Here is a 57,671-nt window from a genome sequence, read left to right on the forward strand (position 1 = left end):
ATCTCGGGACCTACGCGGCAGATCGCCAGGCCGGCGTCGAAGAGCTGCTGGTCCGCCCGGCCATGCGCCTGCCCGATCAGCGCTTCATCATTGGCGGCGCACAGTATCCGCAGGAATTCCCGTGGAGCGACAACATCTTCTTCGTCAGGCATCTGCCGCCCGCCGACCATCCGGCGTTCTTCTCATCGTCGCGGCTGACGCTGAACGTCACCCGGGAAGCCATGGCACAAAAGGGCTGGTGCCCGTCGGGACGGCTCTTCGAAGCGGCCGCGTGTGGGGCTGCCATCATCACCGACGCATGGCCAGGCCTCGCGGACTTCTTCGAACCCGGCCGCGAAGTCCTGTTGGCGCATGACACGGATGACGTGGTCGCCGCGCTGCAATTGCCGGAGCACCAACTCGATGGCATCCGAAGGCGTGCCCGCGAGCGGGTCCTGAGCGAGCACACGTCTGCCAAGCGTGCGGCGGAACTGGATAGAATGCTGGCCGACACCTTGCAAAATCCGGTCGGCGAACCGATCGAGGAAGCAGTCTGATGTTGGGCATTGTGCCCGCTGCCGGACGCGGCAGCCGCATTCAACCGCTCGGTTTCTCGAAGGAGCTGCTGCCGGTTGGCAGCCGGATCGACGGCCAGACCGAACGTCCCTGCGCCGTAAGCGAGTATCTGGTGCGGCGCATGGTCCAGGCCGGCGTGGACAAGATCTGCTTCATCATCGGATCGGGCAAATCCGACATTCTCGAATACTACGCAGCCGGCTACGGCGACGCGGCGGCGCTCTTTGTGGTGCAGCCCAACCCTATCGGTCTCTGCGATGCGATTTTCCGGGCAGCGCCCCTCGTGGCGCCCGACGAGGTCGTCCTGGTCGGCCTTCCAGATACGATCTGGTTTCCCGAGGACGGATTCTGTCATTTGCCCGACGATCAGCTTTCATTTCTGCTCTTCCCCGTTGACAGCCCGGAATTCTTCGATGCCGTCTGTACCGGAGACGACGAGCGCGTGATCGAAATCCAGGTCAAGCGACAGGATGCCTCCACGAACTGGGTTTGGGGCGCGTTCAAGATGCCCGGCCAGATCCTGCATCGGCTTGCGGCACTCTGGCGCGAGCGGGATGGTCGTGACGAATATATCGGTACATTGATCAACGCCTACCTTGCGGCCGGGGGTGTAGCCTACGGGATCAAAGCCGGCTCCGCTTATGTCGATGTCGGCACTTTCAACGGCTATCGCACAGCCCTGCGGTTGCTTGAAAACGGCGTCCCATCAGCTCATCAACAGTCCGCAACGATCATGCCCGGCACGCATTCGCATGTACCCGTCGTTCCGGGCGAAGGAGCCTGAACATGTTGCATTCCCATGCCGAAATCCGCCGGCGCATCGACGCGCTCGGCCCGTGGTTCCACAACATGGAACTGGCCGGCGTCGAAACCGCGCCCGACCACTTTCTCGGCAATTACCCACTGATCAAATGGCGCAAATTCGCCGACGCCATACCCGCCGATCTGGCTGGCAAGACCGTGCTGGATATTGGCTGCAACGCCGGCTTCTACTCGATCGAGATGAAACGGCGAGGCGCCGCCCATGTCCTCGGCATCGATTTCGACGAGGCCTATCTGGCGCAGGCCCGCTTTGCCGCCGAGATCGCGGACTGCGAGATCGAATTCCAGAAACTGTCGGTCTACGACGTCGGTGCCCTGCGCGAGACATTCGACGTCGTGCTATTCATGGGAGTGCTTTACCATCTGCGCCACCCCTTGCTCGCCCTCGACCTGATCCGTGAGCACGTCGCCGGCGATCTGATGATCTTCCAGTCGATGCAACGAGGCAGTAAGGAGCTGCCCGAGCTGGAAGAGAACTATCATTTCTGGACGCATGATTTGTTCGACCGGCCGGAATTTCCCAAGCTGCATTTCATCGAACACCGTTATGCCGACGATCCGACCAACTGGTGGATACCGAACCGGGCCTGCACCGAAGCGATGCTGCGCAGCGCCGGTTTCGAGATCGTTCTACATCCCGAGCAGGAGGTCTATTTCTGCCGCGCGGCTGGCGCGCCGGCCGGCGGCGGCGCGATTTACCCGTCGAAAGGAAAGCTCCATGATTGAAGCCGCGATGATCTGGAACGAGCCCAATAACAAATCGCATTGGGACCCAGAGCTCGACCCCGATTGGAGCCGCTTTGCCAGGATGGCGGTCCTGTCGGCGGACGCGATCGCGTCCGAGAACCCGGCTCTGACAAAAGTGCTTGGCGGCATCTCGCCGATAGACCCCGGCTTCATCACGCGCATGAAGGAATACGGCGTGCTGGACCATGTCGATGCCGTCGCGGTACACGGCTTTCCTCTCGACTGGAACCTGTGGCAAATCCAGGAATGGCCGCAGAAGATCGGCGAGATCGCGACCGTCACCGATCTTCCCATCTGGGTCAGCGAGGTCGGCGTATCGACCTTCGGGGCCGAGGAAATACAGGTTTGGGGACTGAAGCGCACCGCCGAATTGCTGCTCGGCAACGCACCGCGCATCCAGTGGTACAGCCTCTACGACCTTCCGCGTGAATGGGAAGCAACGACGCGGCACCGCGAAGCGGAGGGATCCTCCTACTATCGTCATTTCCACATGGGGCTGCTGCGCCAGGACGGCACGCCGAAGCCGGCGCTGGAGGAATTCCTGCGCTACACACCCGCAATGGGGCTGGTGCAGTGGTTTCATTTCGAGGACCCGCGACTTCACGACGCCGTCGCCTGGATGAAGCGGCTCGGCGTCACCAACATGCGCACGGGGCTTTCCTGGGCCGACAGCTTCAGGCCGAATGCGTTGGACTGGTTCGATCGACAGATGGAGGCACTTGCCGATTTCGACGTCACGGTCACCTTCTGCTTCACGCCTGAACATCGTGGAATGATGCCTCACCACACCAGCCCTCCATTGGTGCCCGAGGAATTCGCCGAGTTCTGTGCAACGATGGTCCGCCGCTACGCGCCCGTCATGACATCCGCCTCGCGCCCGACGCAGCGGGCCTCGGCTGCGTGAGGCTCTCATGCGACCCGGTCCGCGATCATTGGATACATTGACCGAAGTGGAAGCTCACGGGTCCACCAATTCAATGCCTCTGGCACCGTGGCTCGGCCGGCCATGACGCTCACCGTCCTCAATGTCGCCTATCCCCTTGCGCCTGTCGGACCTGATGCGGTCGGGGGTGCCGAGCAGGTCCTGTCGATGCTCGATCGGGCACTGGTGCGCACGGGTCACCGGTCGATCGTCGTCGGCTGCCGGGGCTCCAGCGCGAGCGGCACGCTTGTGGAGACACCGGCGGAAAGTGGCGTGCTCGACGAGGCGGCCAAGAGCCGCGCGCAGCAGGCTCATCGCACCGCGATCGCCGCTGCCCGCGCCAGTTGGCCGATCGATGTGGTTCATCTGCATGGCATCGATTTCGATGCCTATCTGCCAGACGATGGCCCGACCTTGGTGACGCTTCACCTGCCGCTGGACTGGTATCCGGCCGAGGCACTGCGCCCGACGCGCGACGATCTGTGGCTTCATGCGGTCTCGGCCGCCCAGCAGAAAACCGCGCCATCAGGCGCCAGACTGGCGGCGCCGATTCCGAACGGCGTCGACATAGAGGCGCTCAGCCTGCCGCAAGCGAAGCGCGAGTTCGCATTGGTTCTCAGCCGGATCTGCCCGGAAAAGGGCATCCACCTGGCGTTGGACGCAGCCAAGCAAGCAGGTGTGCCGCTGGTTGTCGGCGGCAAGGTCTATCCCTATGAAACGCACGCGCGCTACTTTCGCGACGAGGTCCAACCTCGCCTCGATGGCCGCCGCCGCTTCCTTGGTCCGCTCGGTTTCACCGCCAAGCGGCGCTTTCTCAACGCAGCGCGCTGTCTGGTCATTCCGAGCCTTGCCGCCGAGACCAGCTCACTTGTCGCCATGGAGGCGCTGGCCTGCGGCACACCGGTTGTCGCCTTTCCGAATGGTGCGCTTCCCGATGTCGTCGAGCACGGCAGGACAGGCTTTCTCGTCAATACGATCGACGAGATGGCGCAAGCCATCGTTGCGGCGTCCAGCCTGGACGCCGAGACATGCCGGGCCGAGGCGCGGCGGCGGTTTTCGCTGGAACGAATGATCTCGTCTTACATGGACGCCTATCAAGCGCTGGCACGACTCGGCACCAATGCCGGGCGCCTCGCCGCCACATCGTGAGCAAGCCTGTGTTGCGCAGCGAGATCATCGATGATCCGGCGCGATTCGATACCCTTGCGCCGCATTGGTGGAGATTGTGGGAGCAGAGTTCCTCGGCGACGCCGTTTCAATCTCCCGCCTGGCTGGTGCCATGGTGGCGCACATTCGCGCCCGGCGACCTGGCGACGGTCGCGGTCTGGCGCGGAGGCGATCTGATTGGGCTGGCGCCGCTCTATCTCGAGCACGGAACCGCTGGGTCGAAACTTCTTCCGGTCGGCATCTCGCTCAGCGACTATCTGGACATCCTGTGTGTCCCCGGCACCGAGGCTCAGGTCGTCGCGATCATTGCCGAAAAGATCCTCTCGGTCGGCTGGTCGCAATGGATTCTGTCGGATTTGCCGGAAGGCGGTGCCGGTCTTGCGGTTACACACCCCGATCTGAAGGCGGGGCGGCCAGCCGCACATGGCGCTTGCCCCGTGCTCGCCATCGCCGGCGACGAAACCCTTGCGGGCTGCGTGCCCTCCCGACGCAGGCGGCAGTTGCGACGGGCGCGCCAGGCGGCGTCCAGACGCGGCCGGACCGCGTTGTCGTCGGCACGAGGCGATGCCCAAAGTTTCCTCGACCAGTTGATCCGCCTGCACCACGCGCGCTGGGCCGGACACGGAGGTGGCGTGTTGGCCGATGTCGCCGTGGAGCAATTCCACAGGCGCGCAGTACCCTTGCTCGACGCTCGCGGCCTGGTCCGATGCTGGCTGTTGGCAATCGATGGCAAGACCGTCGGCGCCTATTACGGCTTCCACCATCGCGGTCGCGCCTATGCCTATCTCGGCGGCTTCGACCCTGCCTATGCCGAGGAGAGTCCAGGTGCGATCCTGATCGGCCACGCGATCGCGGAGTCGATCCGCGAGGGTGCCCGCGAGTTCGATTTCCTGCGTGGTCAGGAGGCCTACAAATACGGCTGGGGCGCCATCGACAGGTGGACGATGCGCAGGATCTGGACGCGGAGCTGATAGCATGAGTGCAGCCGGGTCAAAATCCGCCCAGCGCCGGATGACGATTAGATCGGTCATAGAAGGCTGCATGGCCGATGGTGTTTGCGCCGAAGCCGTCGTCGCCAGGCTGGCGCTTCACCTGGGGATGGAGATCAGGGTGGCGGAATTGGCGGAGATCGTGCTGGAGGTCGTTCCCTCGAATTCGCAAGAAACGGAACGGCTGCAAGAGGTAGCCGGGCTGCTTCGCCGCAAACCCGGCGCCTTTGCCACCTTGCGAGCGACGGGAGCGGCCGTTCGGCACGCACGCGACGACGACGAGACCGATGCCGCTGTCGTCAGGCGGCTGGCGTTGAGCTTCGATGCGGCGGCAGCGATTTCGCAAACAGCGAGTGTCCAGCTCGCATCGCTCGGTGATGAGGAAAGGCTGTCGGCCACGACCGAGGAAGTCGCTGCATGGCTCAAGGAGCAGGACTTCACCGGAACCGGCCGGGACATTCTGGACATTGGTTGCGGCATCGGCCGTTTCGAGCGTGCGCTTGCCAAATCATTCAACCGGATGGTCGGCATCGATATATCCTCGCGGATGATCTCCGTTGCCTCCGACCGATGCGCCGCGTTGGGCAATGTCGAGTTGCGGCAAACCTGCGGTCTTGATCTGACCGAATTCGACGACAGCAGTTTCGATTGCGTGCTGGCGGTCGACAGCTTTCCTTATCTGGTTCTGGCCGGCATGGCCGAGCGGCATTTCGATGAGATCGCACGCATTCTGAAACGGCCGGGCTGGCTGGCCCTGCTGAACTATTCCTATCGCGGATCGCTTTTTTTGGACCGCGCCGATATCAGCCGTCTGGCGGAAGCTCACCAATTGCGGGTCGTCATCAATGGCGAGAAGCCGTTTCGGTCATGGGATGGCGACGCCTTCCTGCTTGCTCGTGACGGCGGAACATTACCGCGCGCCGCCAGTTCGGACGTCGAACAAGAGGCGCTGAAGAGCGTCACCGATCCGAAGGAGGAAATCATGGCATCCGGCGACAAAAAACATTTCGGCCGCGGCACCCAGGGCAAGGGTACCGGCGCCGGCGCGATGACCGACCTGCCCAAGGACAAGGTCGGAGGAAACGCAGTTCTGTCCAATCGCGACAAGAAACAGCACAGCGAGGAGCGCGGACTGGATGGCAATCGCATCAAGTCCGATCAATATCAGGACCATGCAGCGAACCAGTTGCCGAAGGATTGAACGGCGTCACACCGCATTCTTGGCCCGCGGCGATGTAAGATTAAGGAAATAAACCTGTGCAAGGGCCGCCGGTAATCATGCCGGCGGTGGACATCGCCTTGTAATCTCGAGCATTTGTCACCACACTAAGGTCAAGGGACTGCTATTATCAAGAGAATTTGGATGTCTCGTTCGAGGGATGATACGGTGGACCCACAATTCGGTCTGGCTATGGACCAGGAGATCACTTCTCTCCTCGACGCCATAGAGCAGGAAAAAATTCCAGACCGGCTGACCAGGCTGGCGATGGAGTTGCAAAACGCGCTGATCGAGAAGCGTCGACGTGACGTGAAGAACTGACTATCTGCGGCTGTCACCCTCGATACCGAGTTGACCATCCGATAGATGATTTCGTCTCTCCATCAATGTCTGCAGTGAACTCTCCCCAAGCAACTCGAGAATATTGGCGCGGGCACGATTCAGCCGACTTTTGACCGTCCCTACCGCGCAGCCGCATATCTCGGCCGTTTCCTCATAGCTCACTCCCAGAACGCCGATCAGCATCAGAACCTCGCGTTGGTGTTCGGGTAGCCTTTGAATGGCGCCGTGAACTTCCTTGCTCTGAACGCTCCATTCCTGGGTCGCTTCCGAAATCGGCCTTGAAGATGCACAGTCGAGCAGGCCTGGCGCTTCCCGGGCAGCAATCTTGATCCGGGTATAGTAAGTGTTGCGCATGATGGTGAAGAGCCACGATTTCATGCGTGTGCCGGGTTCGAACTTGTCGATGTTGGCGAGCCCCTTGGTCAGCGTCTCCTGCACCAGATCGTCGGCATCGTCGGGGACGCGACAGAAGGTGCGCGCGAAAGCCCGGAGGGCGGGTATGAGGTCAACGATGGAAACTTCATTGGTTTCCTGATCGGCCGAAATGTAGCCTCCGGATGACAATGGTCCAGCTCCCAGAAGAAAGAGTGTACGAATGCAGCCCCTGCTAAATGCATGGAAGTTTGGTTCGTTCCTCGCGCCGAGGACAACTCTTCAGAAATTCGACAGGCCGCAACGATGACGCCTGCTTCAGTGATGGATCGGCGGCGCACCCGTTCTTTTGGGAACAAAGCCGCACACCGGCAGTTAAAAGCCCTGCGGGCCTGGTTTGCAGCCACGCCTTTGGCTCACATTGCGGCCTTATGATTGGCCGGTCTCTTTGGCCGCCTCTTCTCGCTGCTTTTTCAGCACCTCGTCGGTCCCGACCAGCTTCTTTGCTCCGCCTGGAATGGCTGTGGACACGACCGCTGGCGGGTCGCTCGCGGGAAAAGAATCCTCCAACCCGGCCTGCAGTTGATCCTCGAGCGTCTGCGGTTCTTCGGAGCGGCCGGGCGTCCTGCGGGTTTCTGTCTTTTCCAGCGACTGTTTCTTCTTTGGCGAATCGTTCGCTTCCCGGATCACGGCATAAAGCTGCTCGATCGCGAATTCCTTGATCGTTTCGAAATCGGCCCGGTCGTCCTTCGTCGCTTCGATCTGGGCGACCATGGTCTTCTCGAACCGCTCAAGGCTTTCACCTCCACAGGCGTGGGAAAGCCGCAGCAATGCTTCGTGCAGCATCATCGGAGTGAAATGAGCTGAAGCCTCAAGCCTGAGTTGCCGCAGACGATCCGGAGTGGCGGCCTGAAAGTTTGACATGGCGGTGTCCTCTCTCTCACAAGCGTGTCAACGACAATTGATCGCCGATGTTCCGCCACGCCTGAAGATACTTCACGTCCCGCGAATCACAGGAACCAGCTTGCCGCCAGACCCGCCGACGCCGAAAAAATCGCCAGGGTCGTCGCGCCACCCAGGATGTTCGTGCTTTTGCTGTTGACCTTGTCACCCATGATCTTGCGATTGTTCGTCATGATGAGAATGAGAAGCAGGAGCGGAGGCGTGGAAAACCCTTGCACGATGCCCGACCAGACCATGGCTTTCATCGGATTGAAGCCGAGGAAATTGAGACCCACCGCCACCAATGTGATTGTCCCGATCGCCATGTAGAATTTAGGGGCCTGCCGGGGTTTGGCATTCAACCCATTCTTCCATCCCATCGCTTGGGCGAAATCGAAGGCAGCGCCAGCCGTCATGACCGGCACAGCCAGAAAGCCGACGCCAATTACGCCTGCGGCAAAAAGAATTCCCGCCGCATCGCCGGCAAGCGGCCGCAGCGCTTCGGCGGCCTGCGCCGCGGTGTCGATCTGAGTCTGGCCGGCCTTGTAGAGCGTCGACCCTGTCGAAAGAATGATGAAATACATGATCAGATTGGAGAACGTCATGCCGATCAGGATATCGCGGCGGGATCGGCGGAGCTCGCCCTCGGTGGCGCCCTTGCGCTCTTCAAGGGTCGTTCTGCCCTTGGCAATCTCCTCCTCCACCTCCTGGTTCGACTGCCATGTGTAAAGGTATGCGGAGAGGGTCGTTCCGACGATGGCGACCAGGATGGACAGGTATTCGCGGCTGAACTCGATCCTTGGCAGCAGCGTGCCGCGCAGGACCGAAGCTGCATCCGGTTTGGCAAGCAGGGCGGAGACCACATAGGCAAGCAGCGCCAGCGCCAGCCATCGGAACACATTGCGGATCAAGGTGTAGGATCCAAATACCTGCAGGGCAAAAATGACGATCGCGACGACAATGACGATCAGTGGACCAGACATCGGAACGAACAACATAACGGCCGCCGACATGGCGCCAAGGTCGGCGGCTGCCTCGATCGTATTGCCAATCAGCACGCCCGTCAGAACAGACCATAGCAGCCAACGCGGATAGAAATCGGATATGACCTTGAATAGCCCACGACCCGAAACCTGACCAAGTTTGGATGAAAGATAGACGACGAGATACATCATCGGCAGAGTAACCGGTGCCGTCCACAGCAGGTCGGGCCCAAATCGGGCTCCGGCACTGGCGTAGGTACCGATCGCCGAACAATCGTCGTCAGCCGCGCCGGTAATCAGTCCAAGCCCGAGGGCCCGGACAACGCCGCCTTCCTTTCGCTCGCTTTTCCTCTGGCCGGCACTATCCAGTGGCTCGCTCATTGGAAGCGCATCTTTACCGAGGGCATGCAAAACGTCATGACAAACATTCCAACCAGGTGCCGACAAAGCGGGATTGAAGCTGCGCCAAGACGCGGCTCGAACCACTGGTAAGGCTTTTTGTTCCTGGAGAGCGTCGGGGTCCCGACAGCCGCCCCGGCCGCCGCTTCCGACATGTCACGATTTCTTGTGATGAAGGAACCAACCTGTGCTTCACCGGTTCGGCCCTATCACCGGAGCGATCCTGACATGGCAAATGCAGCAGAAATTCTCGTCGACACACTCATCGCCTGGGACGTGGACGTGGTGTTCGGCTTGCCGGGAGACGGCATAAACGGCGTCATGGAGGCGCTGCGCACCCGGCGGGACAAGATAGCCTTCGTGCAGGTCCGGCACGAAGAGTCGGCTGCCTTCATAGCGTGCGCCTACGCCAAATGGACAGGAAAGCTAGGCGTCTGCCTGGCAACGTCCGGTCCCGGCGGAACGCATCTTCTGACCGGCCTTTATGACGCCAAGCTCGACCAGGCTCCGGTGCTTGCGATCACGGGCATGCAGTTCCACGATCTGATCGAGACGTTCACGCAGCAGGATGTCGATCTGACGCGCGTGTTCAACGATGTCTCCGTATACAACGCCCATGTCTCCGATGCCGCGCATATGGAAAATGTTGCCAGCCTCGCCTGCCGAACCGCGCTGGCGCGTAAGGGCGTCGCCCATCTTTCGATTGCCAGTGACGTGCAGGAGCAAGAGGGCAATCCCTCAAAGCGCAGCAAACGCAACCGCCCGGCGCACACGCCGCAGCAAATGTTCGCCGGCCACACCATGCCGCCGGACGCCGAGCTTGACGAAGCAGCCGCCATTCTGAACCGCGCCTCGCGAGTGACGATCCTGGCCGGACGCGGCGCCATCGGCGCGGCCGCGGAACTCGAACATGCCGCGCATCTGCTGCAGGCACCTGTCGCGAAGGCCTTGCTGGGCAAGGCGGTGCTGCCGGACGACCATCCTCACACGACCGGCGGGATAGGCATCCTCGGAACCCTGGCTTCACAAGAAGCGATGGAGACCTGCGACGCGGTGCTGATCGTCGGTTCCACTTTCCCCTACATCGAATACTACCCCAAGCCCGGGCAGGCCCGTGGCGTCCAGATCGACTGCGATCCGCAGCGCATTGGCCTGCGCTTTCCGGTCGAGGCCGGCCTTGTCGGAGACGCCGCCGAGACATTGCGCGCGCTCAATCAACGTCTGACCCAAAAGCCTTCCGGTGAATTCCTGCAACACTCCCAGGAAACCATGACGAGATGGCGCCAGATGATGAGGCAATCCGAAGACGCGCGGACGCATCCGCTGAAGCCGCAAACGATTGCCCGGGCGTTCGGCCAAAGACTGGCCGACGACACGGTGCTGGCCACCGACTCCGGTCAGAACACGGAGCTTGCCGCCCGCCATGTCGATCTTCGAGGCGGTCAGGCGTTTGGCGTATCCGGATCGCTGGCGTCCATGGCTTGCGGCCTTACCTATGCCATCGCCGCCGGCATTGCATTTCCCGGTCGACCGGTCGCCGCTATCGTGGGAGACGGAGGTTTTGCCATGCAGCTGGGCGAATTCTCGACGGCGGTGCGCTACAAGATTCCGCTGAAGATTCTGGTCATCAAGAACAACATGCTCAATCAGATCGCCTGGGAGCAGATGATGTTTCTGGGTAATCCGCAATTCGGTTGCGAACTGCAGCCGATCGATTTTGCCAAGGCGGCGGAAGCGATGGGCGCAAGCGGTTTTCGCATCGAGCGGGCCGATCAGATCGAGACTATTCTCGATGAGGCCTTCGCAACCGAAGGTCCGGTTGTGATCGAAGCGCTGGTCGATGCCTATGAGCCGTTGATGCCGCCCAGGATGCCGCCCGACTATGCCAAGAATTTCCGCCAGGCCTTGCCGCAGACGCCGGGGCACGAGCGCATCGAGGAAAATATCGCCCGGGAGCCGGCGAAGTCGATGATGGATGCCTAGAGCAATTCCCGCGAAAATGCGAAGCGGTTTTGCGTTCGGAATTGCGTAACAAACATATAGAGCATTGGAGGCGAACCTGTTTTCGCCGGAAATACTCTGGAGCCGCGAAATGCAGCCAGGAGAGCAATGCCCCAGAGGCGTGCCATGAGCTTCGACGCACTCTTCTCGACTTCTATCTGCTATGGCAGCGGCGCCCCGCAAGCCGGTTGGACGCTGGCGCTTCCGATTACATTTCCGCTCGCGGCGGCTGTGTCGCTGTACATTGCTGGCGCCAGCCGGCTCTGGCGTCGGAGCGCACACGGACGTCCTTTGCGGTCGCGGCAGGCCTTGCTGTTTTTCGCCGGCTGGGCCGCACTGGCGGTCGCGCTTGTAAGCCCGATCCACGCATTGGGCGAACATGTGTTTGCCGCTCACATGGTCGAGCACGAACTGCTGATGGCCATCGCGGCACCGCTGCTGGTCGCTTCCCGACCGATGGCGGCAATGATGTGGGCGCTGCCCGCGCGGCTGCGCCAGACGCTCGGCGCGGCTGGGCACACAAACATATTTCAGGTGATCTGGGCTGTCATGAGCCGCCCTGTGGTCGCGACTTTCCTGCACGGAATCGCGATATGGACATGGCATGTTCCAGCGCTGTTTGAGGCTGCGCTCCAGCAGGGCTTTCTGCACTATGCCCAGCATGCGAGTTTTCTCGGCACCGGGCTTCTGTTCTGGTGGGTGCTGCTGCCCCGCCCTGGCCGCGAACAAGACTGTGGCGGTGCGGTCATGCATCTTTTCTTCACCTCGCTGCACACCGGCTTGCTCGGGGCATTGTTTGTCGTTTCGCGCAGGCTGTGGTACCCGGAAAATGCCATCGGCTCGAAACTGTGGGGCCTCAGCCCACTCGAGGATCAGCAATTGGCGGGCCTGTTGATGTGGATTCCGGCCGGCCTGATCTATGGCGGAGCCGCACTGCTCCTGGCCGCTTTCTGGATTGGAACAAGCGGGCGGCGCCACGCTTCCCACCTGCCCATCATCTAGAGCCGCGCTTCCGCCGCATGCTGAAGAACGGCCGCCCCTCGCCTTGGTTCGACAAAGTATTCCCTGAGTTCGCGCTCTTTCCAGGGACGGTAGCGTTGCCAAGCATCCTTTTGCAACCAACCGCGTTATGGCCTTGACAACGATGGTGGATCCTTCATGGCAAGGTGCGTGAGTCCGGCGGCCCGCCCTCGTACGCGGAAACGACCGCTGATGCCGCTCACCTGCACATGGCCAAAACAGTGGGCCAGCACAGCGCCAATGCTGGTCCTGGCTGGATGCAGCGACTGGCAGTCCGCGCTTCATCCACACGGTGCGAATGCCCGAAGGATCCTTGACCTGATCTGGTCCTTCAGCGCGGTTGCGACGGGCACATGGCTGCTTGTCATGCTGGTCTTGGCGGCAGCGCTTCTGCGTCGCCCTCCGACCGAGACAACGCATTTGCCACTTGAGATCGATCTCCGGCAGGAACGTCGGTTTACGCGCCTTGTCGCAAGCGCCATCGCTTTGACCGTTCTCGTGCTCGTCATACTGACGACGATGAGCTTTTTCGCGGGCAAATCCATTGCTTCGCTGAGCGGAACGGAAACGCTCACCGTCCGGGTCACCGGGCATCAATGGTGGTGGGAGGTCCGTTACTTCGGGAATGAACCGTCGCAAGCGATCGTCACGGCAAACGAGATCCATATTCCCGTTGGCGACCCGGTCAAGGTCGAGCTCGATTCGCTCGATGTCATTCATAGCTTCTGGGTGCCAAGCCTCGCCGGCAAAAGGGATCTCATCCCGGGCCGGCCAAGCGAGCTCACGCTTATTGCGGACAAACCCGGAACCTATCGCGGCCAATGCGCGGAGTTCTGCGGCTATCAGCACGCCCATATGGCCATCACCGTCGTTGCGGAAAGCCGCGAAGCTTTCGATGCGTGGCGATCCAGGCAGGACGCCGCGGCGCCCGCGCCCGCCGGCGAAGAAGAACGCCGCGGCCAGCGGGCTTTTCTTTCTACCGGCTGTGCACTCTGCCACACGATAAGAGGCACACCGGCCAGCGGAACGCTTGGACCTGATCTTACCCATCTCGCAGGCCGCCGCGCACTGGCTGCGGATACGTTGGCCATCACCCCAGGGGCGCTTGCTGCCTGGATAGCCGATCCGCAGTCCATGAAGCCCGGCGCCAAGATGCCGCGCATTGCCCTCAGCGCCGACGATCTCAATGCCGTCGTCACCTATCTTGGAAGCCTTGAATGAGCGGCGTTGCGGGAACGTCAGCCGAGCATGAACAGGAGGTGCTGAAAGGCGTGCGGGACACCGGCCTCGATGAGGCGAGGCTGCGCGCCTTTCTGGCGCATGCCTGGCGAACGCCGAAAGGCCTCTATGGCTGGCTGGTCACTGTCGATCACAAGCTGATCGGCCGGCGCTATATCGTGACGGCTTTCCTGTTCCTCATCCTTGCAGGTCTGTCCGCGCTGGCGATGCGGTTCCAGCTTGCCCGGCCCGAAGCCGGCTACATCGGTCCCGATCTCTACAACCAGCTGTTCACCATGCATGGCACGACGATGATGTTTCTGTTCGCCGTACCGGTGATGGAGGCGTTCGCCATCTACCTGGTGCCGCTGATGATCGGGACCCGCAATGTCGCCTTCCCGCGCCTCAATGCCTTCAGCTACTGGGTCTATCTTTTTGGCGGGCTGATGATCTGGATCGCCTTTGCCTTCGAAACCGGCGCCGACGCCGGCTGGTTCTCCTATGTTCCGCTCGCCGGACCTGAATACGGCATCGGTAAGCGCCCCGATTTCTGGGCGCAGATGGTGACTTATACGGAAGTGTCCGCACTCGCGGTCGCTGTCGAGATCATTGCGACAGTGTTCAAACAACGCGCGCCGGGCATGTCGCTCGACCGCATCCCGCTCTATGTCTGGTCGGTCCTCGTCACCGCTTTCGTCATACTGTTCGCCATGCCCGCGGTGATGGTATCGAGCACGATGCTGATCCTCGACCGGTTGGTCGGCACGAAATTTTTCGATCCTGCCGCGGGGGGAGATGCACTGCTGTGGCAGCATCTGTTCTGGTTCTTCGGTCATCCCGAGGTCTACATTATCTTCATTCCGGCGACCGGCTTTGTCTCCGCGATCCTGCCGACCTTCGCCCGGCGCCCGGTCTTCGGCTATCTCGGGATCGTGCTGTCGCTGGTCGCGATCGGCTTCCTCTCCTTTGGCCTGTGGGTGCACCACATGTTCGCCACCGGTCTGCCCCAGCTCGGCGAGAGCTTCTTCACCGCTTCCTCGATGATGATCGCCATTCCGAGCGGCATTCAGATCTTCTGCTGGATCGCGACGATCTGGGACGGCCGGCCGAGCTTCGGCACGCCCATGCTTTTCGTGCTCGGCTTCATCTTCACCTTCGTGATCGGCGGACTGACCGGGGTCATGGTCGCCTCGGTACCGCTCGACCTGCAGGTGCACGACACCTATTTCGTGGTTGCCCATTTCCATTACGTGCTGGTCGGCGGCGCCGTCTTTCCCCTGCTCGGCGCCGTCTATTACTGGTTCCCCAAGATCACCGGCCGCATGCTGTCTGAAAGGCTTGGCCGCTGGAACTTCTGGCTGGTCTTTCTCGGGTTCAATCTCACCTTCTTCCCCATGCACATTCTGGGTCTGCAAGGCATGCCGCGCCGTGTTTACACCTATCCGCCGGCGAGCGGCTGGGGCGAGATGAACCTCTTCATCAGCCTCTCGTCGCTGGTGGTGTTCGCCGGTTTTGCGCTTTTCTTCCTGAACATCCTGCTCAGCCTTCGCAACGGCCGCATTGCCGGAGATAATCCCTGGCAGGCGAGCACGCTCGAATGGGCGACGACTTCGCCGCCGCCCTCCTACGATTTTTCGCGGCTGCCGGTGGTAAACCACCGCGAACCGCTCTGGGCCGAACCCGACATGCTCCTCGTCGTCGAAGGCCTGCGCGTCGATGCCCGCGAGGTGCTCGCCGGCACGGTCGCCGACGCGGTGCCGCAACTGAGGGTGCCATCGGCCGACAATTCGATTTGGCCGCTGCTCTCGGCCATCGCGGTTGGCGGCGCATTTCTCGGCTCGATATTCACGCCATGGGCGGTGGTCTGGGGCGCTATACCGGTCTCGATTGGCTTCATCTGTTGGTTCTGGCCGAAAGGCGAACCGGAGGACGAGGAATGAGGCAGCGCCCTGTCGCCGATGTCAGCCACCTGCCCACATATGATTTCGGGGCGGCGAGCCCGATGTGGTGGGGAACCCTTGCCTTCATCGCCCTTGAGGCGACGGGGTTCGCCTTGGCGATCGGCACCTATTTCTATCTGGCTGTGCTGGCCCCGCATTGGCCGATCGGGGCGCCGGCACCAGATCTGCTGCCAGGCACGACAGTATTGGTTATTCTGCTGGCGAGCATCGTGCCCAACCATCTGCTCGAACTTTGGGCGCGCCGTCAGGACCTCGCGAAAGTTCGCCTTGGCATGATCATCATGTCGATCGCCGGAATTCTTCCGCTGATCGTTCGTGTCTGGGAATTTCCGGCGCTGCGGATTTCCTGGGATCAGAACGCCTACGGCTCGATCGTCTGGTTCCTGCTCGGGCTGCACACAACGCATCTCCTTACCGATGTCGGGGACACGATCGTCCTTGCGGCTCTCATGTTCACGCAAAAAGGCAAGGCCGGCCGACGCTTCAGCGACGTCTCGGACAACGCCTTCTATTGGGACTTCGTGGTCGTCTCATGGGTCGTGCTCTATCTTATCATCTACTGGGCCCCGAGGATGTGAGATGCAGGCGATCCGCACCGGCGTTTCCTGGGCAGGCCTGGTCAGTGGACCAGCCGCGTGGGCCATAACGCTGCAGCTCGATTATTCAACCGCGTTCTGGCAATGCCACGCCAGCTTTTGGCCCACTGCCTTGTTCTCGTTGATAGGTGCCGCCGCCGCCACGGCAGGCGCGCTGCTGTCGTGGCGCGCGATTCATGACCGAGGCCATGGCACGAGCCCGCCCCTTAAAGCGCGCACTCGCATGTTTCTGGCCAGGACTTCGGTCGGCATTGGAGCGCTGTTCACGCTCGTGATGCTGACACAAATGTTGGCAGGGCTGACCTTCAGCGGGTGCGAACTGTGATGGCGCCACGAAGCGGGCTATTGGCCGTGCACCGCCGTGCGCTTCGGCATGCGGTGAGCGCTCCAGTCCCGGCCGCCATCTCTTATGCGATCGCGTCCGTTTTGGCATCGTTGGCGTTTTGCACGCACCTGCAGGCGAGCGAAATCCAGAAGGGTGAATATCTTACCCGGGCGGCCGACTGCATCGGCTGCCACACATCCAATCCCAGCCGCCCATTCGCCGGAGGCTATCGCGTCCCTACGCCGTTTGGCGACGTCTTTTCCACCAACATCACACCGGACCTCGATACGGGCATCGGGCGCTATTCCGCGGACGAGTTCATACGAGCCGTCCAGCAAGGCGTCAGGCGTGACGGGGCCGACCTTTATCCCGCCATGCCCTATGACAGCTTCGCAGCGATGAACCGCGAGGACGTGCTCGCGATCCGGTCGTATCTGCTGGCGCAGCCGCCGATCTCCCAGCCGCGCCCAGCAAACATCCTGCCTTTTCCGTTCAACCAGCGATGGACTCTGGCGCTGTGGAAGCTCGCGAACTTGCATAGCGGCGGTTTCATGCCGGATCGGAGCCGAACCGCCGCATGGAACAGAGGGGCCTATCTTGTCGAAGTGCTCGGTCACTGCGGTGCCTGTCACACGCCAAGAAATACGACGTTCGGCATGGATGACAATCGCAAGCTTGCCGGCGGCAGCGCCGGCATCTGGCAAGCCTTCAACATCACCAGTGACAAGATCGCAGGCGTCGGTGGCTGGAGCGATGAAGAGCTGTTTCGGTTTCTCAAGACCGGCGCCGTGCCCGGAAAGGCATATGCAAGCGGCCCGATGGCGGAAACGGTCATGAACAGCCTGCAACATCTGTCGGACGACGACATCCGTGCCATGGTCGCCTATCTCAGGGATGTGCCCGCACAACCCGGGGACGAAAGGCAGCCGCGTTTTTCATGGGGCAATGTGCCCACGATCGCGGACAATGCTGGAAGCAAGGCGCAAGGTAGCGGAACCTCGGCCGGCGGCGATCTCTATCGATCGCTCTGTTCGGGGTGTCATGGAGCAAATGGAGGCGGATCAGCGGACGGCTCCGCCCCATCACTGATCCACAACACCTCCCCCGGCGCGGCCGTGCCTGACAATGTCGTCATGACGATCCTCGAAGGCGTCAAGGCTGGTGACGTCGCGGAACGCAAATCAATGGCGGCCTTCGCCGGCTGGTTGGACGACGCCCAGGTGGCGATACTTGCAAATTATGTGACCGCGCAATTCGGAAATCCGGAAGCGCGCGTTACGGCGGCCGACGTGCGTCAGATGCGGGCCGGCACGTCAACGGCGCAGACAGTCCTGGTTCTGGCGGGACAGGCGCTGGCGGTTGGAGGCGCCGGATTGCTCCTTGGTCTACTGTTTCTGCTGGCAAAACGACTGCGCCCAGCACTGCCCTCAGCGCGTCTCATGTTCGTGCATAAAGATAGGCGGTGATGTCGCGCGCCTCCTGGGGCGACAGATTTGTGTTGGGCATGGCCGTCTTGGGATCGACGTCGCGCGCCCTGCTAATCCAACGCATCATCGCGTCTGGGGACGTTCGCGACGCCCCGACATATTCTCTCTCGGCGACGCCTCGCAGGGAAGGACCGACGGTGCCACGGGCACCAGGGACTCCCGGAATTTCGTGGCATCCGCCACAGCCATTGCGGATCATTGCCGGGACGGCGCGGTCAGGATCTCCCCCAACCGCCTGCAGGATGGTGGTTTCTCGCAGATTGCTGCTGCGCATCAAGCCGATCGCGCAGATCGACAACGCAATAAGGGTAGCCGCCGAAGCGCCTGCCGCCCACGGCAGGGCCGATGGCGCCTGCTTGACGGCCTGTCGGCTCATCTGCGCCTGCGGCGTTGCAACGAGAACGCCGCCCGCCTGGTCGCCCCGGAGAGAAGAGCGACTTCGGGCGGTGCTCCTAGCCACCGGCTCATTTGTTGCAGTTCTGCATGTTCGACGTTGTCGCGCCGGAGGCGGTGTTGTTGTCGATGTCGTTGCCCGCGGCGTCCTTGCAGCGGTCGGTCATGCCGCTCGACGATTTTGTCGAATTAGTAGCGTTCGGATCGGTGGGCGTTACCCCTGCACCAGAGCCGGTGCCGGTCCCATTTGCGCCATTGGTCATGCCGGATGTCGAGCCTGAACCGCTGTTGGTTCCGGTGCCGTTCGACTGTGCCATGGCCGATGTGGCCAGAGCGACCGCAAGCACGGTGGCGGAGAGAAGTTTGGTAATCATGGAGGATCTCCCTTGGTTGTGTGTGCTGCCTCCACCAAACCAGTCGCTCGCTTATATGTTCCGAGTGAAACGATCTTCAGCGAAATTCTTATGGGTTCTTTGCGATCGATTTGATGATGGCCCTCACATGTCGCGGAAACCGACCCGCGCGAGAAATATCATGTCTCCGGCAAAGCAAGCACCAATGATGTTTCAGCGATAGCTAAAGGAACCGAACGGCGAGCGCTGAATTTTGCTTCAAGCGGATATCGAAGGGACCGCGTTTTTGGAGCACCTCCATGAGGGACATAAGCGCCGAAGTCTCTGAAAAACAGAGCAATATTCGGGCAAAAGGGCCCTTTCAGCGATTCCTGCGCACAATCGGACCTGGTTTCATCACAGGCGCTTCGGACGATGACCCTTCGGGCATCGGCACGTACAGCCAAGCGGGCGCTCAGCTGGGCTTCGATGTCGGTTGGACCATGGTGTTCACTCTTCCGCTCATGGTCGCGATCCAGGAGATAGCAGCGCGGATAGGCCGCACGACGGGTCGAGGTATTTCCGGCAATCTGGCCCGACACTACCCGTCTCCCCTAATATATTTTGTAGCCTTGCTTTTGTTCGCCGCCAACGTGATCAACATCGGGGCGGACCTGAGCGCGATGGCTGATGCATTGCGATTGCTGGTGGGCGGCCCAAGCTCGCTTTACGTCGTTGCGTTCGGCCTGGCTTGCGTTTTGGCGATCGTCTTTCTCGACTACCGCCGGTACGTCACGGTCCTGAAATGGACAACGCTGAGCCTTTTTGCCTACGTGGTGGCTGCGTTTCTGGCTGATATCCCATGGGGCGAGGCCCTCAAGGGGGTCGTTCTTCCGCATATGGAATGGAGCCGGGCCTTTTTCACGACATTTCTGGCCATACTCGGCACCACGATTTCTCCCTACCTGTTCTTCTGGCAAGCGTCGCAAGAGGTCGAAGAGGAGACGATCGACCCCAAGGCCAAGCCGCTGAGGCGGGCACCGTGGCAAGCGCCGGGTGCCTTCCAGCGCATTCGCGCCGACACCCTGGTGGGCATGGCTTTTTCGAACCTGATAGCCATCGCAATCATCGTTACAACGGCTGCCACCCTGCACAAGGCCGGAGTGACCGACATCAATTCTTCCTCTGATGCGGCCAAGGCCCTGGAGCCGGTCGCGGGCAAATTCGCATTTGAGATCTTTGCAATGGGGATTATCGGCACCGGCCTTCTCGCGGTGCCGGTTCTCGCGGGCTCGGCCGCATTCGCCGTGGGCGAGGCGTGCCGCTGGCCAGTGGGACTGGAGCGCAAGCCGAAGGCAGCGATGGCATTTTATGCGACCCTGGCCGCCGCCGTGGCGCTGGGAATGGGGATCATGCTCACGCCGATCGATCCCATCAAGGCGCTTTACTGGAGCGCCGTCATCAACGGCATATGCGCGGTCCCCGTAATGGTCGTCATGATGCTGATGACCGGGCGCTCCGACATCATGGGCGAATTCCCCGTTGGGGGTTGGCTGCGCTTTCTCGGATGGCTCGCGACAATCACAATGGGACTGTCCGTGGTCGGCCTCGCGCTGCAATGGGCCTTTTGAGGGCCCCATCGCCTTGCACCTCAACGTGCGCTGAGCGCGACCATACGATCGAGGGCGGCGCCAAGGCCTTTCAGCGACACCGGGAAACTCAGCGGGGTTTCGGCCGCCGTGGTGACGTTGAGCTTGAGCTCGGTGCCTGCCTTGAGCCTCTGCGTCAGCGCCCGGTCGATCGGAAACAGCGCCACGCAGCCATTCGGCAGGCAGGTCCTGAACTTCAACGGTCCGACGGGCTGCTGGTCGTCGATCTGCGCCGCCACACCGGGCTCGAACAGGATGCCGAAGGGCAGCAGCAAGGTTCCGGTCAATCCGCCCTTCCGCCCCACGCGCAGTTCCACGGCCAGAAGCCTTTGGCCGTTTTTCTGCGTCTGGTCCTGCGTGACCGTGCAGACCCGGGCATTGTCCTGCATGCCGCAGGCCAGCTGCCAGTCCTGATAGATTTCCTGGAGCGACGATGCGCCGTTCGGCAGCGACGCCGCCTGCTGCTGTTGGGCGAAAGCAGCAGGCAGCGAAGCGGAGAAGGCAGCCGCGCAGATGGCGGCTGCCTTCAGCGAAAAATGTCTATGAACCAATGAATGCGGCCTTCTCTTTTGTGCCGGGCAAATGCCCAAAGTGTCGGCTTCGAGACGCCGTTATTCTCACGTACAGACCCATTCGCGGATCTTGCACTGGATCCCCCCCGCCTCGCAGGCCTGGAGCGCGAGGTCCTCCGCCTCCCGGCGGGTCTCGGCCGAGTTCACGCCCCAGGGGGTGAACCGGTGCTCCACCTTGTCGGCCACGGCGAGCGCGCCGCAATGCTTGTAGGGAAATCCTGTCTCGTCGTCGTCCGTCCAATGGCGGTGATTGCGGAACACGGCAACGACATTGCAGGCCTTTCCACCGGCATTCTCGCAATATTTCTGCGCTATGTCCTTGGCTTCCTGCCGCTTGTCGGCGCCCCAGAAGAAGCCGTACTTGGTATCGGTCTGGGAGTAGGCGATTGCCGCCCAGATGCCTTTCTCCTCCTGTGGCGGTTCGGACGGCTCCACAAGATCGGCCGAGACCACCTGCCCGCTCCACAGCAAGGCCATGCACAAGACTGTCAAACGTCGCGATTTCATGGTCCGCAATCCTTTCCAGGGCGCCTCGCCCATTCGCCTGACATCCTCACTTGGCCGCCGATGCGATGGAAATCACCACGCATGTGTTGCCCGTCGGCAGCAGAAGCGCTTCACCCGTGTTGCCGCCAAGCTCGTACACTTCGACCTGTCCGAGATGATCCGTGATCTTGCTGCCTTGCGGAAGAACGGAGGGAATGTCCGCGCACGGGCTGGCGAACGGCGCCACCCGCACCATCGCGCCCTCGCAGCCCGAAGCGGTGGGCGATGCGAAGACCACGCCGGCGGCCGGCCCGCTGTAGCGGTCCGTGGCATAGTCCATGCCGACAAAAGCCTGGACGGCGTGCTTGTCCGCGGCCTGGTCGTTCCACAGGGATTTGACGCTGTATTTCGTGCCGGTTGTCAAAAGCTGTCCGAGCACCGGAAAAACGGTCGAGCAGGCCTGTACGCCGGCCTGCTTGACGTGCTGGAGGAAGGGCGTGTCCGGCAGCGCGGGAGCGGCGGCGGCCTCGGCCTGTGCCGCCGTCGGGCTGCCGACCAGGCCGGCGATCGCGGCATAGTTCGCGCCGGCGAAGCCGATGCCCATCATGGCCAAGCCCAACAGCGACAATCCGACGATGCGCGGCCACCGCCGCGGCGGCTCGACGGGCCTCTTGCGGTCCGGCTCGACGATCCTTTTGCGGTCCGGATCGACGGTCGGATTGCTGCGCGTCGCGGAGATGAACGGGTCTTGCTGGCTCACGGTGCTGCCTCGGTCATTTGATTGGCGCAAGGGCCTCTGATAGCCCCTTGAGCGTTGCGGTGACGGTAATGGTCTGGCCATCGACGGTCGGGTAGGAAATCGCCGGCGTCGCCTTCTGCGCTATCTCCTGGCGCATCAGGGGTCCCACCGGCAGCATGCCGACGCAGACCATCTCGTTGCAGCCATTCAGATGCACGTCGATCGGTTCGGCGCGCCCATCGAACTTCAGCGACACCAGCCCATCGCTCCTGGCGTTCGGCGCGGTGCGTAGGATCATGTAGGGCTTGCCGTCCTGGGTGGCCGCGAGCGACCAACTGAACGCCATCTTGCCGGCGCCGTCCTCGATCACCTGCGAGACGTTGCAGACCTTCTTGCGCGCCTTGAGGTTCTCGTCGCAGATCAGTGTCCAGTTCTCGAAGGGACGGATGGTGCGCTGGTATTGTCCGAGCTTCACGTCGGGAGGCAAGACCACGTCGGAGGGCTTGATCCTGTAGGGCGAAGCCACCTGCCCGACAGCTGGCGCCAGCCCGCCGGCAAGCGCCAGGCAGGTCAGGCATGCCAAGGCGAATCCGGGAAAACCAGACGGTCTTCCCGGATCAGCGTCTAGCCTGTCATGGCCGGTTCGCCTGTTCATTGCCGCCCTGCTGCCCACCTCAGTTCAAGGTGAAGCTCAGGCCGGCGCCGACACCGACATTTCCACCCGCCGCCGTGCCGGACACGTTGCCACGGATGCGGCCGTCCTCGCTGGTGTAGCCCGCGCCGAAGGCAAAGGCGCTCGAATCCCGCCAGAAGCCGCCGCCGGCTGCCACGCTCAGCTTGCCGGGACGGTCGTCATAGCGCAGCGAGGCCGCCGCCAGTCCGATTGCCGCCGCCTGCCGGGCTTCGTCCCTGATGCCGCTGATGTCGGAATTGAGCTGGCCCACTTTCTGGTCGGTATAATTGTTGGCCTGCTGCAACGTCGTGACCGCCACCTGGTCGGTATAGGTCTTGCTCTGGGCCAGGTTCAGGTTCAGCTGGTTGACGTTGACCGCGTCGGTGCCGGCAACGCCGGGGCCGACGTTGGAGATGACGACAGGCGCATTCGGATCGCCGCCCTGCAGCGTTATCTTGTTGGTCTTGGTCGTCGATCCGTCCGGATTGTTGACGGTGTCGTATTGCACGGTGTTTTGGACAGTGCCGCCGATGCCGCCGATCGTCTTGGTCAGGTCCTCGATCGCCGTGTTGGTGGCGTAGAGCTGCGAGCCGTTGATCGCATCGGTGCTGCCGGAAGAAACGCGTCCGGCGGCGACATTGGTGATCGTCCGCTCGGAGCCGGCGTCGCCGACGCTGACGGTTCCGGTCGGGGTGGTGCCGGCATAGGCGTAGGTCTTGCCGTTGATGGTGGTGCTGGACGTACCGACCGCGGTCTGCGACACCGAACCCGAACCGAGCGCCACATCGCTGGCGTTGTTGGCCTGTGCGCCCTGGCCGAGCGCGACGGCGCCTTGGCCCGCGGCTGTCGAACCATGGCCGGCGGCCAGGCTGTCTGTGCCGCTCGCCACGCTCTCCGGCCCGATCGCCACGGCGTTGGTGCCCCCGGCGACGCTGTCTGCCAGTCCCGAATTGGCGTGGAAATACTTGATGCCGCCGCCATTGTTGATGTTGGTCAGCGCATTGTCGACGGCGGTGAAGCCATCATAGACGGTCGAATAATTGTTGCCCTGGATATTATAGGTCGGGCCGGTGATCGAGCCGTCGGGATTGACCGTGGTGCCGCCGCCGAACAGGTTGGTTACGTTCTGCGACACGCCGCGCAACTGCGAGACGTTGACGCCGTCGGTGTCGGCCGAACCCGCCGCGACATTGGTGAGCTTGCGTTCGGCCCCGGCGCCGCCGATCGACACCTCGCCCACCGAAGTCTGCGGGGTGGTCAGGGCAAAGGCCGTGTAACCGGCCTGTGCGCCGACCGTGGTGACGGACTGCGCGCCCAGCGCCACGCTGTTGATGAAGCTGCTTTGGGCGCCGGCGCCGAGCGCCACCGACTGGATGCCGGAGGCGAGCGAATTGGTGCCGAGCGCCAGGCCGTCGGCCAGCATCACATGGGCGTTCTGGCCGATGGCCGTGCCGCCGGGTGCCGTCTGGTCGACGACGGCGCCGTTGCCGATGCCGATGCCGTTATCGCCGTTGACGACCGTGGTCGGACCGACCGCGACCGATTCCGCGCCGACCGCCAGCGAGTCGCCCGCCACCGAATTGGCATGGAAATACTTGGTCGAGGTGGCCGATACGGCAGCGATGGCGCCGGCGAGCTGGCGCACCGTCACCGCGTCCTGGTCCTGCGTGCCGTCGGCCACATTGGTGATCTGCCGATAGGATGTGGCGTTGCCGACCGACACGGCGCCGCGCAGCGTCTTGTCGGTGGTGTTGTACTGGATGAAGTTGGATGGGCCGGCGGGCAGTTGCCCGGTAGCCGGAGCGATCGCGCGATCGGAGACCGAACCCGAGCCGAGCGCCACGCCGCCGTCGATGCTGGCGTTGCTGTCGCGGCCGAGCGCCAGCGCGCTGACCCCGGTCGCGGTCGCCTGGTAGCCGACCGCGGTGGAACCGACGCCTTGTGCGAAGGAGTCCGTCTGCGCCAGGCCGGCCTCGTTGGTGCGGGCGTAGCGGATGCCTATGCCGTTGGCATCGGTGTAGGCGGTCGAGGTGTCGCCGGCAATGTTGTTGATCGTGTTGCCGAGATTGGTCACGCCACTGCCGATATTGGCGATGTCGGTCGTGTTCTGCGTCACCTGCTGGTTGGTGGCGAAGAGCTGCGAGCCGTTGACGGCATCGGTCGAACCGCCGTTCAACTGCCCGGCCGCGACGTTCTGGATCTGGCGCTCGGCGCCGGCCGAGCCGACCGAGAAAGCGCCCGCCGGCGTGCCGCCGGCGAAGCTGTAGTTGACGCCGCCGATGGTTGCGCCGCCGACATTGGTCGTGGCACCCGACGCCGAATTCAGGCCGATCGCGACGTCGCCGGCATTGTTGGCCACCGCGTTCGGGCCGACAGCGACGGAATCGGCTCCCAGCGCCTGGGAGTCAGGCAGCGCCGAATTGGCATGGAAATACTTGATGCCGCCGCCGACATTGATGTTGTTGACGACGGCGCCGATGGCATCAACCGCCTGGTTGGTGGCGAAGAGCTGCGAACCGTTGATGGCGTCGGTCGAGAGCGCGCTGATCCGCCCCGCCGCCAGGTTGGTGATGGTGCGTTCCGCTCCGGGCGCGCCGATGCTGACCGTCGAGGTCGGGTTGGTGCCCTGGAAGGCATAGATCGTGCCGTTGACCACTCCACTGGCGGTGCCTACCGCCACGGCGGTCACCGAGCCCGAGCCGAGCGCCACGTCGCCGGAGCTTGCCGCCGCCGTCGCGCCGTTGCCCAGCGCGACATTGCCGGCGAGACCGGCGGCACCCGCCGTCGAGCCGTTGCCCAGCGCCACCGAGCCCTGCCCGATCGCCTTGTTGTTGTTGCCGATGGCGACCGCGCCGGCGGCCTGGTTGGCGGCGGTGGCGGTTGCCGTGCCGTCGCTGTTGGCGATGTTGTTGGCGCCGCCGGTGAAGGCGCCGGTGCCGCTGGCGAAGCTCGGATCGCCGATGGCCACCGCGCCGTCACCATAGGCGGTGTTGTTCGCACCGATGGAGATGGCTTGGCCGCCGGTCGCCACCGCGTTGGTGCCCATGGCAACCGCGTTGGTGGAACTGGCCGCGGCATTGTTGCCGATGGCGATGGCGCTCGTGGCCGACGCCGCGGCGCCGATGCCGAGTGCGGTGCTGGCGACCCCGCTGGCGTTGGCGCTGACGCCGGCAGCGAGGGAATTGTCTCCCGTCGCCTTGGATCCGGACCCGAATGAGGAGGCATTTTGGCCGCTGGCAACGGCGACGTTACCAACCGCTGTGCTGGCGGCGCCACTCGCAACGGAGGTGGTGCCTATGGCGATGGCAGATTGAGCGCTCGCGTTTGCAGCCGTTCCCAGCGAAGCTGCATTCAAGCCACTCGCAGCGGCATTGTTGCCGATCGCCGTGGCGTTGACGCCCGCGGCCTGGGCTCCAGACCCCGCCGCGACCGTGCCGGTAGCGCTCGCCACGGCCAAATTGCCCAGTGCCAGCGAGAAGTCGGCCGAAGCGGTGGCAGAGCGACCGAACGCCCCGGAGCTTGTCCCCGCAGCATTGGCAAATAGGCCGATCGCCGCGGCGTTCGTGCCAGTCGCCTTGCTTTGGCGGCCCATCGCGATCGTATCGACCTGGGACGCCGTCACATCAGTACCGATAGCGATGGCGCTCTGGGCCAGCGCTCCCGTTCCGGCGGCAGTGCGCGAGCCGAGATAGACTGAGTTTATCGTGGTTGCAGTCGCCTGAAAGCCGATTGCAACGGCATTCTGGGCGCCTGCGTTCGTGTTGGTACCTTGGGCAATGGTGTCCAGTCCCGACGAGACCGCGTTACTCCCGAGCGCGATGGCGCGCGTCCCGGTGGCTTTAGATGACCAACCCCCGGCGAATGACAGGGAACCGCTGGCCAAGGAACTGACGCCGACCGCGGTGGAGTTACCTCCGGAAGCAACGGAGAAGGTGCCCAAGGCGCTGTCGCCGGCGCCGGTGGCACTGGCGCTCACGCCGATCGCCACCGTGTTGACATTATTTGAGATTGTGCCAGAGCCCAGCGCCACCGCGCCGCCGGGGCCCGTGGCCGACGCGGTCCGGCCAATGGCAATCGAATATTGTGCCGCCGAATTGGCCTGGAAACCGACTGCTATGGCCCAGTTAAGGCTGGCGGTTGAGCCATTTCCGATCGCCACGGTCTCGGGACCGGTCGCTGAACCGCCGCCAGCCTGATATTGCGCCTGAGCCGGCATCGCAGCCATGCCGATCGCGAAGGCGCCCAGCATCGCGGCCGCCGCCGGCATCCCGCCGACCCCGAGCGTTCCCAGCCCCAGGCGCTTGCGCCCCATACCCTGCGCGCGATGAGCCATGCGCAGGACCGCCATCAAACGACGGCGAACCGAGCGAGAGCGAGGATCGGCATTCGCGATCCAGTTGCCGGCGAAACGCGCCGCGCGACGCTGCACAACAAGTGAGCCGCTCGAAGTCTTGGTGTCGGTCATGGTGCCCTCTCCGCTGGCCGGCATGGAATCGTCTGACAATTCCAATCCACGACAGGAAGACATGATTCCTGCTTGCGGTATTTCACGATATTGCTGTCTTGTGAGAAAAGAGTCGAGCAACCCGGCAGAGGTTAACGGCTCGTTACTTTAGCCGATGCTTTAAGACCAAGCAGTGAAACAACGCCGCAAGTCGACCTTCATCTAACCTTGGCGTTAAGCTTACCTACCCGCGCCTGCAATGGCGTCACCTGCCGGTATTTCTTCATCATGGTGGTAAAATGGCTCTGGCTAGAAAATCCGCAGGAATGAGCGATGTCCGCGATCGTCATGCGGCTGTCGGCAAGCAGCCTTTCGGCAAGGTCCAGCCGCAGGTCGAGGACATATTGGTGCGGCGGCACCCCGAACGTCCTGGCAAATGCCCGCACGAAGTGAGAGGGCGAAAGCGCGCAGACCGCGGCGATCTCGGCAAGCGACAGCTTGCGGGTGAAGTTCTCGTGCAGGAAGTCTTGCACCTTGCGTGCGGCACGGGGAGAAAGCCCGCCTTTTGCAGTGAGCGCCGGCTGCCGCGCCGAATTGATTCGAGAAACTGACCCAGGGGGGCCATCATCGCCCGGCATTCTTCGGCCTCCTGACATGTCCCAGATAAAGTTCAACCCGAGGCTTCCTTCCCCGTTTCGCCGGAAAACAATTCGTGATTGATCGCAGCGGGCCTGCAGCGTCAGGCCCGTTCATGGGATCGATGCGTCCCGACGGCGAACAATGCGCGGGCTGCATGGGCGCAAGCACGACCCCTACGGAGTATTCCTTGGCCAGGAATGTCCGCGAGCCGGGCCCGCGAACGGAATAAATCACGCGTCCTTGCGCTGTGGCCCTGCGCGGACCTGCACTTTCAGGAATGATGTCCAGGACGTATCGAGCTGCTCGCTCCCGATCGATGCCTTGGGAAACGCCGCTTTCCCGTGCCTCGTCCGCATTTTTCATTCGCGCTGCCTCAGCCGTCCGACGCCGCCTCAAATCCCCTTTCCCGACCCGGAAGATAGCGTAACGCTCGCACCTTGACTTGGGAAGAACTCCCACGCGCAAATAAAAATCTTTATTCGAGATAAAGATGGAAAAATGAACGGCTAGAGATCTCCGCGCCGGTTCTCGTACAGATCCCAGGCGAGTTCCACGATAGTCAGAAGAACGTCGTCCCGGTTCCACCCGGCAGCCACCGCAGCCTGGACGATCCCGTTGACGAGAGGCAGCAACTGGTCCTGGCAATCGGCCGACATATCGCCGTCGCCCGGCCCTTCGAAGTTGAACGTGATCATCCGGCGCCCCCCTCGCCTTCAGCCGAAGTGTTACATCGGCAATTTCATTCCCCCTTATATACAACGGATGCGGTACCAAAGTACAGGAAGCCCTGGAAGACCAAAGCAGAATGGGAGGGGCGCCGGAGCACAACGGCTCTATGCTTCCCCGGGGTCAGGGTGAACGCCGCTTTCAGCGTCTTGGTTGAGTTGCTCAAATAACCGTGCGCCGGCCGTTCTTGCATCCGTAGACACAACCCGGTAGCGCCGCGCGGCCAATGGGCGGATGTGGACATCGCCGGCTGCATTGCCTTCCGCGGGCGCTCGCTGGATAGTCCCGGCAATGTTCGAGACCCTGGTGATTCACTGGACACAAATACTGGCGATCATCTCGGTGGTGATGGCGACCATCGGCATTGCCCATGCCGTCATGACCAAGGAGGACGTCCGCGCCGCCACCGGCTGGGTCGGCGTCATGGTGCTGTCGCCAATCCTCGGCGTGCTGATCTATGCGGTGGCCGGCATCAACCGCATCCGCCGCGCCACGATCAGCGCCCAGCGCCCGCTTGCCGAAGGCCTGGTGTCGGCCAAGCATGAGCGCGACGTCGCCGCCGAAGAGGCCTTGATCGTCGAGCGCTATGGACAGCGCTTCACCGGCCTCAGGACGCTGGGCGACAGGGTGGCGCGGCGCGCGCTCAACCCGGGAAATGCAATCGACGTGCTGGAGAGCGGCGACGAGGCCTACCCCGCAATGTGCGCGGCGATCGACGGAGCCGAGCGCAGCGTCCTGCTGGAGACCTATATTTTCGACAATGACGGCGTCGGCCTGCTTTTCGTCGAAGCGCTGGCCGGCGCTGTCCGGCGCGGCGTCACCGTGCGTGTGCTGATCGATGCCGTCGGCGCCCGCTACTCCGTCCCCAGCATCCTGGGGCATCTGCGCCGCGCCAACATTACGGCGGATGTCTTCAACGGCAACATCGTCATGGGCCTGCGCCTGCCCTATGCCAACCTGCGGACCCACCGCAAGATCCTGGTGATCGACGGCACGGTTGCCTTTACCGGCGGCATGAACATCCGCAAGGGATTTTCGTCGGAGTTCGCCGGGTCGAACAGCGCCAGGGACACGCATTTCCAGGTCACCGGACCCGTCGTCGCCGACCTCTTCTCGGTCGCCGCGGAAGACTGGCGCTTCGCCACCAAGGAGGCGCTGAAGGGCGATGCCTGGCGGATCACACCGGTTTCACCGCCCGCCGGCCAGCCGATGCTGGTGCGTGCGGTCGCATCCGGGCCGGATGCCAGCAACGAAACCAACCACAAACTGCTGATCGGCGCCTTCTCGGTGGCGCGCAAGTCGATACGCCTGATGTCGCCCTATTTCCTGCCAGACCGGGAACTGATCAGTGCCCTGGTCACCGCGGCCAGGCGCGGTGTCGAGATCGATGTCGTGGTGCCGGCGGTGAACAATCTCTTCCTTGTCGACCGCGCCATGACCGCGCAATTCGACCAGATCCTGAAGAATTATTGCCGCATATGGCGCACGGAAGGACCCTTCGACCATTCCAAGCTGCTTTCGATCGACGGCGTGTGGGCCTATGTCGGGTCCTCCAATCTCGACGCCCGCTCGCTGCGGCTCAACTTCGAGATCGACCTGGAGGTCCTCGACGCAGGCTTCGCCACCGAGATCGAGAGGCGGATCGAAACGGCGATCGAAACGGCTGTTCCAGTCACGCTGGCCTCCTTGCGGGCGCGTCCCTTCATCATCCGCCTGTTCGACCGCATCCTCTGGCTGGGTTCGCCCTATCTCTAGAAAAAACCATTATCTCCGAGAAAAATCCTATCTTTAACAAAACGACGTGTTTGCCCGGTAGCATGTCACCAATGATGGAACATCGGCCGAAAGACTCTATTTCTAGGTACATGGTGAGAACCGTAGGGATGATGGGCGCGTTATGCGAATGAGCGGGCGCAGCCTGCCGGCCAGCATGCTCCTGTCCATTCGCGACAGGCGGATGCGCAAGGCCAACGCCTTGTCGCCGAAGAAGGACGGCGTCACCGGGACGCTGGTCGCCTCCTACAACGTCCACAAATGCATCGGCGTCGACCGCAAATTCGATCCCGACCGCACCAGCCGCGTCATCCGCGAGATCGCCCCCGACGTCATCGCCCTGCAGGAGGCCGACAATCGTTTCGGCGACCGTGTCGGGCTTCTCGACCTGCACCGTCTCGAACTGGAAACCGGCCTCGTGCCGGTGCCCATTTCCGCAACGGGCAAAGGCCACGGCTGGCACGGCAATGTCCTGCTGTTCAAAAGGGGCGTCGTTCGCGACGTGCATCAGATCAGGCTTCCGGGTCTCGAACCGCGCGGCGCCGTGGTGGCCGAGATCGATTTCGACGGAAATCAATCCTTGCGCATCATCGCGGCCCATCTGGGATTGCTGCGCCGCTCCCGCTCGCAACAGGCCCAGGTCGTGCTCGATCTCATGAACAGCCCCGATGAGAAGCCGACGCTCCTGCTCGGCGATCTGAACGAATGGCGGCTCGGAAACCGCTCCGCGCTGAACACGCTGCACGCGACCTTCGGCCCGCAGCCACCGGCAGTCCCCACCTTCCCGTCCAACCTGCCGCTGCTGGCGCTCGATCGGATCATGGCCAACCGGCACGGCATCATCGCGGCCGTCGAAGCGCATGACACGCCGCTGTCGCGCGTGGCCTCCGATCATCTGCCGCTGACCGCCTTCGTCCACTTGTAGTGATTTTTGCCGCGCGTCGGTCACGTCTTGATGTCCGCCGCGTTGGAAAGCGTGTGGTATGTACCCTGGAACAAGCTCCTCCTGTTGCGAGTTGATGCCAGTCAACCCCAGGAGGACGAAACGTGAAGAAGGTGATTTTGGCTTCCCTATTGGCGTTTGCCGCGACGGCTTCAGTCATTGCGCCAACGCAAGCCGCAAGTTTGACGATTCAGTCCGATGACGACAACCAATATTCCTCGGATGACGATTCCGGGATTGTCGTTCGCCGTCATCATGTGCGCCGTTATGACAACGAATACGATGGCGACCGGAACGCTCAGTACGAAGACTACGACAATGGCGGCTACCGCTGGCACCGCCGGCACCACCGCTGCCACACGGAAACGATCGTGCATTGGCGCCACCACCACAGGGTGTTCGAGGACGTTCGCGTCTGCGGCTGAGGCCGCTCCGTCTCCTGATCCTATCCTTGGCGGATTGCCGCCAAGGATAGCCGTTGACGTCCGTCGCCTTTCCACGGACGCGGCTATTGCCGCATTGCACAAATTCCCCAGCATGCCCACAATGCCGGCATGATCCGAACTTCACTCGCCGTCCTGGTGATCGATGAAAACCGCATCCGCGCTTCGATAATCGAGGCCGGCTTGCGCGAGGCGGGCCATGAGCGGGTCACCGTCATCCATGACGTCAGCGGCATTGCGCGCGGCATCGCCGAGATCGAGCCCGACGTCATCGTCATCGACCTGGAAAACCCCAACCGCGACATGCTGGAAAACATGTTCCAGCTGTCGCGCGCGGTGAAGCGGCCGATCGCCATGTTCGTCGACCGTTCCGACCAGGCCTCGATCGAGGCGGCGGTCGACGCCGGCGTTTCGGCCTATGTCGTCGACGGGTTGAGGCAGGAGCGCGTCAAGCCGATCCTCGACATGGCGGTGAGCCGCTTCAACGCTTTCTCGCGCATGGCGCGCGAGCTGGAAGAGGCGCGCAGCGAGCTCGAGAGCCGCAAGGTGATCGACCGCGCCAAGGGCATCCTGATGAAGTCGCGCGGCCTGACCGAAGAGGCCGCCTACACGCTGCTGCGCAAGACGGCGATGAACCAGAATCGCAAGATCAGCGATATCGCCCAGAGCCTGGTGACTGCCGCCGGGCTTCTCGGACCGGCGGAGGACGAATAGACATGGGCGCCGAGCACCAGATCACCGCCGGCTTCATGCCGCTTTTCGATAGCGCCGTCCTGGTCGCTGCCGGCGAACTGGGCTTTGCCGCGCGCGAAGGCATCGATCTCACGCTGCACCGCGAGACCTCCTGGGCCAACATCCGCGACCGCATCGCCATCGGCCATTTCGACCTCGCGCACATGCTCGGGCCGATGCCGCTCGCCTGCAATCTTGGCCTCACCCCCCTCGCCTCCGAGACCATCGTGCCCTTTTCGCTGGGGCTCGGCGGCAACTGCGTCACCATCTCCAACGCCGTCTGGGCGGGCATGGAGGCGCACGGCGCCGTGCCCGATCTCGATCCGGCGCGCGCCGGCGCGGCCCTTGGCGCGTTCATCCGCGAGCGGGCGGCCGCCGGCCGCGACCCACTGCGCTTTGCCGTCGTACATCCGCATTCCGGGCACAATTACGAACTGCGTTACTGGCTTGCCGCCTGCGGCATCGATCCCTCGCGCGAAATCGAGATCGTCATCGTGCCGCCGCCCTTCATGGCCGACGCGCTGGCAGCCGGCCGCATCGACGGCCATTGCGTCGGCGAACCCTGGAACAGCGCCGCCGTGGCAGCTGGCACCGGCCATATCGTCACCGTCAAGGCGCTGCTCTGGCGCAACAGCCCCGAGAAGGTGATCGGCGCGCGCAAGGCTTGGGCCGAACAGAGCCCCGAGGCACTGGCGGCGCTCTTGCGCGCACTGCATCACTCGGCGCGCTGGTGCCAGGATCCCGCGAACCGCGACGAATTGGCCGCGGTGATGGCGCAACGTGGCTTCCTTGGCCTGCCGCCGGCCGTCCAGATGCCGATCCTGACTGGCCGTCTCCGGCTGGGCGGCGGGGCGGAGCTGGACATCGACGACTTCTTCGTGCCGTTCGACAAGGCGGCCAACTTCCCCTGGAAAAGCCATGCGCTGTGGTTCTACACGCAGATGGTCCGCTGGGGGCATGTCGCGCACACGCCGGAAAACCTTGCCATCGCCCGCGATTGCTACCGGCCAGACCTGTACCGCTCGGCGCTGAAGCCGCTCGGCGTCGCGCTGCCCGGCGCCAATGCCAAGGTCGAGGGCGCGCTGAAGGTGGCGACGCCGGTGGGCTCGGCGGGCGCGAGCCTGGTGCTTGGCCCGGACGGCTTCTTCGACGGCCAGATCTTCGATCCCGACGAGATCGACGCCTATATTGCGAGCCAGTCGCGCCGCTGATCATTCGCGCGCCATTCTTGTGCATTGCACAAAATTTATGCGATCCATCGACCGGATTGGTCAATGTTTGACCTTATCCGTTGCTGGCGCGACCGAACCATGAGTCGGCGATCTAACTGATTTCGTTAGACATTCCAGCCAGTTCAGAAACTGGCACGGTTCCTGCATTGAAATAAACGAGCCCTTCTCGGGCAATCGAACAGGCGTCCAATGGCGGGCGCCACAGGCAAAGCTGCCGCTCAGGTCTACACGCGATCCCGGATGTACGGACGCGAGGGCCTGGACGGCGGCTTTTTTGTTTTGGACCCGAACACGCAATCAACGGAGCGCCGTTCCCAAGGCGCCCAACCGGAGACGACGATGACGAAACGGATCGGAACAACATCCCTGAAGGATTTCACCCGCCGCGATTTTCTGGTGAGCAGCGCGATGACCGCGGTGCTGTTCACCGTGGCGCTCCTGCTGTTTCCCACCGGCACCAAACCAGAGGGCAAGGCTCCGCAAGTGATCGCGCAAGGCGCGGCCTCTTCGCGCTGACCTATGCCGCACCGCATTCACCACCCAAGAACGAGCGCGGCGATGCCGCAAACCGGAGCCTGACATGACCGCAAATCTCCCAGCCGCGCCCAGCCAGGACACTGCTCCCCGGCAGGCGCTCGTAATGTCCACCATCGCCTTCACCGTCTGCTTCGCGGTGTGGACGATCTTTTCGATCATCGGCGTGCGCATTAAGCAGGATCTCGGGCTGAATGAGACGGAATTCGGCCTGCTCGTCGGCACGCCGATCCTCACCGGTTCCCTCGTGCGCATGGTGCTCGGCGTCTGGACCGATCGCTTTGGCGGGCGGCTGGTCTACACCGCGACCATGCTTGCGGCGGCAATCGCGACCTTCCTGCTGGCTTTTGCGCACACCTACGCGCAGATGCTGGTCGCCGCGCTCGGCGTCGGGCTAGCCGGCGGCTCCTTCGCCGTCGGCGTGTCTTACGTCTCGCGCTTCTTCCCCGCCGGCAAGCAGGGTACGGCCCTCGGCATCTTCGGTGCCGGCAATGTCGGGGCCGCGGTCACCAAGTTCCTGGCGCCGTTCGTGCTTCTTTCCTGGGGGTGGCAGTCGGTTGCGCTGATCTGGGCGGCGGCACTCGTCGTCATGGCTGTCGTCTTCTGGTTCACCACCGGCGATGACCCCGTCATTCGCGAGCGCCGTGCCGGCAAGGCGACACCCGTGAGGAGCTTCTGGCAGGAATTCGCGCCGCTCAAGAACCTGCAGGTCTGGCGCTTCGCCTTCTACTATTTCTTCGCCTTCGGTGCGTTCGTGGCGTTGTCGCTGTGGCTTCCGCGCTATCTGATCGGCGTCTACGGCTTCGGTCTCGCGACCGCCGGCATGATCGGCGCGGCCTATTCAATTCCCGCAAGTGTCTTCCGCGCTTATGGCGGCGTGCTCTCCGACCGGATCGGCGCCCGCACCGTGCTCTATTGGACTTTCGCGGTCAGTGCCGTCGCGACCTTCATTCTGTCTCTCCCCTCGGCAGACTACGTCGTACGCGGCATCAGCGGGCCGATCGCCTTCCATTTCGAGATCGGCCCGCTCGCCTTCATTGCCGTTGCCTGCGTGCTCGGCTTCTTCATGAGCCTTGGCAAGGCCGCCGTCTACAAACACATTCCCGCCTATTATCCACAGAGTGTCGGCGCGGTTGGTGGTGTGGTGGGCATGATCGGCGGTCTCGGTGGCTTTATCCTGCCGATCGCCTTTGGCGCGCTCAACGACCTCACCGGCGTCTGGTCGAGCTGCTTCATGCTGCTCTTCCTGATCGTCGTCACCTGCTTTGCCTGGATGCACTTTTCCATCCGGCGCATGGAGCGCGCGACAGCCGCCGAAGCTCCAGACCTTTCCTACGCCGCAGAGTGACACGGGAGCGGAGTAAGCACATGACCGAAAAACTCGTTATCATCGGCAACGGCATGGCCCCCGGGCGCATGCTGGAGCATCTGCTGGAACAGGCGCCGGGCCGCTACGCCGTCACCATCTTCAACGCCGAGCCGCGCGTGAACTATGACCGCATCATGCTGTCGCCCGTGCTGTCAGGCGAAAAGGCCTATGAGGAAATCATCATCCATGGCGACGGCTGGTACATCAAGCACGGCATCACCCTCTACAAGGGTCACAAGATCGTAGCCATCGACCGCCAAGCGAAGACCGTCACCTCCGATCACGGCGTGACCGAGCCCTACGACAAGCTTGTCATCGCCACCGGCTCGGTGCCGTTCATCATCCCGGTGCCGGGCCACAACCTGCCGGGCGTGCTGACCTATCGCGACCTGGATGACGTCCGCGCTATGATGCTTGCCGCCCAGTCGCGCGCCAAGGCCGTGGTCATCGGCGGCGGTCTGCTCGGGCTCGAGGCCGCGGCCGGGCTGAATTCGCAAGGCATGGATGTCACCGTGCTGCATGTCATGCCGACGCTGATGGAGCGCCAGCTAGATCCGGCCGCCGGCTATCTCCTGCAGCGCGCCGTCGAACAACGCGGCATCAAGGTCATCACCAAGGCCAACACCCAGGCGATCACAGGCAATGGCAAGGTCCAGCAGGTGGAACTCGCCGACGGCACAATCATCCCGGCGACCCTGGTGGTGATGGCGGTCGGCATCAGGCCGAATGCGGCGCTGGCCAAGGATGCAGGCATCGCCGTCAACCGCGGCATCGTCGTCGATGCCGGGATGCGCAGCAACGACCCCGACATCTTCGCGCTCGGCGAGTGCGCCGAGGTGGGCGGCACGGTCTACGGGCTGGTGGCGCCGCTCTACGAGATGGCGCGTGTTGCCGCTCATCAGCTTGCCGGCGACGAGACCGCCGCCTTCGTCCACATGGACACGCCGACCAAGCTCAAGGTCACCGGCATCGACCTCTTTTCGCTCGGCGACTTCGCCGATGGCGACGACCGCCAGGAGATCGTGCTGCGCGACGCTTCCGCCGGCGTCTACAAACGCCTGGTGCTCAGGGATGATCGCATCATCGGCACCGTGCTCTATGGCGAGACGGCTGACGGCGCCTGGTTCAACGACCTGAAGAAGAAGCAGACCGACATATCGCAAATGCGTGATACGTTGATCTTCGGCCAGTCCTACCAGGGGGGTGCCCCGCTGGACCCTATGGCGGCCGTTGCAGCCTTGCCGGATGATGCGGAAATCTGCGGCTGCAACGGCGTCTGCAAGGGCAAGATCACGGGCGCGATCACGGGCAAGGGCCTGACTTCGCTCGACGACGTCCGCGCCCACACCAAGGCGTCGGCCTCCTGCGGCTCCTGCACAGGGCTGGTCGAAAAGCTGATGGTGCTGACCCTTGGTGACACCTACAACCCGGCCGCGGTGCAGCCTATGTGTTCCTGCACCACGTTCGGCCATGACGAAGTACGCCGGCTGATCAAGGCCAAGCACCTGAAGACCATTCCGGCGGTCATGCAGGAACTGGAGTGGAAGACCTCCTGCGGCTGCGCCAAATGCCGGCCGGCACTCAACTACTATCTCGTCTGCGACTGGCCGGACGAGTATGCCGACGACTACCAGTCGCGCTTCATCAACGAGCGCGTCCACGCCAACATCCAGAAGGATGGCACCTATTCGGTGGTGCCGCGCATGTGGGGCGGCGTGACCAATGCGGCCGAACTGCGCGCCATCGCCGACGTCGTCGACAAATTCGAGATCCCGATGGTCAAGGTCACCGGCGGCCAGCGCATCGACATGCTGGGCATCCGCAAGGAGGACCTGCCGGCGGTGTGGGCCGATCTCGGCCAGGCCGGCTTCGTCTCGGGCCATGCCTATGCCAAGGGCCTGCGCACAGTGAAGACCTGCGTCGGCTCCGACTGGTGCCGCTTCGGCACGCAGGATTCGACCAGGCTCGGCATCCGCATCGAGAAATTCATGTGGGGTTCGTGGACCCCCGCCAAGGTCAAGATGGCGGTATCGGGTTGTCCGCGCAACTGTGCCGAGGCGACCTGCAAGGATGTCGGCGTGATCTGCGTCGACAGTGGTTACGAGATCCACTTCGCCGGTGCCGCCGGTCTCGATATCAAGGGCACGGAAGTGCTCGGCCTGGTCAGGACCGAAGACGAAGCGCTGCAGCACATCGTGGCGCTGACGCAGATGTATCGCGAGCAGGGCCGCTATCTCGAACGCATCTACAAATGGGCCAAGCGCGTCGGCATAGCCGAGGTCAAGCGCCAGATCATGGACGACGGCGAGAAGCGCCAGGCCTACTACGAGCGCTTTGTCTTTTCGCAGAAATTCGCCCAGGTCGATCCGTGGTCCGAGCGCGTCTCCGGCAAGGACAAGCACGAGTTCCGGCCCATGGCCTCGGTCGGGTTTGCGCAGGCGGCGGAGTGACAATCATGAACTGGATCGCGATCGGCACCATCTCCGATATTCCCCGGCGCGGCGCGCGCTGTGTCGCCACACCGCAAGGCAAGATCGCCGTCTTTCGCACGGCGGACGACGAGGTCTTCGCCATCGAGGACCATTGCCCGCACAAGGGCGGACCGCTGAGCCAGGGCATCGTCCATGGCGCGGCCGTGACGTGTCCTCTGCACAATTGGGTGATCTCGCTGGAGACGGGCAAGGCGCTTGGCGCCGACGAGGGCGCCGTGCGCACTATCCCGGTGAAGCGGGAAGGCGAGCGCCTGTTCATCGCGCTGGAAGCGCTGGCCAGCCGCGCGGCCTGAACCATGGAGATTGACGAAGCACGCGAGGTGAGGACCACCTGCCCTTATTGCGGGGTGGGCTGCGGCGTACTGGCAAAGATCGCCACGGACGGGCAGGTGTCCGTCCGTGGCGACCCCGATCATCCGGCGAATTTCGGCCGGCTCTGCTCGAAGGGCTCCGCGCTCGCCGAGACCATCGGCCTCGACGGCCGGCTGCTCCATCCGCAAATCCACGACCACGGCTCGTCTTGGGACAAGGCGCTCGACCTCGTCGCTTCGACCTTCTGTCAAACCATTGCCGAACATGGTCCCGACGCGGTCGCCTTCTACGTCTCCGGCCAGTTGCTGACCGAGGATTACTACCTCGCCAACAAGCTGATGAAGGGTTTTGTCGGCTCGGCCAACATCGACACAAATTCGCGTCTCTGCATGGCGTCCTCGGTCGCCGGCCACCGCCGCGCGTTTGGTTCGGACACCGTGCCGGGAACCTACGAGGATATGGAACTCTCCGATCTCATCGTGCTGGTCGGCTCCAACCTCGCCTGGTGCCATCCAGTGCTTTATCAGCGCATCGCGGCCGCCCGCGAAAAACGGCCCGAGATGAAGGTGGTGCTGGTCGACCCGCGCCGCACCGTGACATCTGACATCGCCGACATGCATCTGGCGATCGCGCCGGATGGCGACGTCGCCCTGTTCACCGGCCTGCTCGCCTGGCTCGGCCAGCACAATGCGCTCGATCGTGCCTATATCACGGCGCATACGTCCGGCTTTGGACAAGCACTGTTCGCCGCCTCGGCGCTCAACCTTGCCGGCGTCGCTGCCGCCACGGGGCTCAGCGAAGACGAGCTCGGCCGTTTCTACAGCCTGTTCGCCAGGACGGAGAAGACAGTCACCGTCTACAGCCAGGGCGTCAACCAGTCGTCCCAGGGCACCGACAAGGTCAATGCGATCATCAACTGCCATCTCGCCACTGGCCGTATCGGAAAACCGGGCGCCGGGCCGTTCTCTGTCACTGGCCAGCCCAACGCCATGGGCGGCCGCGAGGTCGGCGGCATGGCCAACATGCTCGCCGCCCATATGGAGATCGAAAACCCCGAGCATCGCGAACGCGTGCAGCGCTTCTGGAATGCGCCGGCGATTGCAGGGAAACCGGGCCTCAAGGCGGTCGATATGTTCAAGGCGGTTGCCGACGGACGCATCAAGGCGCTGTGGATCATGGCCACCAACCCGGTCGATTCGATGCCGGATGCAGGCGCCGTCGAAGCGGCGATCAAGGCCTGTCCCTTCGTCGTAGTGTCGGACGTGCTGGCCGAGACCGACACCGTCCGCCATGCCCATGTCCGGCTGCCGGCGACGGCCTGGGGCGAGAAGGATGGCACCGTCACCAATTCCGAGCGCCGCATCTCGCGCCAGCGCGCGTTCTTGCCGGTCCCCGGCGAGGCGCGGCCCGACTGGTGGATCATTGCCGAGGTGGCGCGGCGCATGGGCTTTGACGGGGCGTTTGCGCATGAGACGCCGGCGGAAATCTTTGCCGAGCACGCCGCGTTGTCGGCATTCGAGAATGACGGCGAGCGCGATTTCGACATTGGCGCTTATGCTGGTGTCGAAGACTACGACGCGCTAGCGCCTTTCCAATGGCCAGGGCCGAGCCCAGGCACCCCCCTCACCCCGACCGGGCACCAATCCATCCGCTTCTTCGCCAACGGCAACTTCTACACGCCCGACCGCAAGGCACGCTTCATCCCCATCCGCCCAACCGTCGAAACCCGCATCACCTCCGACTTCCCGCTCATCCTCAACACCGGCCGCATCCGCGACCACTGGCACACCATGACGCGTACGGGCAAAAGCCCGCGCCTGTCCCAGCACATCGCCGAGCCCTTGGTCGAAATCCACCCAGTGGATGCGCAACGCCACGGAATTGGCGATGCCGACATCGCACGCGTCTCGACCCCGCGCGGCGAGGTGCTGGTCCGCGCGCTGGTGACCACGCGCCAGCGCCGGGGCAGCCTGTTCGCGCCGATGCACTGGACGGACCAATTCGCCGCCAGGGCCCGGCTCGACACGCTCACCGCATCGCTTACCGATCCGGTGTCAGGCCAGCCGGCGTTGAAGCATGTCGCGGCCAGCATCGAGAAATTCACCGCCAGGACCTTCGGCTTTGCCGTGACACGCAAAAGACCCACGACGATGGCCGCCGACTACTGGGCGGTAGCCAGATGCCGGGGCGGCTGGCGGGTCGAGCTTGCCTTTGCCAATGACGATGTCGACTGGACGGCCTTCGCCGGTTCGCTCTTCGATACCGAGGATGCCGAAGTTCTCGCCTATCACGACCGCGAGGCCGGCCAACACCGCATCGCCGCCTTCGATGGCGAGCATCTGACGGGTGCCTTGTTCATCGCGCCAGGTCCGGTCGCGGTGTCGCGCGGCTGGGCGGCCGAGCAGCTCGGCGAGGTCCACGCCAGCCAGCGTCAGCGCTTCAGGATCGTTGCCGGTCGCGCCGGTGCCGGACGGCCCGATGCCGGCGCGACCGTCTGTTCCTGTTTCAACGTCGGGGTCAACCAGATCACGGCTGCCGCGGCCGCTGGCTGCACCACCGTGGACGCCATCGGCGCCGCGCTGAAGGCAGGCACCAATTGCGGCTCCTGCCGGTCCGAGATTCGCGCGATTATCGCGGCCAACCAGGTTCAGGCCGCCGAGTGAAGGCGACCCGCCAGGCCGGGCTGAACTCCGGCCGGAAGTTGGGATCGAACCTTTCCAGCAGAAATCGACTTCGCGGGTGATGGGGTGAAAGACGCCGCCATGGACCAGCAACCGGCCCCTGCAGGCGACCGTCGCGTGACGCCGCTCGCGTGGCTGGATCCCACCGTTCGGCTGACCATTGTTGGGAGGTGTTTTCCAAGCCATAGCAAGCAGTTGGCGAAATGCGCCATGAAATCGTCGCCGTGGATCTGTGGCTCGGCTGGCGCTGTCCTCCGCAATTGGTACGTCTGGACACGCGTGTTGAAGACTGAAAAATGGGGAACGCAACCTCGCCATCCGAGTTGATTCAAAGCATCGGGAGATCAGCGCTGAATCTGGAAGACATAGCCGGCCATCCGGCCTTGCACCGCTACGTTCAGGAACAGTCGCAGTCCCTGATCCGCATCTATGAGGAAAGCCCGCGCCTGGCTTCCATCTTTGCCACACAGCAGCGCTGGCTTTTGGGTCATGTCGGCCTTGCCATGCACTTCAGGCGAGACCCGAATGACCGCCGCAAGGAGCTGACCGTATCGCGTTTCATCGAGGTCGTGCACAAGAACGCGGTGGCCAGCCGCAACACGGCGGACGCCTTCATCAAGGAGATGCTGCACTACAACATCGCCGAGTATGTGGCGGGCGGCGACGGCCGCACGCATCCCCTGCAGCCGACAGCGGCCACCATCGAGCGATTCACCGGCTGGGTAACAGCCCATCTGCGCACGCTCGACCACATCGACGGCGGCGACCGGCTGGTCAGATTCCTGGAGCGGCCCGAGATGCTTGCCACGCTGCAGCCGCTGGTGGCTGACGGCCTGCTTGCGTCCAAGCCGGTGCGCGAACCCAACCAGACCTTCTCCCTGTTCATCTGGCTCAACAATGGCGGCATCGTCATGGACTGGCTGATGTCGGGCATCGACCCCAACCACGCCGGCCTGGAGCGGATTCCGACGGGCGTGGTTTCGATAGGTGACTTCGCCAAATGGCTCAAGCTGTCGCGGACCCATCTCGGCCGCAAACTGCGCACGGCGGAGGAACTCGGCAGCATTGGCTGGCTTGGTCAGCGTGGCCATTCGGTGATGTGGGTGTCGCACGGATTCTACGAGGAATACATGACCGTCCAGGCCGCCAAGCTGGCCGTCGTCGACACCGCCTTCAAGGCCTGTTTTCCGGCATCGCAGGGCGACGGCTGAGCAGCGCCGCGCATGAGAGTCATTCCAGGAAAACTGTGAAGCGTTTTCCGTCCGGAATTGTGCCAGAACAGGTGGATTGACCGGTTCCGCGTTTGCGTGGCTGCGCGACGCCAAGGACCTCGGCAGCGTCGGCTGGCTCGGCCAGCGCCCAGTCACGAAAAGCCGACGCTGGACAGGCGTCAGAGCCTGTCCGGCGTTACTGCCGCGTGTACACCCTCCACCTGTGTCGATTGATGCTCGCCGAGCTTGATCGACACTGATCGCGGGCGGCTTTCTCAATCGATGTCGAACGAGACGCCTTGGGCGAGCGGCAGCGCCTTGGAATAGTTCACCGTGTTGGTGGCGCGGCGCATATAGGCCTTCCATGCATCGGAGCCGCTCTCGCGTCCGCCGCCGGTTTCTTTCTCGCCGCCGAAGGCACCGCCGATTTCGGCGCCTGAGGTGCCGATATTGACATTGGCGATGCCGCAATCCGAACCGTCGACACCGAGAAAGCGCTCGGATTCCTGCAGGTCGCGGGTGAAGATCGACGACGACAAGCCGGCACCCACCGCATTGTGCTCGTCAAGCACAGCGTCGAAATCCGAATACTTCATCACGTAGAGGATCGGCGCGAAGGTTTCTTCCGTTACTGGCGAAACCTGCTTTGGCATTTCGACCAGCGCCGGATGGACATAATAGGCATCCGGATGGCCATTCTCGACCCGTGTCCCGCCGGTCACCTTGCCGCCATGGGCGGTCGCTTCGCTCAGGGCCTTCTGCATGGCATCGAACGCTGCCTTGTCGATCAACGGCCCGACCAGCGACGAGGTCTCCAGCGGATTGCCGACCGAAACGCTCTGATAGGCCTTCTTCAGCCGCGGCACCAAGGCGTCGTAGACGCTGTCATGGACGAACAGGCGGCGCAGCGTCGTGCAGCGCTGGCCAGCCGTGCCCATGGCCCCGAAGGCGATGGCGCGCAGCGCCATGTCGAGATCGGCCGTCGGGCACACGATGCCGGCATTGTTGCCGCCCAGTTCCAGCACCGCTCGTGCAAAACGCTTGGCCAGGCGCGGACCGACATCCCGGCCCATGCGGGTCGAGCCGGTGGCCGAAACCAGCGGCACCTTCGGATGATCGACCAGGATCTCGCCGACGGCACGGTCGCCGATCAGCACCGGCGCCAGGCCTTGCGGTGCGTCCGCGCCGAAGCGCTTGACCGCGCGCTTGAAGATCGCCTCGCAGGCAAGCGCCGTCAGCGGCGTCTTCTCGGAAGGTTTCCATACCACTGCATCGCCGCAGACCAGCGCCAGCGCTGCGTTCCACGACCACACGGCGACCGGGAAGTTGAAAGCCGAGATGACACCAACGACGCCGAGCGGATGCCAGGTTTCCATCATACGGTGGCCGGGACGCTCGGTGGCGATGGTCAGACCGTACAATTGCCGTGAGAGACCGACGGCGAAATCGCAGATGTCGATCATTTCCTGCACTTCACCGAGCCCTTCGGAGGGTATCTTGCCAACCTCGATCGACACCAGCCGGCCCAGCTCGGTCTTGTGCGCGCGCAGTTCTTCGCCCAGCAGCCGAACCAGTTCGCCGCGCTTGGGACCCGGCACCAGCCGCCAGGACTGGAATGCCTGGTGGGCGTCATTAATGGTCTTTGCCGCGTCGACTGGCGAGATCGTCTTCAGCGCCGCGATCTGCTCACCCGTCACCGGGCTGCGCACGATCAGGTCGCCGCCGACAAGCGCCTCCTTGGCCACGCCCAATTTCGCCAGAAGCTCGGCCGTTTCCTTCGCTATCGTCATTTTTGTCCCTTTCAGATCCCGCCGCTCGTGTGGCGTGGGTCAACGTCTTGCGCCATGCCTTCCCGCGCCGTTGCGGCTGGAAGGGGCCATCATGGCGTGCCATTACCTGTTTCAGGGGAAAATCGCCACCCCGGCATGGTCCAAGCCCAGGCTGCACGATTGAGCCAGACGACCCTTGGAGCAGAACTGGCAGAGGGCGCTTAGTCTAGTTTGCCTTTTTGGCCGGCGCGCGCACGGCGCCGTCCTTGATCAGACGGTCGATATGCATGCGGATATGGGCTGCTTCCGCCGCCGTGTTGGCGAGCGCAATGGCGCGGTCGAAGGCAATGCGTGCCTCCTCGCCCCGGTCGAGTTGCATCAAGAGCCCGCCCTTGAGGCCGAAGAAATGGAAATAGCCGGATAGTCTCTGCTCGAGCGGCTCGATCATCGCCAGCGCCGCTTCCGGTCCGCGCACCTTGGCCACCGCGACCGCACGGTTGAGCGTGATGACCGGCGACGGCTGCATCTGTTCGAGCAGGCCGTAGAGCAGGTCGATCTCCACCCAATCCGTGTCCTCGGCCTTCTCGGCCCGCGCGTGGAGCGCCGCGATCGCCGCCTGCACCTGGTAAGGGCCGGGCTTGCGGTGGCGCAGGGCCTTGTCGACCAGCGCCAGCCCTTCGTCGATCATCTTGCGGCTCCACAGGCTTCGATCCTGGTCCTCGAGCAGCACGATCTCGCCATCATCGTCGAAACGTGCCGGTGCGCGTGCGTGCTGCAGGAGAAGCAGCGCCGTCAGCCCCATGATCTCCGGCTCGGTCTGGAACAATCTGAGCAGCAGCCGTGCCAGCCGGATCGCTTCCTCGCACAGAGGCGCGCGGGCCGGCGCCTCGCCGCTGTTGGTCGAATAGCCCTCGTTGAAGATCAGGTAGACCATGGACGCGACCGCCGCGAGCCGCTCGGAGCGCTCGACCGCGCCTGGCGTCTCGAACGGCACGCCGGCGTCCGCGATGCGCGCCTTGGCGCGGGTGATGCGCTGCTCCATCGCGCTCTCGCCGATCAGGAAGGCGCGCGCGATCTGCTTGACGGTGAGGCCGGAGACGACGCGCAGCGCCACTGCGATCTGCTGTGTTGCGGGCAAATCAGGGTGACAGCAGATGAACAGCAGCCGCAGGATGTCGTCGCGGTAATGCGCGCCGTCCAGCCGCTCCGCGATATCGCTCTCGGCGTCTTCCAGATCGGATATCTGGTCTTCCTCTGGTATCGGCGCTTGCTTGGCGCGCTTGCGCACCGCGTCGATGCCGCTGTTGCGGCCGACGAAGATCAGCCAGGCCGCCGGATCGCGTGGCGGCCCGTTCTGCGGCCAGTTCTTCAGCGCCTTGAGACAAGCGTCCTGGAAAGCTTCCTCCGCGGTATCGAGATCGCGGAAATAGCGCAGCAGTGCGCCCATCGCTTGTGGGCGGGCAGCGCTGATTGCGGAGCTTATCCAGGCGAATTCGGTCATGCTGGAACCCTGGTTGGATGGAACACCGATACCGGCCGGATCTCATAGGAACCGCCGCTCGGGTTGACCTCGGAAAGCTCGCGGGCGAATTCGACGGCCTCGTCGAGGTCAGCGCAATCGAGCGTATAGAAGCCGAGGAACTGTTCCTTGGTTTCGGCGAACGGCCCGTCGATGACCAGCGATTCGCCTTTCACTTTCCGCAGCGTCGTTGCCGCAGTTGTGGGCAAAAGCCGCGCCACGGGCCCAAGCCGGCCGGCGTTGGCATACTTCTCCTGGACACCGAGCAGGTCGGCCATGACCTTGTCGTCCTGTTCCTTGCTCCAGGAGCAGACGACATCTTCGGAGGCGTAGCAGAGGATGGCATAGAGCATGGAGGGTCCTTTCTGTAGCAAAGGACGAAACAGTAGGGCCGATCCCGACATGGCGTCGATAAAAAAAATCGAGACGCCGCGGATTCAGCGGCCGCTGATTGCCGCCGATCGACTCTCCTGCGTCTTCAACCATCTCAGCACGAGCGCTTCCTCCTCATCGAGACCGTCTATGGATCGCTTGCGCTTGTTGGCTTCCGCCATTTCGGCAAGCAGCCGTCCTTCGCTCCAGGCCTCGAAGACCTGCGGGTGGATATAGCATTTGCGGCAGACCGCGCGCGTATTGCCCAGCCGTTCGGCCACTTTGTCGATGATGTTGTTCATCGCCCGCTTTCGCTGTGCCTGGCTTTCAGGCAGTTCCGTCTGTGCAAACAGCGACGCGGCATGGATGGTGCCGCCCCATGTGCGGAAATGCTTCGAACTGAACGCGTCGCCGGCGGCGTCCCGGATGTAGCGGTTGACGTCGTCGGAGCGGACCGGGCGTCTGTCGTCCCTCTCGTCGAGATACTGGAACAGTTTCTGGCCCGGCAGGTCCTGCGCGCCCCGAACGATCCCGGCGATGCGGCGGTCCACCAGCTTCAATCTCCATTCCTTGCCGGACTTTCCCTTGAAGGCGAAGCGCAGGCTCGATCCCTTGATGTCGACATGCCGATCGCGCAACGTCGTCAGGCCGAAGCTCTTGTTATCGCGTGCATAGGCCGCGTTGCCGACGCGGATCATCGTGTTGTCGAGCAGCCAGACCACCGCTGCGACGACGCGTTCGAGCGGCAGGCCGTGACGGCGCAAGTCGCTGTCGATTCTGCGCCGAAGGTCCGGCAGGCTTTCGGCAAAAGCGACGAGGCTCGAATATTTGACACCGTCGCGCTCCTCGGCCCATTGCGGGTGATAGCGATACTGCTTGCGCCCCCGCTGATCCCTCCCGGTCGCCTGGATATGCCCATTCGGATCGGGCGAAATCCAGACATCGGTCCAGGCCGGGGGAATGACGATGGCCGCGATGCGCGCCCTGTCGGCATCGGAGACCGCTCTCCCGTCCGGTCCCTTGTAGGTAAAGCCCTTGCCAGCCTTCAGCCGGCGGATGCCGGGCTCGGCATCGCTGACATAGGTCAGCGCGGTATCCCGGGCGGAAATCTGTGGTCGATTCTTGGGTACGCTATCACAGTCAGCCAATCGGCTACGCGACGATCCGGTTCTCTGCAGCATGACGGCTCCACGCAAAATGTCCGTAGATAAGTTGCGGGCAGACTGCTGGTTCCACACCCCGTCTGGAAAGCAGGATCCGGTGGCGTCGGCGAGGCAATGCGCTGCATCTGTGTCGGCGGAAAGGACAGCCGGCGGCGCGCCTTTTTTTACGCCTTTTCGAGCACCACCGGGATGACGTCGACAGCCTGCTCCCCGACCTGTCCGCCGGTCGTCTTCAGCACGCCGACGATGGGCGCCACATCCGAATAGTCGCGCCCGTAACCGACGGTGATATGGTCGTTGGAAGCCCGCATGCCGTTGGTCGGATCGAACTCCTGCCAGCCGGCATCACGCCCGCACCAGACCTTGACCCAGGCATGCATGGCATCCGCACCTTCCAGCCGCGGCTTGCCCTTGGGCGGAATGGTTCGCAGGAAGCCGCTGACATAGCCGGCCGGAATGCCGAGTCCGCGCAGCCCGGCGATCATGATGTGCGAGAAATCCTGGCAGACGCCCCGCTTCAGCCGAAAGGCATCGCTGGCCAGGGTCCGCACCGTGGTCGCTTCGCCATCATAGGTGAAATCATGGTGGATGCGCTTGCAGAGGCTCATCGCCGTGCCGGCGGTCGAGCCACCGATGCTGTCTTGCGCATAGGTGGTGATCGCCGCATCCATGCCGGCGTGGCCGCTTGCCGCCAGGAAGTGATGCGGCGACGCCGACGCCAGCGACCGCACGGCCGCCAGCTCCCGCCTCAGTCGGCCGATATCGGGCGACACGTCGAGCCCAGGCTCGGGCCGCGACACCGAAACGCGCGCGCTCATCCTTATGTCGAGCGCTTCATGCGCGTCGCGAAACGCGATCGAGGTAACGTTGTTGCCGAAAAAATCGGTAAAGTCGGATCGTTCATTGGGTGCCGGTTCAAAGGACAGCGAAGCGGCGATGACGCGCTGCACGCCGCCAATGGTCGGCGGCAGCACCCGCACCTGATGCCGGCCGCCGCCGGCAGCGGCGGCGTAGTCGTAATGGAGCAGAAGCCGGATGTCGTACAGCATGGCCATTGCTTTCTAGCCGAAATAGGCTTTGGCGAGGCTGTCGTAGAGGCCGCCGATTTCGCTGGCGAGTTCGTTCAGCGCCTTCGTCGTCATGTCAGCCGGCTCCTTGATGGCGATGGCGGTATTGAGCTGCAGGATCTCCTTGGCCGCCGCCGACATGTGCCCCTCGCCGCCGGTCGCCGGCAGCAGCCCTATCTCGGTCTTCAGCCTTTCCAGCTGGAACAGGATGGAGCGTGGATTGAGCGGATCGAGCGCCAGGAGATCGACCACCGTGCGCCGGCCGGCCTGCACCGGATATTGCCGGCGATGGGTCATGACGCTGTCGCCGATCTCCAGCATCATGTCCAGCGCGCCATCCGGCGCCTTGGTGCCGGTCAGTCGGGCCAGCGTGCCGGCGATCTGGATGCCACGTTCCAGCCGCCGGCCGATCTCGAGGAAGCGCCAGCCGGCGAAACGGTACATGTTCTCGTGCAGCAGGCCGGAGAATCCGGCAAGCTTGCGCAGAATGACGGTCATGGCCCGCGTCGCGTCGTCGCCGGGCGCCACGGTGGTGGCGAACCGATGGATCGTCTTCGACAAATCCTTGAGCGCCAGCCAGCCATCCGGCGAGAAACGATCGCGGATCTGGCCGGCGCTGTAGACAGCGCTGTCGAGCATGCCGATCAGCCCTGGCGGGATCGCCGTTTCGACATCGATGCCGAACGGCTCGAGATAGTCCCTGATATCTGCCAGCAGAGGCATGTCGGGATCGGACGTTTCGGCGAGCCGCACATGATAGGCGCGCAGGATGCGCACGGTGTCTTCCGAGCGTTCGATGTAGCGGCCGAGCCAGGTCAGGTTTTCCGCCGCGCGGCTGGGCAGGCTACCTGGCCTGGTGCGGTTGAAGCTGTCGCCCTCCTGCGGCAGCAGCGTCTCGCGCTCGACTGGTCTGTCGCTGACCACCCAGACATCAGCCGCCTGGCCGCCGCGCTGCATGGCGATCGCCGTCGGGTCGAGCGACAGGCCGACGCGGGCGAAACCGCCCGGCATCACCGTCCATCCCTCGGGCGTGCGCGCCAGATAGACGCGCAAGCTCGCCGGCCGGGGTTCCAGCCAGCCGCCGACATAGACGGGTGTCGTCGAAAGTGTCACCGCTTCCTGGCCGACGAAGGCCTCGCCATCGCGTTCGATGCGCGCCACCAGTTCCGCCCGTTCCCCGACCGACAGCGCCGAGCCGAGCTTTGTCTGTCCGTCATCCTCGAAGGCAAGCCTTGTCGACAGCGCCGGGCCGACCACCATGCGGTCGATATTGGCGAGGACATGGGCGCGCTCCGTCCCCTGCCCGCACCACCATGTCGCCACACTGGGCAAAAGCAGCTCCTCGCCCCACAATTCGCGCGCGATCTTGGGCAGGAACGCAAGCAGCGCACGCGTCTCCATCAGGCCCGATCCCAGCGCATTGACGGTGGACACCGTACCTTGCCGGATCGCTTCGACCAGGCCCGGCGTGCCGATCTGCGAATCCGGACGCAGTTCGAGAGGATCGGCAAAGGCGGCATCGAGCCGCCGCCACAGCACGCTGATCGGCATCAGGCCCGACACGGTGCGCACCATGAGCCTGCCGCCGGAAACAGTCAGATCCTCGCCTTCGAGCAGCATGATGCCGAGGTAGCGGGCGATATAGGCGTGTTCATAGTAGGTTTCGTTGAGCGGCCCCGGCGTCAGGATGGCGACGCGGCCGTCGCTCTCCTTTGCCATTCCGATCAGCGCATCGCGGAAGCGACGGAAGAAGCCGGCGAGCCGGTGCACATGCATCTCGCCATAGATGTCTGACAGTGCGCGCGTGGTGGCGACCCGGTTCTCCAGCGCGAAGCCGGCGCCCGAAGGCGCCTGGGTGCGGTCGCCAAGCACCCACCAGCGGCCATCGGGCCCGCGGCCGAGCTCGAAGGCGCAGAAGTGCAGGAAATGCCCTCCGGCCGGCCTGGTGCCGACCACGGGCCGCAAGTATTCAGGGCTCGCCGCGATCAGCCCTGCCGGCAGGGTGCCTTTTTCGACCAGTCGGTTCTGTCCATGGATATCGGCGACAATTTCCTCGAGCAGGTCGGCGCGCTGCACCAGGCCGGCGCTGATCGCCTGCCACTCGCAGTCCTCGATGAGCACGGGAATATGCGCCAGCGGCCATTCGCGCTCGTTGGCGCCTGCCTTGTCATAGACGCGGTAGTAAACACCCGCATCGCGCAGATACTGGTCGGCGCGGGCGAAGCGCTGGCCGAGCTTTTCGGCCCCGAGTTCGTCCAGCGCTTCGACAAAATCCTTCCAGACCGGGCGGGGATTGCCCGACGCGTCGACCATCTCGTCGACGACGCCGTCAATCGGCTGGTAGTGCTCCAGCAGGCTATGGGCCTGCGGCTTGCCGCGCACCCTTTTGTGATTCCCCTTTGCCATGTCAGATCACAGTCTTGGCGGACGCCTGAGGTCAAGGGTCATCGGGAAATCTTCCCCCGGCTGTTCTTCACGCAACACATAGCCGGACGGGGTATGGCCGCGCGGTTCGAAGCGGGCGAGCCGCCTTGCCTCGGCCTCGTTGCCATTGACCGGGAAGGTGTCGTAGTTGCGCCCGCCGGGATGGGCGACATGGTAGGCGCAGCCGCCGACCGCCCTGCCCGACCAGCGGTCGTAGATGTCGAACACCAGCGGCGTGTTGACCGGCAGTGCCGGATGCAGGCCCGAAGCCGGCTGCCAGGCCTTGAAGCGCACGCCCGCTACCGCGACCTCCCGGTTGTCGGTAGCCCTCATCGGCACGATGCGGCCGTTGCAGACGATCGCATGGCGCTCCGGATTGAGACCTTCGGTCTTGACCTGCAGCCGTTCGACCGAGGAATCGACGAAACGCACCGTGCCGCCGATCGCGCCCTGCTCGCCCATGACATGCCATGGCTCCAGCGCTTGCCTGAGCTCCAGCTTGATGCCCGCATGCTGGACTTCGCCGCAGAAGGGAAAGCGGAATTCGAGCTGGGCGTCGAACCATTCGGGCCGGAACTCGAAACCATTGAGCTTGAGGTCGTCGAGCACATCGAGAAAGTCCGCCCAGACATAGTGCGGCAGCATGAAGCGGTCATGCAGCGAAGTGCCCCAGCGCACGAAGCGTCCGTCGAGCGGGTTCTTCCAGGCGCGTGCGATGATGGCCCGCACCAGCAATTGCTGCGCCAGAGACATGCGCGCATTGGGTGGCATCTCGAATCCACGGAATTCGACAAGGCCAAGCCGACCGGTCGGTCCATCGGGCGAGAACAGCTTGTCGATGCAGATTTCCGAGCGATGCGTATTGCCGGTGACGTCGGTCAACAGATTGCGGAACAGGCGGTCGACCAGCCATGGCAAGGGTGCGGCCCCCTGGTCGGGATGCGGCACCTGCGCCATGGCGATCTCGAGCTCATAGAGCGAATCGTGCCGCGCCTCATCGAAACGTGGCGCCTGGCTGGTCGGGCCGATGAACAGGCCGGAGAACAGATAGGACAACGAGGGACGCCGTTGCCATTGCAGCACCAGGCTCTTCAGCAGGTCGGGCCGGCGCAGGAACGGACTGTCATTGGGCGTGGCGCCACCGACCACGACATGGTTGCCGCCGCCGGTACCGGTGTGGCGGCCATCGATCATGAACTTGTCGGCGCCAAGCCGCGTCTGCCGCGCCTCGTCATAGATCGCCGTCGTCGTCGCCACGCAATCCTGCCAATTCGAGGCGGGATGGATGTTGACTTCGATGACGCCGGGGTCGGGTGCCACGCGGATGACGTTGAGGCGCGGGTCCTGCGGCGGGCCGTAGCCCTCGATATGCACGGGAAGGCCAATCGCCTTTGCCGCGTTCTCGGCAGCGGCGACGAGTTCGAGATAGTCTTCCAGCGCCTCGACCGGCGGCATGAAAACGCACAGCCTGCCGTCACGCGGTTCGACCGAAAGTGCCGTGCGCACCGCGCCGCCGATCTCGGTGATCTCCTGCTCGACCCGCTCCTGCTGGCCGGTCGCCGCCGTGAACGACACCGCCTGCTGGCGGCGGGCCATTTCGTCGGCGCCTTCCAGTTCGGCCGGAGCCGCCGCAGGCAAGATTGCTTCCCGCACGGGCAGCGGGCCACGCGGCAGCGACGGATCGACAGGCACGATGTAGGGGAACTGCGCGGGCGGCACATGAGGAAGCGTTCCCAGCGGCAAGCGGTAGCCGACCGGGGAATCGCCCGGCACCAGGAACAGCCGGCCGCGCCGCGTCGTCCACCTCTCCGAACGCCAGCGCGGATCGGACGCCTGGCTGTTCCAGCGCTGCACTGGCAGCACATAGCCGGACGGCTTGGTCAGCCCGCGCTCGAAGACGCGCGCCATGCGGCTGCGTTCCTCGGGGTTTTCCAGCTTGGAGTTGGACGGGTCGACATTCTCGGGCAGCTTGCCTTCCTTGAGCAGCCATTCGGCCGGATCCTCATAGGCTTCACTGACCATGGACGTGTCGATGCCGAGCTCGCCGGCGATCGCCGTCAGCAGGCTTTCGGCCTGTTTCGGCCCGACATCAGCCGAGCTTTTCTCCGGCGCGATCAGCGACGGATCGCTCCACACCGGCTCGCCGTCGGCGCGCCAAAAGAGTGAGAAGGTCCAGCGCGGCAGGCTTTCACCGGGATACCATTTGCCCTGGCCGTAATGCAGAAAGCCGCCGGGCGCGAAGCGCTCGCGCAGGCGGCGGATCAGCGCGTCGGCCTTTTCACGCTTGCTCGGCCCGACGGCGGCGGTGTTCCACTCGGCGGCCTCGAAATCGTCGATCGACACGAAGGTCGGTTCGCCGCCCATGGTCAGCCGCACATCCCCGGCCGCGAGCGCGGCATCGACCTTGTTGCCGAGCGCGTCGAGCGCCTGCCAGCTTTCATCCGAGAACGGCTTGGTGATGCGCGGATGTTCGGCGATGCGATCGACCCGCATCTCGAAGCCGAACTCGACATTGGCAAAGCTCGCCATGCCTGAAATGGGTGCCGCATTGCGGAAATGCGGCGTGGCGGCCAGCGGCACATGGCTCTCGCCGGTGAGCAGGCCGGAAGTCGGGTCGAAACCGATCCAGCCGGCACCGGGAAGATAGACCTCGCACCAGGCATGCAGGTCGGTGAAATCGACTGATGTGCCGGCCGGCCCGTCCAGCGCGACCAGGTCGGGCTTGAGCTGGATCAGATAGCCCGAGACGAAGCGCGCGGCGACGCCGAGATTGCGCAGGATCTGCACCAGAAGCCAACTCGAATCCCGGCAGGAGCCCTTTGCCGCCGCCAGCGTTTCCTCCGGTGAGAAGACGCCGGTCTCCATGCGCACGATGTAGGCGATCTCGCGCTGCAGACGCGCATTGAGGTCGACGAGGAAATTGACCGTGTTCGGCGCGCTGCGGTCGACGGTTTCCAGGAAAGCCGAGAGAAGCGGCCCCGCCGGCTCCGGTGCCCGGTAGATGGCCAGATCAGCCCTGATTTCCTCGGGATAATCGAACGGGAACGCCTCCGCCGACGGTTCGACGAAGAAGTCGAACGGATTGTAGACCGTCATGTCGGCGACGAGATCGACCTCGATCTTCAGCTCCGTCACCGGCTCGGGAAAGACAAAACGGGCGAGGAAGTTGCCGTAGGGGTCTTGCTGCAGATTGACGAAGTGGTTCGCCGGCTCGACCTTGAGCGAATGGCTCAACACCTTGGTGCGGGAATGCGGTGCTGGCTGAAGCCTGATCACCTGGGGACCCAGAACCACCGGCCGGTCGTATTTGTAGTGGGTCAGGTGGTAGACGGCTGCCAGAATTGCCATGGGGCCCCGGAGATCGGCGTTTAGCTGGCCGGACCCTGACACATCTGGTCGCCATTCTCCAAGCGGATGTTGCGGTGCACCTAAATTAAACGGCTATCGAACGGTCAGAAGAACGCCTGTATCCCCGTCTGCGCCCGTCCCAGGATCAGCGCGTGCACGTCATGCGTGCCCTCATAGGTGTTGACGGTCTCCAAATTCTGCGCGTGGCGCATGACGTGGTAGCCGATCTGGATACCGTTGCCGCCATGCATGTCGCGGGCCTGGCGAGCGACGTCGAGCGCCTTGCCGCAATTGTTGCGCTTGACGATCGAGATCATTTCCGGCGCCATTTTGCCTTCATCGAGCAGACGCCCGACGCGCAACGAAGCCTGCAGCCCCAAAGCGATCTCGGTCTGCATATCGGCGAGCTTCTTCTGGTAGAGCTGCGTGCCGGCCAGCGGCTTGCCGAACTGCTTGCGGTCGAGGCCATACTGGCGAGCGCGATGCCAGCAATCTTCCGCCGCGCCCATCGAGCCCCAGGAAATGCCGTAGCGGGCCCGGTTGAGGCAACCGAACGGTCCGCCGAGCCCCTTGGCGTTGGGCAGCAATGCTTCCTCGCCGACCTCGACGCCTTCCATCACCACTTCACCGGTGATCGACGCCCGCAGCGACAGCTTGCCGCCAATCTTCGGCGCCGACAGGCCCTTCATGCCTTTTTCCAGCACGAAACCGCGGATCTCGTCCTTGCCGTTCTCGCCCTTCAACTTCGCCCAGACGACGAAAACGTCGGCGACCGGCGCATTGGAAATCCACATCTTGGAGCCGGAGAGCTTGTAGCCGTTGGCAGTCTTTTCAGCGCGGGTCTTCATGCCGCCGGGGTCGGAGCCGGCATCCGGCTCGGTCAGACCGAAGCAGCCGATCCATTCGCCGCTGGCGAGCTTGGGCAGGTACTTCTTGCGTTGTTCATCCGAGCCATAGGCGTAAATCGGGTACATCACCAGCGACGACTGCACCGACATCATCGAGCGATAGCCGGAATCGATGCGTTCGACTTCCCGCGCCACCAGCCCGTAGGTGACATAGCTGGCGGCGAGGCCACCGAACTCCTCCGGAATGTTGATGCCGAGCAGGCCGGCCTCGCCCATCTCGCGGAAGATCGCCGTGTCGAAGGTCTCGTTGAGATAGGCTTCCTCGATACGCGGCGCGAGCTTGTCGGCCGCAAAGGCGGCAGCGCCATCGCGCACCATGCGCTCGTCTTCCGAAAGCTGATCCTCGATGAGGAACGGGTCTTCCCACACGAATGCATTCTTGTCGGCCATGGCTTCTCGATCCTTGAAACAGGTGAAGCTCGGCTTATCGGCTCGTGGCCTGAAAAAATCAAACGAAATTGCTTCACGGATCAATGAGCGTTAGGAATGGATCATGAGTGTCCAGCGCCGCCTTTTGCCCAACATCAGCGCCCTAGCCGCCTTCGAGGCGGTGGCGCGACTTGGCTCCTTTACCGCCGCCGCCCAGGAATTGGACCTTACCCAGGGCGCGGTCAGCCGCCAGATCAGGCTTTTGGAAGATCAGTTCGGCCGCCGGCTGTTCGAACGCGACAGCCGCAATGTAAGCCTCTCCACGGCAGGTGAAATCTACGCCGAAGCGGTACGTTCGGCGCTTGGCCAATTGCGCGACGCAGCGCTTGGATTGATGAGCAATCGGCATAGCGGCATCCTGAACCTGGCCATATTGCCGACCTTCGGCACGCGCTGGCTGATGCCGATGATCCCCAATTTCGTCGAAAGCAATCCCGACATCACCATCAACTTCGTCACGCGCGTCGGCCGGTTCGACTTCGCCAGGGAGAGGTTGGATGCAGCCATCCACTACGGCCTGCCGGACTGGCCGGACGCCGACTCGACACTGCTGGTGCGTGAGACGGTGGCACCGGTGGTGTCGCCCGAGTTCCTCGCCGGCCGCGCCATCGCCACGCCGGCCGACATCGGTCGTTTGCCGCTGCTGCATATGACGACGCGCCCCGGCGCCTGGACGGAATGGTTCGAGCATCAGGGACTGAGCGCGCCGACCGGGCCGGGCATGCAGTTCGAGCAGTTCGGCACCGCCGCCCAGGCTTGCATGGCGGGGCTCGGCGTGGCGCTGTTGCCGCTGCTCCTCATCGCTGGCGAATTACAGCGCGGCCAGCTTGTGCCAGCACCCGGCCAGCCGATGCAAAGCCGCAGCGCCTATTACCTCGTCATTCCCCACGACAAGCGCGGCTATCCACCGGTTGCCAGCTTTCGAGATTGGCTGCTAGGCCAGCTCGAGAAGGAGCCGGCTGTTCTGGCGTGGTAGCTATTTCCGCTTCAGTGCGTCCGCCAGCGCAGCGCCGAACGCACCTTGCTGTGCCGGCCGCTCGGGCTGGCGCTGCGGCGCCGGCGAGCGTGGCGCCGGCCTGCCGCCGCCATTGTCGCGCGGCCCGCTCCTCGGCGCGCCGCCCTCACCGGCATCCCTACGCATAGAGAGCGCGATGCGCTTGCGCTTGATGTCGACATCGACGATGCGCACCTTCACCACGTCGCCGGCCTTGACCACCTCATGCGCGTCCTTGATAAAACGGTCGGCCAGTTGCGAGACATGCACCAGCCCGTCCTGGTGGACGCCAATATCGACGAAGGCGCCAAACGCCGCCACGTTGGTAACGGTGCCTTCCAGCAGCATGCCGGGCTTCAAATCCTTGATGTCGTCGATGCCATCGGCGAAGGTCGCGGTCTTGAAGCCGGGGCGCGGGTCGCGGCCGGGCTTTTCTAGCTCGGCAAGAATATCGCGCACCGTCGGCAGGCCGAAACGCTCGTCGACGAAGACGCGCGGGTCGAGCGCCTTCAGCGCGGCGCTGTCGCCCATCAGCGAACGCACATCGCGGCCGCAGGCGGCGACGATCTTCTTGGCCACCCCATAGGCTTCCGGATGCACCGACGAGGCATCGAGCGGCTCACTGCCATTGGCAATGCGCAGGAAGCCGGCGGACTGTTCGAACGCGCGCGGCCCAAGCCGCGCCACCTTCAGCAGGTCCTTGCGGCTGGCGAACGGGCCGGTCGCATCGCGATGCGCGACGATCGCCTCGGCAAGCGACGCCCCGAGGCCCGAAACGCGCGCCAGCAAGGGCGCCGAGGCGGTATTGAGGTCGACACCGACCGCGTTGACGGCGTCCTCGACGACAGCCTCCAGCGAACGGCCGAGCCGGTATTGGTCGACATCGTGCTGATACTGACCGACACCGATGGATTTCGGCTCGATCTTGACCAATTCGGCTAGCGGATCCTGCAGGCGCCGCGCGATCGACACCGCGCCGCGCAGCGACACGTCAAGGCCGGGAAATTCCGCCGCCGCCGTCGCCGAGGCCGAATAGACCGAGGCACCCGCCTCGCTGACGATAACCTTGAGCGGCTTCGGGCCTGAACCCGCTGGCATGTCCGACAGCATGTCCGCCACCAGCTTCTCCGTTTCGCGGCTACCGGTGCCGTTGCCGATCGAGATCAGCTCGACCTTGTGCTGGCGGATCAGCGCGGCAAGCTCGGCCTGCGTGCCGCGCACATCGTTCCGCGGCGG

49 protein-coding genes and 1 pseudogene (2 of these 50 running past the window's edge) are annotated in these 57,671 nt (G+C 63.6%); 29 read left to right on the forward strand and 21 right to left on the reverse strand.

Annotated elements, in window-relative coordinates:
* The 9 genes and pseudogenes from FJ960_RS06505 to FJ960_RS29410 all read left to right on the forward strand — a co-directional run.
* A protein-coding gene (locus FJ960_RS06505) for a glycosyltransferase (RefSeq protein ID WP_140504031.1) crosses the window boundary here: on the forward strand, positions 1 to 536 show its end. 565 nt of this gene lie to the left of the window's left edge; 536 of the gene's 1,101 nt are visible here — the last part of the coding sequence; its start codon lies beyond the left edge, outside the window; its stop codon occupies positions 534 to 536.
* Positions 536 to 1,339, forward strand: coding sequence for a sugar phosphate nucleotidyltransferase (locus FJ960_RS06510; protein WP_140504033.1), 804 nt, complete (start codon positions 536 to 538; stop codon positions 1,337 to 1,339). Before FJ960_RS06505 ends, FJ960_RS06510 begins: the two co-directional genes overlap by 1 nt.
* A 2-nt stretch (positions 1,340 to 1,341) precedes the next feature.
* Positions 1,342 to 2,103 (forward strand): TIGR04290 family methyltransferase, encoded by a 762-nt coding sequence (locus tag FJ960_RS06515; protein ID WP_027144330.1) that lies wholly within the window; start codon positions 1,342 to 1,344, stop codon positions 2,101 to 2,103.
* Complete coding sequence (locus FJ960_RS06520; protein WP_140504035.1) at positions 2,096 to 3,028, forward strand: beta-xylosidase; 933 nt, start codon at positions 2,096 to 2,098, stop codon at positions 3,026 to 3,028. The genes FJ960_RS06515 and FJ960_RS06520 overlap by 8 nt, the downstream gene beginning before the upstream one ends.
* A 102-nt stretch (positions 3,029 to 3,130) precedes the next feature.
* On the forward strand, positions 3,131 to 4,195 hold the full coding sequence (locus FJ960_RS06525; protein WP_140712618.1) for a glycosyltransferase family 4 protein: 1,065 nt from the start codon (positions 3,131 to 3,133) through the stop codon (positions 4,193 to 4,195).
* A complete protein-coding gene (locus FJ960_RS06530; RefSeq protein ID WP_140712620.1) occupies positions 4,192 to 5,184 on the forward strand; it encodes a GNAT family N-acetyltransferase in 993 nt (330 codons plus the stop codon). The genes FJ960_RS06525 and FJ960_RS06530 overlap by 4 nt, the downstream gene beginning before the upstream one ends.
* Before the next feature lie 127 nt (positions 5,185 to 5,311).
* Positions 5,312 to 5,962 (forward strand): annotated as a pseudogene (locus tag FJ960_RS29770) (methyltransferase domain-containing protein); the annotation flags it as partial.
* A gap of 222 nt (positions 5,963 to 6,184) precedes the next feature.
* Positions 6,185 to 6,403 (forward strand): hypothetical protein, encoded by a 219-nt coding sequence (locus FJ960_RS29405; protein WP_181165832.1) that lies wholly within the window; start codon positions 6,185 to 6,187, stop codon positions 6,401 to 6,403.
* A gap of 186 nt (positions 6,404 to 6,589) precedes the next feature.
* A complete protein-coding gene (locus FJ960_RS29410; RefSeq protein WP_181165834.1) occupies positions 6,590 to 6,742 on the forward strand; it encodes a hypothetical protein in 153 nt (50 codons plus the stop codon).
* Here the strand turns inward: FJ960_RS29410 and FJ960_RS06540 are convergent, their stop codons facing one another.
* From FJ960_RS06540 to FJ960_RS06550, 3 genes are all read right to left on the reverse strand, one after another.
* Entirely contained in the window at positions 6,743 to 7,327 is a 585-nt protein-coding gene (locus tag FJ960_RS06540; RefSeq protein ID WP_181165831.1) for a sigma-70 family RNA polymerase sigma factor, read from the reverse strand.
* A 237-nt stretch (positions 7,328 to 7,564) separates the two neighbouring features.
* Positions 7,565 to 8,059: a hypothetical protein gene (locus FJ960_RS06545; RefSeq protein WP_140712624.1), complete on the reverse strand. Its 495-nt coding sequence runs from the start codon at positions 8,057 to 8,059 to the stop codon at positions 7,565 to 7,567.
* Positions 8,060 to 8,145: 86 nt separating this feature from the next.
* On the reverse strand, positions 8,146 to 9,546 hold the full coding sequence (locus FJ960_RS06550; RefSeq protein WP_348640739.1) for an Nramp family divalent metal transporter: 1,401 nt from the start codon (positions 9,544 to 9,546) through the stop codon (positions 8,146 to 8,148).
* Between the two features lie 141 nt (positions 9,547 to 9,687).
* Here FJ960_RS06550 and FJ960_RS06555 point away from each other — a divergent pair, with 141 nt between their 5' ends.
* From FJ960_RS06555 to FJ960_RS06585, 7 genes are all read left to right on the forward strand, one after another.
* The gene (locus tag FJ960_RS06555) at positions 9,688 to 11,442 is read left to right on the forward strand and encodes a thiamine pyrophosphate-dependent enzyme (RefSeq protein WP_140712625.1); all 1,755 of its coding nucleotides are present in this window, start codon (positions 9,688 to 9,690) and stop codon (positions 11,440 to 11,442) included.
* 144 nt (positions 11,443 to 11,586) lie between these two features.
* Positions 11,587 to 12,462: a cytochrome c oxidase assembly protein gene (locus FJ960_RS06560; protein WP_140712627.1), complete on the forward strand. Its 876-nt coding sequence runs from the start codon at positions 11,587 to 11,589 to the stop codon at positions 12,460 to 12,462.
* A gap of 210 nt (positions 12,463 to 12,672) precedes the next feature.
* The gene (gene coxB, locus FJ960_RS06565; protein ID WP_140712629.1) at positions 12,673 to 13,701 is read left to right on the forward strand and encodes a cytochrome c oxidase subunit II; all 1,029 of its coding nucleotides are present in this window, start codon (positions 12,673 to 12,675) and stop codon (positions 13,699 to 13,701) included.
* Positions 13,698 to 15,638 carry a cytochrome c oxidase subunit I gene (gene ctaD, locus FJ960_RS06570; RefSeq protein WP_140712631.1) on the forward strand — a complete coding sequence of 647 codons (1,941 nt, stop codon included), beginning with the start codon at positions 13,698 to 13,700 and terminating at the stop codon, positions 15,636 to 15,638. The genes coxB and ctaD overlap by 4 nt, the downstream gene beginning before the upstream one ends.
* Positions 15,635 to 16,237 (forward strand): cytochrome c oxidase subunit 3, encoded by a 603-nt coding sequence (locus FJ960_RS06575; protein ID WP_140504051.1) that lies wholly within the window; start codon positions 15,635 to 15,637, stop codon positions 16,235 to 16,237. The genes ctaD and FJ960_RS06575 overlap by 4 nt, the downstream gene beginning before the upstream one ends.
* Position 16,238: 1 nt before the next feature.
* Positions 16,239 to 16,580: a hypothetical protein gene (locus FJ960_RS06580; protein WP_027144317.1), complete on the forward strand. Its 342-nt coding sequence runs from the start codon at positions 16,239 to 16,241 to the stop codon at positions 16,578 to 16,580.
* 26 nt (positions 16,581 to 16,606) lie between these two features.
* Positions 16,607 to 18,046 carry a cytochrome c gene (locus tag FJ960_RS06585; RefSeq protein ID WP_246672649.1) on the forward strand — a complete coding sequence of 480 codons (1,440 nt, stop codon included), beginning with the start codon at positions 16,607 to 16,609 and terminating at the stop codon, positions 18,044 to 18,046.
* Here FJ960_RS06585 and FJ960_RS06590 read toward each other — a convergent pair.
* A complete protein-coding gene (locus FJ960_RS06590) occupies positions 18,018 to 18,443 on the reverse strand; it encodes a c-type cytochrome (protein WP_140712633.1) in 426 nt (141 codons plus the stop codon). The two genes, FJ960_RS06585 and FJ960_RS06590, sit on opposite strands and share 29 nt — an antisense overlap.
* An 88-nt stretch (positions 18,444 to 18,531) precedes the next feature.
* On the reverse strand, positions 18,532 to 18,834 hold the full coding sequence (locus FJ960_RS06595) for a hypothetical protein (RefSeq protein WP_140712635.1): 303 nt from the start codon (positions 18,832 to 18,834) through the stop codon (positions 18,532 to 18,534).
* 278 nt (positions 18,835 to 19,112) lie between these two features.
* Here FJ960_RS06595 and FJ960_RS06600 point away from each other — a divergent pair, with 278 nt between their 5' ends.
* On the forward strand, positions 19,113 to 20,423 hold the full coding sequence (locus tag FJ960_RS06600) for a divalent metal cation transporter (RefSeq protein ID WP_140712636.1): 1,311 nt from the start codon (positions 19,113 to 19,115) through the stop codon (positions 20,421 to 20,423).
* Between the two features lie 20 nt (positions 20,424 to 20,443).
* Here FJ960_RS06600 and FJ960_RS06605 read toward each other — a convergent pair whose 3' ends face one another.
* The 7 genes from FJ960_RS06605 to FJ960_RS06640 form a co-directional block, all read right to left on the reverse strand.
* Positions 20,444 to 20,992 carry an invasion associated locus B family protein gene (locus FJ960_RS06605; RefSeq protein ID WP_140712638.1) on the reverse strand — a complete coding sequence of 183 codons (549 nt, stop codon included), beginning with the start codon at positions 20,990 to 20,992 and terminating at the stop codon, positions 20,444 to 20,446.
* A 66-nt stretch (positions 20,993 to 21,058) separates the two neighbouring features.
* Positions 21,059 to 21,520: a DUF4189 domain-containing protein gene (locus FJ960_RS06610; protein WP_027144313.1), complete on the reverse strand. Its 462-nt coding sequence runs from the start codon at positions 21,518 to 21,520 to the stop codon at positions 21,059 to 21,061.
* 46 nt (positions 21,521 to 21,566) lie between these two features.
* Entirely contained in the window at positions 21,567 to 22,259 is a 693-nt protein-coding gene (locus FJ960_RS06615; RefSeq protein ID WP_140712640.1) for a hypothetical protein, read from the reverse strand.
* A 13-nt stretch (positions 22,260 to 22,272) separates the two neighbouring features.
* Positions 22,273 to 22,821, reverse strand: a complete 549-nt coding sequence (locus FJ960_RS06620) for an invasion associated locus B family protein (RefSeq protein WP_140712642.1) — start codon at positions 22,819 to 22,821, stop codon at positions 22,273 to 22,275.
* A gap of 91 nt (positions 22,822 to 22,912) precedes the next feature.
* The gene (locus tag FJ960_RS06625) at positions 22,913 to 27,376 is read right to left on the reverse strand and encodes a YadA-like family protein (RefSeq protein WP_140712644.1); all 4,464 of its coding nucleotides are present in this window, start codon (positions 27,374 to 27,376) and stop codon (positions 22,913 to 22,915) included.
* A gap of 197 nt (positions 27,377 to 27,573) precedes the next feature.
* The gene (locus FJ960_RS06630) at positions 27,574 to 27,993 is read right to left on the reverse strand and encodes an AraC family transcriptional regulator (protein ID WP_181169734.1); all 420 of its coding nucleotides are present in this window, start codon (positions 27,991 to 27,993) and stop codon (positions 27,574 to 27,576) included.
* A 507-nt stretch (positions 27,994 to 28,500) separates the two neighbouring features.
* The gene (locus FJ960_RS06640) at positions 28,501 to 28,689 is read right to left on the reverse strand and encodes a hypothetical protein (protein ID WP_181165818.1); all 189 of its coding nucleotides are present in this window, start codon (positions 28,687 to 28,689) and stop codon (positions 28,501 to 28,503) included.
* A gap of 322 nt (positions 28,690 to 29,011) precedes the next feature.
* Between FJ960_RS06640 and FJ960_RS06645 the strand changes: the two genes are divergently transcribed.
* The 11 genes from FJ960_RS06645 (at position 29,012) to FJ960_RS06695 (ending at position 42,442) form a co-directional block, all read left to right on the forward strand.
* Complete coding sequence (locus FJ960_RS06645) at positions 29,012 to 30,475, forward strand: phosphatidylserine/phosphatidylglycerophosphate/cardiolipin synthase family protein (RefSeq protein WP_140712648.1); 1,464 nt, start codon at positions 29,012 to 29,014, stop codon at positions 30,473 to 30,475.
* Between the two features lie 142 nt (positions 30,476 to 30,617).
* A complete protein-coding gene (locus tag FJ960_RS06650) occupies positions 30,618 to 31,418 on the forward strand; it encodes an endonuclease/exonuclease/phosphatase family protein (protein WP_140504068.1) in 801 nt (266 codons plus the stop codon).
* Between the two features lie 122 nt (positions 31,419 to 31,540).
* Positions 31,541 to 31,861, forward strand: a complete 321-nt coding sequence (locus FJ960_RS06655) for a hypothetical protein (RefSeq protein ID WP_140712650.1) — start codon at positions 31,541 to 31,543, stop codon at positions 31,859 to 31,861.
* Positions 31,862 to 31,990: 129 nt separating this feature from the next.
* Positions 31,991 to 32,593, forward strand: coding sequence for an ANTAR domain-containing response regulator (locus FJ960_RS06660; RefSeq protein WP_140712652.1), 603 nt, complete (start codon positions 31,991 to 31,993; stop codon positions 32,591 to 32,593).
* A gap of 2 nt (positions 32,594 to 32,595) precedes the next feature.
* Entirely contained in the window at positions 32,596 to 33,822 is a 1,227-nt protein-coding gene (locus FJ960_RS06665; RefSeq protein ID WP_181174161.1) for a CmpA/NrtA family ABC transporter substrate-binding protein, read from the forward strand.
* A gap of 210 nt (positions 33,823 to 34,032) precedes the next feature.
* The gene (locus FJ960_RS29415) at positions 34,033 to 34,359 is read left to right on the forward strand and encodes a hypothetical protein (RefSeq protein WP_181166645.1); all 327 of its coding nucleotides are present in this window, start codon (positions 34,033 to 34,035) and stop codon (positions 34,357 to 34,359) included.
* A 64-nt stretch (positions 34,360 to 34,423) separates the two neighbouring features.
* Positions 34,424 to 35,725, forward strand: a complete 1,302-nt coding sequence (locus FJ960_RS06675) for a nitrate/nitrite transporter (RefSeq protein WP_140712656.1) — start codon at positions 34,424 to 34,426, stop codon at positions 35,723 to 35,725.
* Between the two features lie 20 nt (positions 35,726 to 35,745).
* A complete protein-coding gene (gene nirB / locus FJ960_RS06680; protein WP_140712658.1) occupies positions 35,746 to 38,196 on the forward strand; it encodes a nitrite reductase large subunit NirB in 2,451 nt (816 codons plus the stop codon).
* 5 nt (positions 38,197 to 38,201) lie between these two features.
* The gene (gene nirD, locus FJ960_RS06685; protein WP_140504078.1) at positions 38,202 to 38,531 is read left to right on the forward strand and encodes a nitrite reductase small subunit NirD; all 330 of its coding nucleotides are present in this window, start codon (positions 38,202 to 38,204) and stop codon (positions 38,529 to 38,531) included.
* A gap of 3 nt (positions 38,532 to 38,534) precedes the next feature.
* Positions 38,535 to 41,213 carry a nitrate reductase gene (locus FJ960_RS06690; protein ID WP_140712660.1) on the forward strand — a complete coding sequence of 893 codons (2,679 nt, stop codon included), beginning with the start codon at positions 38,535 to 38,537 and terminating at the stop codon, positions 41,211 to 41,213.
* A gap of 314 nt (positions 41,214 to 41,527) precedes the next feature.
* Positions 41,528 to 42,442 carry a hypothetical protein gene (locus FJ960_RS06695; protein ID WP_140712662.1) on the forward strand — a complete coding sequence of 305 codons (915 nt, stop codon included), beginning with the start codon at positions 41,528 to 41,530 and terminating at the stop codon, positions 42,440 to 42,442.
* Between the two features lie 275 nt (positions 42,443 to 42,717).
* Here FJ960_RS06695 and FJ960_RS06700 read toward each other — a convergent pair whose 3' ends face one another.
* The 8 genes from FJ960_RS06700 to FJ960_RS06735 form a co-directional block, all read right to left on the reverse strand.
* A complete protein-coding gene (locus FJ960_RS06700; protein WP_140504081.1) occupies positions 42,718 to 44,232 on the reverse strand; it encodes an aldehyde dehydrogenase family protein in 1,515 nt (504 codons plus the stop codon).
* Positions 44,233 to 44,437: 205 nt separating this feature from the next.
* Positions 44,438 to 45,712, reverse strand: coding sequence for an RNA polymerase sigma factor (locus FJ960_RS06705; protein WP_140712664.1), 1,275 nt, complete (start codon positions 45,710 to 45,712; stop codon positions 44,438 to 44,440).
* Positions 45,709 to 46,083: a YciI family protein gene (locus FJ960_RS06710; protein WP_015315946.1), complete on the reverse strand. Its 375-nt coding sequence runs from the start codon at positions 46,081 to 46,083 to the stop codon at positions 45,709 to 45,711. Before FJ960_RS06710 ends, FJ960_RS06705 begins: the two co-directional genes overlap by 4 nt.
* Before the next feature lie 84 nt (positions 46,084 to 46,167).
* A complete protein-coding gene (locus tag FJ960_RS06715) occupies positions 46,168 to 47,283 on the reverse strand; it encodes a DNA topoisomerase IB (protein ID WP_140712666.1) in 1,116 nt (371 codons plus the stop codon).
* 146 nt (positions 47,284 to 47,429) lie between these two features.
* Positions 47,430 to 48,314, reverse strand: a complete 885-nt coding sequence (locus FJ960_RS06720; RefSeq protein ID WP_140712668.1) for a transglutaminase family protein — start codon at positions 48,312 to 48,314, stop codon at positions 47,430 to 47,432.
* A gap of 12 nt (positions 48,315 to 48,326) precedes the next feature.
* Positions 48,327 to 50,738 (reverse strand): circularly permuted type 2 ATP-grasp protein, encoded by a 2,412-nt coding sequence (locus FJ960_RS06725; protein ID WP_140712670.1) that lies wholly within the window; start codon positions 50,736 to 50,738, stop codon positions 48,327 to 48,329.
* A 6-nt stretch (positions 50,739 to 50,744) separates the two neighbouring features.
* On the reverse strand, positions 50,745 to 54,104 hold the full coding sequence (locus FJ960_RS06730; protein ID WP_140712672.1) for a transglutaminase family protein: 3,360 nt from the start codon (positions 54,102 to 54,104) through the stop codon (positions 50,745 to 50,747).
* Between the two features lie 104 nt (positions 54,105 to 54,208).
* Positions 54,209 to 55,402, reverse strand: a complete 1,194-nt coding sequence (locus tag FJ960_RS06735; protein WP_140712674.1) for an acyl-CoA dehydrogenase — start codon at positions 55,400 to 55,402, stop codon at positions 54,209 to 54,211.
* Positions 55,403 to 55,505: 103 nt separating this feature from the next.
* On the opposite strand from FJ960_RS06735, the gene FJ960_RS06740 reads away from it, so the two are divergent.
* Complete coding sequence (locus FJ960_RS06740) at positions 55,506 to 56,417, forward strand: LysR family transcriptional regulator (protein ID WP_140712676.1); 912 nt, start codon at positions 55,506 to 55,508, stop codon at positions 56,415 to 56,417.
* Here FJ960_RS06740 and FJ960_RS06745 read toward each other — a convergent pair whose 3' ends face one another.
* Positions 56,418 to 57,671 carry the 3' portion of a Tex family protein gene (locus tag FJ960_RS06745; RefSeq protein ID WP_140712678.1) on the reverse strand. The gene runs 1,071 nt beyond the window's last position, so the window shows 1,254 of its 2,325 coding nt (coding positions 1,072-2,325); its start codon lies beyond the right edge, outside the window; its stop codon occupies positions 56,418 to 56,420.

The organism is Mesorhizobium sp. B2-3-11, assembly GCF_006442215.1.
Classification (GTDB): Bacteria; Pseudomonadota; Alphaproteobacteria; order Rhizobiales; family Rhizobiaceae; genus Mesorhizobium; species Mesorhizobium salmacidum.

Coding starts and splice junctions, on each gene's coding strand:
- FJ960_RS06715 (WP_140712666.1), bottom strand. CDS start 47,283: ATGCTGCAGAGAACCGGATCGTCGCGTAGCCGATTGGCTGACTGTGAT.
- FJ960_RS06720 (WP_140712668.1), bottom strand. CDS start 48,314: ATGCTGTACGACATCCGGCTTCTGCTCCATTACGACTACGCCGCCGCT.
- FJ960_RS06650 (WP_140504068.1), top strand. CDS start 30,618: ATGCGAATGAGCGGGCGCAGCCTGCCGGCCAGCATGCTCCTGTCCATT.
- FJ960_RS06645 (WP_140712648.1), top strand. CDS start 29,012: ATGTTCGAGACCCTGGTGATTCACTGGACACAAATACTGGCGATCATC.
- FJ960_RS29405 (WP_181165832.1), top strand. CDS start 6,185: ATGGCATCCGGCGACAAAAAACATTTCGGCCGCGGCACCCAGGGCAAG.
- ctaD (WP_140712631.1), top strand. CDS start 13,698: ATGAGCGGCGTTGCGGGAACGTCAGCCGAGCATGAACAGGAGGTGCTG.
- FJ960_RS06725 (WP_140712670.1), bottom strand. CDS start 50,738: ATGGCAAAGGGGAATCACAAAAGGGTGCGCGGCAAGCCGCAGGCCCAT.
- FJ960_RS06665 (WP_181174161.1), top strand. CDS start 32,596: ATGGGCGCCGAGCACCAGATCACCGCCGGCTTCATGCCGCTTTTCGAT.
- FJ960_RS06515 (WP_027144330.1), top strand. CDS start 1,342: ATGTTGCATTCCCATGCCGAAATCCGCCGGCGCATCGACGCGCTCGGC.
- FJ960_RS06600 (WP_140712636.1), top strand. CDS start 19,113: ATGAGGGACATAAGCGCCGAAGTCTCTGAAAAACAGAGCAATATTCGG.
- FJ960_RS06590 (WP_140712633.1), bottom strand. CDS start 18,443: ATGAGCCGACAGGCCGTCAAGCAGGCGCCATCGGCCCTGCCGTGGGCG.
- FJ960_RS06710 (WP_015315946.1), bottom strand. CDS start 46,083: ATGCTCTATGCCATCCTCTGCTACGCCTCCGAAGATGTCGTCTGCTCC.
- nirB (WP_140712658.1), top strand. CDS start 35,746: ATGACCGAAAAACTCGTTATCATCGGCAACGGCATGGCCCCCGGGCGC.
- FJ960_RS06695 (WP_140712662.1), top strand. CDS start 41,528: ATGGGGAACGCAACCTCGCCATCCGAGTTGATTCAAAGCATCGGGAGA.
- coxB (WP_140712629.1), top strand. CDS start 12,673: ATGCCGCTCACCTGCACATGGCCAAAACAGTGGGCCAGCACAGCGCCA.
- FJ960_RS06630 (WP_181169734.1), bottom strand. CDS start 27,993: ATGCCGGGCGATGATGGCCCCCCTGGGTCAGTTTCTCGAATCAATTCG.
- FJ960_RS06575 (WP_140504051.1), top strand. CDS start 15,635: ATGAGGCAGCGCCCTGTCGCCGATGTCAGCCACCTGCCCACATATGAT.
- FJ960_RS06660 (WP_140712652.1), top strand. CDS start 31,991: ATGATCCGAACTTCACTCGCCGTCCTGGTGATCGATGAAAACCGCATC.
- FJ960_RS06700 (WP_140504081.1), bottom strand. CDS start 44,232: ATGACGATAGCGAAGGAAACGGCCGAGCTTCTGGCGAAATTGGGCGTG.
- FJ960_RS06675 (WP_140712656.1), top strand. CDS start 34,424: ATGACCGCAAATCTCCCAGCCGCGCCCAGCCAGGACACTGCTCCCCGG.
- FJ960_RS06690 (WP_140712660.1), top strand. CDS start 38,535: ATGGAGATTGACGAAGCACGCGAGGTGAGGACCACCTGCCCTTATTGC.
- FJ960_RS06520 (WP_140504035.1), top strand. CDS start 2,096: ATGATTGAAGCCGCGATGATCTGGAACGAGCCCAATAACAAATCGCAT.
- FJ960_RS06525 (WP_140712618.1), top strand. CDS start 3,131: ATGACGCTCACCGTCCTCAATGTCGCCTATCCCCTTGCGCCTGTCGGA.
- FJ960_RS06595 (WP_140712635.1), bottom strand. CDS start 18,834: ATGATTACCAAACTTCTCTCCGCCACCGTGCTTGCGGTCGCTCTGGCC.
- FJ960_RS06735 (WP_140712674.1), bottom strand. CDS start 55,402: ATGGCCGACAAGAATGCATTCGTGTGGGAAGACCCGTTCCTCATCGAG.
- FJ960_RS06730 (WP_140712672.1), bottom strand. CDS start 54,104: ATGGCAATTCTGGCAGCCGTCTACCACCTGACCCACTACAAATACGAC.
- FJ960_RS06610 (WP_027144313.1), bottom strand. CDS start 21,520: ATGAAATCGCGACGTTTGACAGTCTTGTGCATGGCCTTGCTGTGGAGC.
- FJ960_RS06545 (WP_140712624.1), bottom strand. CDS start 8,059: ATGTCAAACTTTCAGGCCGCCACTCCGGATCGTCTGCGGCAACTCAGG.
- FJ960_RS06640 (WP_181165818.1), bottom strand. CDS start 28,689: ATGATCACGTTCAACTTCGAAGGGCCGGGCGACGGCGATATGTCGGCC.
- FJ960_RS06625 (WP_140712644.1), bottom strand. CDS start 27,376: ATGACCGACACCAAGACTTCGAGCGGCTCACTTGTTGTGCAGCGTCGC.
- FJ960_RS06740 (WP_140712676.1), top strand. CDS start 55,506: ATGAGTGTCCAGCGCCGCCTTTTGCCCAACATCAGCGCCCTAGCCGCC.
- FJ960_RS06555 (WP_140712625.1), top strand. CDS start 9,688: ATGGCAAATGCAGCAGAAATTCTCGTCGACACACTCATCGCCTGGGAC.
- FJ960_RS06705 (WP_140712664.1), bottom strand. CDS start 45,712: ATGACCGAATTCGCCTGGATAAGCTCCGCAATCAGCGCTGCCCGCCCA.
- FJ960_RS06560 (WP_140712627.1), top strand. CDS start 11,587: ATGAGCTTCGACGCACTCTTCTCGACTTCTATCTGCTATGGCAGCGGC.
- FJ960_RS29415 (WP_181166645.1), top strand. CDS start 34,033: ATGGCGGGCGCCACAGGCAAAGCTGCCGCTCAGGTCTACACGCGATCC.
- nirD (WP_140504078.1), top strand. CDS start 38,202: ATGAACTGGATCGCGATCGGCACCATCTCCGATATTCCCCGGCGCGGC.
- FJ960_RS06580 (WP_027144317.1), top strand. CDS start 16,239: ATGCAGGCGATCCGCACCGGCGTTTCCTGGGCAGGCCTGGTCAGTGGA.
- FJ960_RS06510 (WP_140504033.1), top strand. CDS start 536: ATGTTGGGCATTGTGCCCGCTGCCGGACGCGGCAGCCGCATTCAACCG.